The organism is Pseudomonas sp. FW305-25 (genome assembly GCF_017351415.1).
Taxonomy (GTDB): domain Bacteria; phylum Pseudomonadota; class Gammaproteobacteria; order Pseudomonadales; family Pseudomonadaceae; genus Aquipseudomonas; species Aquipseudomonas chlororaphis.
Genome location: NZ_JACNDE010000006.1, coordinates 1 through 57,009 on the forward strand (window position 1 = coordinate 1; position 57,009 = coordinate 57,009).

At 60.8% G+C, this 57,009-nt stretch carries 53 protein-coding genes (1 of these 53 only partly in view); 36 read left to right on the forward strand and 17 right to left on the reverse strand.

The window, feature by feature from the left end:
* Positions 1 to 23 precede the first annotated feature (23 nt).
* Positions 24 to 974, reverse strand: coding sequence for a choline sulfate utilization transcriptional regulator (locus tag J4E58_RS07915; protein ID WP_087087270.1), 951 nt, complete (start codon positions 972 to 974; stop codon positions 24 to 26).
* 114 nt (positions 975 to 1,088) lie between these two features.
* Between J4E58_RS07915 and betC the strand changes: the two genes are divergently transcribed.
* From betC to J4E58_RS07930, 3 genes are all read left to right on the forward strand, one after another.
* The gene (gene betC, locus J4E58_RS07920; protein ID WP_087087272.1) at positions 1,089 to 2,603 is read left to right on the forward strand and encodes a choline-sulfatase; all 1,515 of its coding nucleotides are present in this window, start codon (positions 1,089 to 1,091) and stop codon (positions 2,601 to 2,603) included.
* 15 nt (positions 2,604 to 2,618) lie between these two features.
* Positions 2,619 to 3,551: a choline ABC transporter substrate-binding protein gene (gene choX / locus J4E58_RS07925; protein WP_087087274.1), complete on the forward strand. Its 933-nt coding sequence runs from the start codon at positions 2,619 to 2,621 to the stop codon at positions 3,549 to 3,551.
* A 181-nt stretch (positions 3,552 to 3,732) separates the two neighbouring features.
* The gene (locus J4E58_RS07930) at positions 3,733 to 5,301 is read left to right on the forward strand and encodes a SulP family inorganic anion transporter (protein ID WP_087087276.1); all 1,569 of its coding nucleotides are present in this window, start codon (positions 3,733 to 3,735) and stop codon (positions 5,299 to 5,301) included.
* Positions 5,302 to 5,433: 132 nt separating this feature from the next.
* Here J4E58_RS07930 and aroE read toward each other — a convergent pair whose 3' ends face one another.
* The gene (gene aroE / locus J4E58_RS07935; RefSeq protein ID WP_053263224.1) at positions 5,434 to 6,255 is read right to left on the reverse strand and encodes a shikimate dehydrogenase; all 822 of its coding nucleotides are present in this window, start codon (positions 6,253 to 6,255) and stop codon (positions 5,434 to 5,436) included.
* 115 nt (positions 6,256 to 6,370) lie between these two features.
* Positions 6,371 to 7,288 (reverse strand): oxygen-dependent coproporphyrinogen oxidase, encoded by a 918-nt coding sequence (hemF, locus tag J4E58_RS07940; RefSeq protein ID WP_009041486.1) that lies wholly within the window; start codon positions 7,286 to 7,288, stop codon positions 6,371 to 6,373.
* Positions 7,289 to 7,456: 168 nt separating this feature from the next.
* Here hemF and J4E58_RS07945 point away from each other — a divergent pair, with 168 nt between their 5' ends.
* Entirely contained in the window at positions 7,457 to 8,434 is a 978-nt protein-coding gene (locus J4E58_RS07945; protein ID WP_087087278.1) for an NADPH:quinone reductase, read from the forward strand.
* A gap of 80 nt (positions 8,435 to 8,514) precedes the next feature.
* On the opposite strand, the gene J4E58_RS07950 is transcribed toward J4E58_RS07945, so the two are convergent.
* The 3 genes from J4E58_RS07950 to J4E58_RS07960 all read right to left on the reverse strand — a co-directional run bounded on the left by J4E58_RS07950 (position 8,515) and on the right by J4E58_RS07960 (position 11,557).
* Positions 8,515 to 9,072 (reverse strand): L-threonylcarbamoyladenylate synthase, encoded by a 558-nt coding sequence (locus tag J4E58_RS07950; RefSeq protein WP_007926207.1) that lies wholly within the window; start codon positions 9,070 to 9,072, stop codon positions 8,515 to 8,517.
* Between the two features lie 268 nt (positions 9,073 to 9,340).
* Entirely contained in the window at positions 9,341 to 10,450 is a 1,110-nt protein-coding gene (gene dprA, locus J4E58_RS07955) for a DNA-processing protein DprA (RefSeq protein WP_087087280.1), read from the reverse strand.
* Positions 10,451 to 10,531: 81 nt separating this feature from the next.
* Entirely contained in the window at positions 10,532 to 11,557 is a 1,026-nt protein-coding gene (locus J4E58_RS07960; RefSeq protein ID WP_087087282.1) for a LysM peptidoglycan-binding domain-containing protein, read from the reverse strand.
* Between the two features lie 152 nt (positions 11,558 to 11,709).
* On the opposite strand from J4E58_RS07960, the gene def reads away from it, so the two are divergent.
* The 5 genes from def (at position 11,710) to J4E58_RS07985 (ending at position 16,425) form a co-directional block, all read left to right on the forward strand.
* On the forward strand, positions 11,710 to 12,216 hold the full coding sequence (def, locus tag J4E58_RS07965) for a peptide deformylase (protein WP_009041482.1): 507 nt from the start codon (positions 11,710 to 11,712) through the stop codon (positions 12,214 to 12,216).
* A 69-nt stretch (positions 12,217 to 12,285) separates the two neighbouring features.
* On the forward strand, positions 12,286 to 13,245 hold the full coding sequence (fmt, locus tag J4E58_RS07970; protein ID WP_087087284.1) for a methionyl-tRNA formyltransferase: 960 nt from the start codon (positions 12,286 to 12,288) through the stop codon (positions 13,243 to 13,245).
* Complete coding sequence (gene rsmB / locus J4E58_RS07975) at positions 13,242 to 14,567, forward strand: 16S rRNA (cytosine(967)-C(5))-methyltransferase RsmB (protein ID WP_087087286.1); 1,326 nt, start codon at positions 13,242 to 13,244, stop codon at positions 14,565 to 14,567. The genes fmt and rsmB overlap by 4 nt, the downstream gene beginning before the upstream one ends.
* 24 nt (positions 14,568 to 14,591) lie before the next feature.
* Positions 14,592 to 15,965 (forward strand): Trk system potassium transporter TrkA, encoded by a 1,374-nt coding sequence (gene trkA, locus J4E58_RS07980; protein WP_087087288.1) that lies wholly within the window; start codon positions 14,592 to 14,594, stop codon positions 15,963 to 15,965.
* A 136-nt stretch (positions 15,966 to 16,101) separates the two neighbouring features.
* On the forward strand, positions 16,102 to 16,425 hold the full coding sequence (locus J4E58_RS07985) for a tetratricopeptide repeat protein (RefSeq protein WP_007921017.1): 324 nt from the start codon (positions 16,102 to 16,104) through the stop codon (positions 16,423 to 16,425).
* A 162-nt stretch (positions 16,426 to 16,587) separates the two neighbouring features.
* On the opposite strand, the gene J4E58_RS07990 is transcribed toward J4E58_RS07985, so the two are convergent.
* The 3 genes from J4E58_RS07990 to tag form a co-directional block, all read right to left on the reverse strand.
* Positions 16,588 to 16,827, reverse strand: coding sequence for a pilus protein PilZ (locus tag J4E58_RS07990; protein WP_009041477.1), 240 nt, complete (start codon positions 16,825 to 16,827; stop codon positions 16,588 to 16,590).
* A gap of 70 nt (positions 16,828 to 16,897) precedes the next feature.
* On the reverse strand, positions 16,898 to 17,785 hold the full coding sequence (locus J4E58_RS07995; protein WP_009041476.1) for a lysophospholipid acyltransferase: 888 nt from the start codon (positions 17,783 to 17,785) through the stop codon (positions 16,898 to 16,900).
* Positions 17,786 to 17,829: 44 nt separating this feature from the next.
* Positions 17,830 to 18,393: a DNA-3-methyladenine glycosylase I gene (gene tag, locus J4E58_RS08000; protein WP_087087290.1), complete on the reverse strand. Its 564-nt coding sequence runs from the start codon at positions 18,391 to 18,393 to the stop codon at positions 17,830 to 17,832.
* Between the two features lie 81 nt (positions 18,394 to 18,474).
* Between tag and glyQ the strand changes: the two genes are divergently transcribed.
* The 4 genes from glyQ (at position 18,475) to J4E58_RS08020 (ending at position 22,874) form a co-directional block, all read left to right on the forward strand.
* A complete protein-coding gene (glyQ, locus tag J4E58_RS08005; protein ID WP_003177094.1) occupies positions 18,475 to 19,428 on the forward strand; it encodes a glycine--tRNA ligase subunit alpha in 954 nt (317 codons plus the stop codon).
* Positions 19,425 to 21,479 carry a glycine--tRNA ligase subunit beta gene (gene glyS, locus J4E58_RS08010; RefSeq protein WP_087087292.1) on the forward strand — a complete coding sequence of 685 codons (2,055 nt, stop codon included), beginning with the start codon at positions 19,425 to 19,427 and terminating at the stop codon, positions 21,477 to 21,479. The genes glyQ and glyS overlap by 4 nt, the downstream gene beginning before the upstream one ends.
* Before the next feature lie 7 nt (positions 21,480 to 21,486).
* The gene (gene gmhB, locus J4E58_RS08015) at positions 21,487 to 22,020 is read left to right on the forward strand and encodes a D-glycero-beta-D-manno-heptose 1,7-bisphosphate 7-phosphatase (protein WP_009041473.1); all 534 of its coding nucleotides are present in this window, start codon (positions 21,487 to 21,489) and stop codon (positions 22,018 to 22,020) included.
* An 83-nt stretch (positions 22,021 to 22,103) separates the two neighbouring features.
* A complete protein-coding gene (locus tag J4E58_RS08020; protein ID WP_009041472.1) occupies positions 22,104 to 22,874 on the forward strand; it encodes a 1-acyl-sn-glycerol-3-phosphate acyltransferase in 771 nt (256 codons plus the stop codon).
* 170 nt (positions 22,875 to 23,044) lie between these two features.
* On the opposite strand, the gene J4E58_RS08025 is transcribed toward J4E58_RS08020, so the two are convergent.
* From J4E58_RS08025 to J4E58_RS08040, 4 genes are all read right to left on the reverse strand, one after another.
* Positions 23,045 to 25,360, reverse strand: a complete 2,316-nt coding sequence (locus J4E58_RS08025; RefSeq protein WP_087089245.1) for a CHASE2 domain-containing protein — start codon at positions 25,358 to 25,360, stop codon at positions 23,045 to 23,047.
* 12 nt (positions 25,361 to 25,372) lie between these two features.
* Positions 25,373 to 26,359 (reverse strand): FecR domain-containing protein, encoded by a 987-nt coding sequence (locus J4E58_RS08030; RefSeq protein WP_053263216.1) that lies wholly within the window; start codon positions 26,357 to 26,359, stop codon positions 25,373 to 25,375.
* A 198-nt stretch (positions 26,360 to 26,557) separates the two neighbouring features.
* Positions 26,558 to 27,247, reverse strand: a complete 690-nt coding sequence (aqpZ, locus tag J4E58_RS08035) for an aquaporin Z (RefSeq protein ID WP_007921032.1) — start codon at positions 27,245 to 27,247, stop codon at positions 26,558 to 26,560.
* A 304-nt stretch (positions 27,248 to 27,551) separates the two neighbouring features.
* Positions 27,552 to 27,836 (reverse strand): hypothetical protein, encoded by a 285-nt coding sequence (locus tag J4E58_RS08040; protein ID WP_087087294.1) that lies wholly within the window; start codon positions 27,834 to 27,836, stop codon positions 27,552 to 27,554.
* 231 nt (positions 27,837 to 28,067) lie between these two features.
* On the opposite strand from J4E58_RS08040, the gene J4E58_RS08045 reads away from it, so the two are divergent.
* Positions 28,068 to 28,784 carry a response regulator transcription factor gene (locus J4E58_RS08045; protein ID WP_087087297.1) on the forward strand — a complete coding sequence of 239 codons (717 nt, stop codon included), beginning with the start codon at positions 28,068 to 28,070 and terminating at the stop codon, positions 28,782 to 28,784.
* Positions 28,785 to 28,861: 77 nt separating this feature from the next.
* On the opposite strand, the gene gyrB is transcribed toward J4E58_RS08045, so the two are convergent.
* Genes gyrB through dnaA form a run of 4 tightly spaced genes read right to left on the reverse strand, consistent with a single transcriptional unit; the run spans position 28,862 to position 35,070 of the window.
* A complete protein-coding gene (gene gyrB / locus J4E58_RS08050; protein WP_007924471.1) occupies positions 28,862 to 31,279 on the reverse strand; it encodes a DNA topoisomerase (ATP-hydrolyzing) subunit B in 2,418 nt (805 codons plus the stop codon).
* A 4-nt stretch (positions 31,280 to 31,283) separates the two neighbouring features.
* The gene (gene recF, locus J4E58_RS08055; protein ID WP_007924472.1) at positions 31,284 to 32,387 is read right to left on the reverse strand and encodes a DNA replication/repair protein RecF; all 1,104 of its coding nucleotides are present in this window, start codon (positions 32,385 to 32,387) and stop codon (positions 31,284 to 31,286) included.
* 20 nt (positions 32,388 to 32,407) lie between these two features.
* On the reverse strand, positions 32,408 to 33,511 hold the full coding sequence (gene dnaN, locus J4E58_RS08060; RefSeq protein WP_007924473.1) for a DNA polymerase III subunit beta: 1,104 nt from the start codon (positions 33,509 to 33,511) through the stop codon (positions 32,408 to 32,410).
* 38 nt (positions 33,512 to 33,549) lie between these two features.
* A complete protein-coding gene (gene dnaA / locus J4E58_RS08065; RefSeq protein ID WP_007924474.1) occupies positions 33,550 to 35,070 on the reverse strand; it encodes a chromosomal replication initiator protein DnaA in 1,521 nt (506 codons plus the stop codon).
* Positions 35,071 to 35,637: 567 nt separating this feature from the next.
* On the opposite strand from dnaA, the gene rpmH reads away from it, so the two are divergent.
* The 22 genes from rpmH to J4E58_RS08175 form a co-directional block, all read left to right on the forward strand.
* Positions 35,638 to 35,772 carry a 50S ribosomal protein L34 gene (gene rpmH, locus J4E58_RS08070; protein ID WP_003213577.1) on the forward strand — a complete coding sequence of 45 codons (135 nt, stop codon included), beginning with the start codon at positions 35,638 to 35,640 and terminating at the stop codon, positions 35,770 to 35,772.
* Between the two features lie 16 nt (positions 35,773 to 35,788).
* On the forward strand, positions 35,789 to 36,190 hold the full coding sequence (rnpA, locus tag J4E58_RS08075; protein ID WP_009041465.1) for a ribonuclease P protein component: 402 nt from the start codon (positions 35,789 to 35,791) through the stop codon (positions 36,188 to 36,190).
* Positions 36,183 to 36,428 carry a membrane protein insertion efficiency factor YidD gene (gene yidD / locus J4E58_RS08080; RefSeq protein WP_010465488.1) on the forward strand — a complete coding sequence of 82 codons (246 nt, stop codon included), beginning with the start codon at positions 36,183 to 36,185 and terminating at the stop codon, positions 36,426 to 36,428. The genes rnpA and yidD overlap by 8 nt, the downstream gene beginning before the upstream one ends.
* Before the next feature lie 2 nt (positions 36,429 to 36,430).
* Complete coding sequence (gene yidC, locus J4E58_RS08085; protein WP_007924476.1) at positions 36,431 to 38,113, forward strand: membrane protein insertase YidC; 1,683 nt, start codon at positions 36,431 to 36,433, stop codon at positions 38,111 to 38,113.
* Between the two features lie 91 nt (positions 38,114 to 38,204).
* Positions 38,205 to 39,575: a tRNA uridine-5-carboxymethylaminomethyl(34) synthesis GTPase MnmE gene (mnmE, locus tag J4E58_RS08090; RefSeq protein WP_087087299.1), complete on the forward strand. Its 1,371-nt coding sequence runs from the start codon at positions 38,205 to 38,207 to the stop codon at positions 39,573 to 39,575.
* Between the two features lie 582 nt (positions 39,576 to 40,157).
* Entirely contained in the window at positions 40,158 to 42,056 is a 1,899-nt protein-coding gene (mnmG, locus tag J4E58_RS08095; protein WP_007924490.1) for a tRNA uridine-5-carboxymethylaminomethyl(34) synthesis enzyme MnmG, read from the forward strand.
* Positions 42,053 to 42,697, forward strand: a complete 645-nt coding sequence (gene rsmG, locus J4E58_RS08100; RefSeq protein ID WP_007924492.1) for a 16S rRNA (guanine(527)-N(7))-methyltransferase RsmG — start codon at positions 42,053 to 42,055, stop codon at positions 42,695 to 42,697. Before mnmG ends, rsmG begins: the two co-directional genes overlap by 4 nt.
* An 18-nt stretch (positions 42,698 to 42,715) precedes the next feature.
* Positions 42,716 to 43,513: a ParA family protein gene (locus J4E58_RS08105; protein WP_007924494.1), complete on the forward strand. Its 798-nt coding sequence runs from the start codon at positions 42,716 to 42,718 to the stop codon at positions 43,511 to 43,513.
* Between the two features lie 9 nt (positions 43,514 to 43,522).
* Positions 43,523 to 44,395 (forward strand): ParB/RepB/Spo0J family partition protein, encoded by an 873-nt coding sequence (locus J4E58_RS08110; protein ID WP_007924496.1) that lies wholly within the window; start codon positions 43,523 to 43,525, stop codon positions 44,393 to 44,395.
* 148 nt (positions 44,396 to 44,543) lie between these two features.
* Positions 44,544 to 44,951, forward strand: coding sequence for a F0F1 ATP synthase subunit I (locus J4E58_RS08115; RefSeq protein ID WP_037004398.1), 408 nt, complete (start codon positions 44,544 to 44,546; stop codon positions 44,949 to 44,951).
* A gap of 16 nt (positions 44,952 to 44,967) precedes the next feature.
* Positions 44,968 to 45,837, forward strand: a complete 870-nt coding sequence (gene atpB, locus J4E58_RS08120) for a F0F1 ATP synthase subunit A (RefSeq protein WP_087087301.1) — start codon at positions 44,968 to 44,970, stop codon at positions 45,835 to 45,837.
* A 133-nt stretch (positions 45,838 to 45,970) separates the two neighbouring features.
* A complete protein-coding gene (gene atpE / locus J4E58_RS08125; RefSeq protein ID WP_002555987.1) occupies positions 45,971 to 46,228 on the forward strand; it encodes a F0F1 ATP synthase subunit C in 258 nt (85 codons plus the stop codon).
* Positions 46,229 to 46,285: 57 nt separating this feature from the next.
* A complete protein-coding gene (locus J4E58_RS08130; protein WP_007924504.1) occupies positions 46,286 to 46,756 on the forward strand; it encodes a F0F1 ATP synthase subunit B in 471 nt (156 codons plus the stop codon).
* A gap of 12 nt (positions 46,757 to 46,768) precedes the next feature.
* A complete protein-coding gene (locus J4E58_RS08135; RefSeq protein WP_007924505.1) occupies positions 46,769 to 47,305 on the forward strand; it encodes a F0F1 ATP synthase subunit delta in 537 nt (178 codons plus the stop codon).
* 21 nt (positions 47,306 to 47,326) lie between these two features.
* Positions 47,327 to 48,871: a F0F1 ATP synthase subunit alpha gene (gene atpA / locus J4E58_RS08140; protein WP_007924506.1), complete on the forward strand. Its 1,545-nt coding sequence runs from the start codon at positions 47,327 to 47,329 to the stop codon at positions 48,869 to 48,871.
* A gap of 50 nt (positions 48,872 to 48,921) precedes the next feature.
* On the forward strand, positions 48,922 to 49,782 hold the full coding sequence (gene atpG, locus J4E58_RS08145) for a F0F1 ATP synthase subunit gamma (RefSeq protein WP_007924507.1): 861 nt from the start codon (positions 48,922 to 48,924) through the stop codon (positions 49,780 to 49,782).
* A 27-nt stretch (positions 49,783 to 49,809) separates the two neighbouring features.
* Positions 49,810 to 51,186 (forward strand): F0F1 ATP synthase subunit beta, encoded by a 1,377-nt coding sequence (gene atpD, locus J4E58_RS08150; RefSeq protein WP_007924510.1) that lies wholly within the window; start codon positions 49,810 to 49,812, stop codon positions 51,184 to 51,186.
* A gap of 45 nt (positions 51,187 to 51,231) precedes the next feature.
* Complete coding sequence (locus tag J4E58_RS08155) at positions 51,232 to 51,657, forward strand: F0F1 ATP synthase subunit epsilon (RefSeq protein WP_009041460.1); 426 nt, start codon at positions 51,232 to 51,234, stop codon at positions 51,655 to 51,657.
* Positions 51,658 to 51,771: 114 nt separating this feature from the next.
* Positions 51,772 to 53,139, forward strand: a complete 1,368-nt coding sequence (gene glmU / locus J4E58_RS08160; protein ID WP_037034405.1) for a bifunctional UDP-N-acetylglucosamine diphosphorylase/glucosamine-1-phosphate N-acetyltransferase GlmU — start codon at positions 51,772 to 51,774, stop codon at positions 53,137 to 53,139.
* Positions 53,140 to 53,339: 200 nt separating this feature from the next.
* Positions 53,340 to 54,107, forward strand: coding sequence for a DeoR family transcriptional regulator (locus J4E58_RS08165; protein ID WP_087087303.1), 768 nt, complete (start codon positions 53,340 to 53,342; stop codon positions 54,105 to 54,107).
* A 10-nt stretch (positions 54,108 to 54,117) separates the two neighbouring features.
* Positions 54,118 to 55,965: a glutamine--fructose-6-phosphate transaminase (isomerizing) gene (gene glmS / locus J4E58_RS08170; protein ID WP_087087305.1), complete on the forward strand. Its 1,848-nt coding sequence runs from the start codon at positions 54,118 to 54,120 to the stop codon at positions 55,963 to 55,965.
* A 159-nt stretch (positions 55,966 to 56,124) separates the two neighbouring features.
* On the forward strand, positions 56,125 to 57,009 hold the 5' portion of the coding sequence (locus J4E58_RS08175) for a TniQ family protein (RefSeq protein WP_087087308.1). The gene runs 222 nt beyond the window's last position; the window shows 885 of its 1,107 coding nt (coding positions 1–885); the start codon lies at positions 56,125 to 56,127; its stop codon lies off the right edge, out of view.

Consider the following 57,009-nt stretch of genomic DNA (forward strand, 5'->3'; position numbering starts at 1 on the left):
GGCTTCCACGCCACCCCCAAACCTCAGATGGCAATCGACGGCAGGCCCAGCCCGGTCAAAGATTGCGCACTGTCGGCCTGCTCGGCCATCAGCCAGTCGAAAAACCGCTGGATCAGCGCCCCGCGGCGTTTGCGCTGGGGCAGCACCACGTAATAGCCGTAGCGGGAGATCAGCGTTTCGCTGATCGGTCGGCACAACAGACCTTGCGCCAGCAAGTTATCCACAAGGTGGCGCCAGCCAATGCCCACACCCTGGCCACCGATCGCCGCCTGGATCAGCAGGGTGTAGTTGTCGAAACGCAGCTGCCCCGGCGCCGGCGGGGTGGCGATTCCCAGTTCGCGGAACACGCCGCTCCAGTCGAACCAGTGGCTGCTGTTTTCTCCCTTCAAATGCAGCAGCGGAAACTCCAGCAGCGAATGGGCGCCGAGGGGCAGCGGTCGTTCCTTGAGCAAGAGCGGGCTGCACACCGGAAACACTTCCTCATTGAACAGCCAATGGCTTTCACCCTGCTTGAAACGCCCATCGCCAAACAGCACGGCAACGTCGATATCGGTGCGCAGCATGTTGTGGCTGCGCTCGCTGGTGACCAGGCTCACATCCACCTGTGGATTGGCGGCGTGGAAGCGATGCAGGCGCGGCATCAGCCAGTAGGCGGCGAAGGCGAAATCGGTGGCCACCTGCAACACCTCGTGCTGGTGCTGGGCAGTGATGGCGCTCAGGCCGCTGTCGATGCTCTGCAAGCCAGCCTGCACCTGTTCGAACAACTGGCTACCGGCCTCGGTCAGTTCGATGCCCCGGTAGATGCGGTCGAACAGCCGGGTGCCGAGCTGTTCCTCCAGCCGCTTGATCTGCTGGCTGATAGCCGGTTGGGTGGTGCCCAGCTCCACCGCCGCCGCGGTAAAGCTGCGCTGGCGCGCCGCCACCTCGAAGACGCGGAACAGGTCCAGGGATAGATCGCCAAGCGCTTCATACATAAGCTGTGCTTATCCTAGTCATTGCCGTACAGGGGCTTTACCGTGAAAGCCACGGGTTACATCCTCGATCGCAGCACTTTCGCATAACTGCCCACTATGGAATGCCGCGAATACATGAAGCGCAAGAACATTCTTTTCATCATGGTCGATCAAATGGCCGCGCCAATGTTGCCGTTCTACGGTCAATCGCCCATCAAGCTGCCGCATCTGAGCCGTCTCGCCGCCCAGGGCGTGGTATTCGACGCCGCCTACTGCAACAGCCCGTTGTGCGCGCCCTCGCGTTTCACCCTGGTCAGCGGCCAGTTGCCGAGCAAGATCGGCGCCTATGACAACGCCGCCGACTTCCCCGCCGACGTCCCGACCTACGCCCATTACCTGCGCCGCCTGGGCTACCGCACCGCGCTGTCGGGCAAGATGCATTTCTGCGGCCCGGACCAACTGCACGGCTACGAAGAACGCCTGACCAGCGATATCTACCCGGCCGACTATGGCTGGGCGGTGAACTGGGACGAACCGGACGTGCGCCCAAGCTGGTACCACAACATGTCCTCGGTGCTGCAGGCCGGGCCATGCGTGCGCACCAACCAGCTGGATTTCGACGAAGAGGTGGTGTTCAAGGCCCGTCAGTACCTGTTCGATCACGTTCGCGAAGACGGCGACCAACCGTTCTGCCTGACCGTGTCGATGACCCACCCGCACGACCCGTACACCATTCCCAAGGCCTTCTGGGATCTGTACCGCGACGAAGATATTCCGCTGCCGCAGACCCCGGCCCAAGACGCGCTCGACCCGCACTCCCAGCGCCTGCTCAAGGTTTATGACCTGTGGGACAAGCCGCTGCCTGTGGATAAGATCCGCGATGCGCGTCGTGCCTATTTCGGTGCGTGCAGCTATATCGACAGCAACGTCGGCAAACTCCTGGAAACCCTGGAGGAAACCGGGCTGAGCGACGACACCATCATTGTCTTCTCCGGCGACCACGGCGACATGCTCGGCGAGCGCGGCCTCTGGTACAAAATGCATTGGTTCGAAATGGCCGCGCGGGTGCCGCTGCTGGTCAGCGCGCCGGGGCAGTTCGCCGCCGGCCGGGTAAGCCAGGCGGTCTCGACCGCCGACCTGCTGCCGACCCTGGTGGAACTGGCCGGAGGCCAACTGCAACCTGGCCTGGCGCTGGATGGCCGCTCCCTGGTGCCGCACCTGCAAGGGCAGGGCGGGCATGACGAAGTCTTCGGCGAGTACATGGCCGAAGGCACCATCAGCCCGCTGATGATGATTCGCCGCGGCCGCTACAAGTTCATCTACAGCGAAGACGACCCGTGCCTGCTGTTCGATGTGGCCAACGACCCGCGCGAGCAGGAAGACCTCAGCCAATCGCCGCAATATCGCCCGCTATTCGATGATTTTCTCCGCGAGGCGCGGGCCAAGTGGGATATCCCGGCCATCCATCAACAGGTACTCGCCAGCCAGCGCCGCCGTCGCTTCGTCGCGGGCGCCTTGAGCCTCGGCAAACTGAAGAGCTGGGACCACCAGCCACTGGTCGACGCCAGTGCGCAATACATGCGCAACCACATCGACCTCGACGATCTGGAGCGCAAGGCTCGTTATCCACAACCCTGCCAAAACCAATAACGTAAGGGGAAGAGCATGCAAAGGTTATCCACAGCAGTGACGGCCGCGCTTCTGGCGCTGGGCAGTGTTTCGGTCCCGGCCCTGGCCTGGGCCGAACAGGGGTGCGAGACGGTGAAGATGGCCGACCCGGGCTGGAGCGACATCGCCGCCACCAACGCCATCGCCGGTTTCCTGCTGGACGGCATGGGCTACAAGGCCAAGATCGACACCCTGGCGGTACCGATCACCTTCGGCGGGCTCAAGGACGGCCAGGTGGATGTGTTCCTGGGCAACTGGATGCCGGCGCAGCAGGGCTTCTACGACAAGTTCGTGGCCAATGGCGATGTCACCCAGCTGGCGAAGAACCTGGACGGCACCGAGTTCACCCTGGCAGTGCCGGATTACGTCTGGGACGCCGGCGTGCATGACTTCAACGACCTGAATAAGTACGCAGACAAGTTCGACAAGAAGCTCTACGGCATCGGCTCCGGGGCCCCGGCCAACCTGTCGTTGCAGGAGATCATCAAGAAGAACGACTTCGACCTCGGCCAGTGGAAGCTGATCGAGTCCAGCGAACAGGCGATGCTCGCCGAAGTCTCGCGGGCGGTGAAACGGCAGAAGTTCGTCACCTTCCTCGGCTGGACCCCGCACCCGATGAACGTGCAGCTGAAAATGCATTACCTCAAGGGCGGCGAGAAGTACTTCGGCGACACCGGCAGCGTCTACACCCTGACCCGCAAGGGGTATGCGCAGGCCTGCCCGAACGTCGGCAAACTGCTGGGCAACCTGAGCTTCACCCAGGAAATGGAGAACAGCATCATGGCCGAGGTGGCCAACAAGAAGGTCAGCAACTTTGACGCAGCCAAGGCCTGGATCAAGGCCAACCCGGCAGTGCTGGGCAAGTGGCTGGACGGGGTGAAGACCCTCGACGGCAAGGATGCGCTGCCGGCGGTGCAGGCCAAGCTGTAATACCCATGGTAGGAGCGAGGCTTGCCCGCGATGGGCTACGCAGTAGCCCCAAAAACCTGTGCACGCGGTCCATCTGCAAGACCGAGTCGCCGGCATCGCGAGCAAGCTTCGCTCCTACAGGTAAGCTTGCCGGCAATGCTTTACCCTGACGCCTTTCGCCCCATCCCGACCGCGAGGACCCATGGCCTGGCCCAATCGCCATTCACTCTTGCCCTTCCTGAGCTGGCTGCCCCGGCAGACCCGCGCCAGCGTCGGGCGCGACCTGCTGGTGGGCCTGAGCGGCGCCATCCTCGCCCTGCCGCAATCGATCGCCTATGCCCTGATCGCCGGCCTGCCACCGGAATACGGCCTGTATGCCGCCGTCGTCCCGGTGCTGATCGCTTGCCTGTGGGGTTCTTCCTGGCACCTGATCTGTGGCCCGACCGCGGCGATTTCCATCGTCCTCTATGCCAGCGTCAGCCCCCTGGCGGTGCCGGCGTCCCAGGACTACATCACCCTGATCCTGCTGCTGACCTTGCTCGCCGGCCTGTTCCAGTGGCTGCTGGGGCTGTTGCGCTTCGGCGCGCTGGTGAACTTCGTGTCCCATTCGGTGGTGCTCGGCTTCACCCTCGGCGCCGCGGTGGTGATCGCCCTGGGGCAGTTGCCCAACCTGCTGGGCCTGGACTTGCCGAGCGAGGCCACCGCGCTGAACAGCCTGACCTCGCTGTTCGCCCATCTCGATGCCGTGGATAACCCCTCGCTGATCCTCGGCCTGGGCACGCTGGTCGTCGGCCTGGCCCTGAAGCTGCTGGTGCCGCGCTGGCCCTCACTGCTGATCAGCCTGATCCTCAGCGCTCTGGTGGTGTGGCTGTGGCCGGCGCTGTTCGGCCAGGTAAAACTGGTCAGCGCCTTTACCGGCCGGCTGCCGCCGTTCAGCCCGCTGCCGCTGGACCTGGACATGATCCTGCGCCTGCTGCCCAGCGCCGTGGCGGTGGGCATGCTGGGGCTGGTAACCAGCCTGTCGATCGCCCGCTCGCTGTCGGCACGCTCCGAACAGTTGCTCGATGCCAACCAGGAAGTCCGTGCCCAGGGCCTGTCGAATATCGTCGGCGCGTTTTTCTCCGGCTATCTGTCGTCCGGCTCTTTTACCCGCTCCGGCCTGAGCTACGAGGCCGGTGCCTGTTCGCCGCTGGCCGGAGTGTTCTCAGCATTGTGGGTGGCCCTGTTCGCCGTGGCCGGCGCGGCACTGATCGCGCATATCCCGATCCCGGCCATGGCCGGGAGCATCCTGCTGATCTGCTGGGGCCTGGTGGACCACCGCGGCATTCGCGCGCTGTTCCGGGTCAGCCGCGCCGAGTTCGTGGTGATGGGCCTGACCTGTGTCGCCACCTTGCTGTTGGAGTTGCAGACGGCGATCTACGCCGGGGTCCTGGCGTCGCTGTTCTTCTACCTCAAGCGCACCTCGCAACCACGCGTGCAGCACGGACGCGAAGGCGACGAAGACATCCTGCGGGTCGGCGGCTCGATCTTTTTCGGCGCCAGCCATTACCTGCAAGTGCGCATGCAGCGCTGCCATGCGCCGCGCCTGGTGATCGACGCCCGGCAGATCAACTTCATCGACTATTCCGGGGTGGCCATGCTGCATCAGGAAGCCCGCCGCCTGTTGCGGCAGAACCGCAGCCTGACCCTGCGTCGCGCGCGGGCCTCGGTGATCGAAGAGTTGAGAAAGCTCGAAGGGGCGGAGAAATGCCCGATCCGGTTTGAGGATTGAGCCGGGCGAAGATTATGTAGGAGCGAGCTTGCTCGCGATGAACCTCAACAATGATGCGCTGTGGCTGTCACACCGCCGCTTCGCGGCGATCGCGAGCACGCTCGCTCCTACAATAGAAAGAAGGAAGCAGTGTCAGAGCGCCAGCTGGCGCCGCAGCTCCGCCAGCACCGGCGCGGTGTCCGGGCGCACGCCGCGCCACAAGAAGAAGGCTTCCGCCGCCTGTTCGGCGAGCATGCCCAGGCCATCCATGGAAATCGCCGCGCCATATTGGCTGGCCCAGCGACAGAAGGCGGTCGGCTCCTTGCCATACATCATGTCGTAGCACACCGTCTGGCCCGGCTCGATCAGGCTGGCGGCGATCGGCGGCACGTCGCCGGTGAGGCTGGCCGAGGTGGCGTTGATGATCAGGTCCACCGGCTCGCGCAACCAGTCGAAACCACTGGCCGACACCGGCCCCAGGTCGCTGAACAGCTCGGCCAGCAGCTCGGCCTTTTCCACCGTGCGGTTGGCGATGATCACCGATGCCGGCTGCTCCGCCAGCAGCGGCTCCAGCGCGCCACGCACCGCGCCGCCGGCCCCCAGCAGCAGAATGCGCTTGCCCTTGAGGCTGAAGCCGGCGTTGACCGTCAGGTCGCGCACCAGGCCGGCGCCGTCGGTGTTGTCGCCCAACAGGCTGCCATCGGCGAGCTTGCTCAAGGTGTTCACCGCGCCGGCGCGCTGGGCGCGGGCGGTCAGGCTGTCGGCCAGGCGGTAGGCATCCTCCTTGAACGGCACCGTGACATTGGCGCCACGCCCGTCAACGAAGAACCCGCGGGCACAGCCGGCGAAATCGTCGAGGGGCGCCAGCAGGGTGGTGTAGACCAGCCGCTGCGCCGTCTGCTCGGCGAACAGCCGATGAATCAGCGGCGATTTGCTGTGGCCGATCGGGTTACCAAAAACGACGTATTGATCCATCCAATAAAACCCTCATGCACATCCCTGTAAGGAACCAGCTTACTGGCGACAGGGACGCTGCGCTGTTCTGTTCAATCGCATTATCGCCCAGCGCCGGCCAGGCGGCTGCAACGCTTTACGCGGAGCCCGCCAGCCAGTCGCGGTCCTGCAGGAAATATTCGGTCAGGCGCGCTTCTTCGCTGCCCGGCTCGGCTTTCCAGTCGTAGCCCCAGCGCACCTGCGGCGGCAGGGACATGAGGATCGACTCGGTACGCCCGCCCGATTGCAGGCCGAACAGGGTGCCGCGGTCATAGACCAGATTGAACTCGACATAGCGACCGCGACGGTATTCCTGGAACTCGCGCTGCTTCTCGGTATAGCCCAGGGCCTTGCGGCGCTGGACGATCGGCAGGTAGGCCTCGAGGTAGGCGTCGCCGATGGCGCGCATGAAGGCGAAGCTGGTGTCGAAGTCCCACTCGTTGAGGTCGTCGAAGAACAGGCCGCCGATGCCGCGCGGTTCATTGCGATGCTTGATATGGAAGTAGCTGTCGCACCAGGCCTTGTAGCGCGGGTAAACATCCGGGCCGAAGGGCGCGCAGGCCTTTTGTGCGACGCGGTGCCAGTGCACGCAGTCTTCCTCGTTGGCGTAGTAGGGGGTCAGGTCGAAACCGCCGCCGAACCACCAGACCGGCTCTTCGCCTGCCTTTTCGGCGATGAAGAACCGTACGTTGGCGTGGGAAGTCGGTACATGCGGGTTGTGCGGGTGGATCACCAGCGACACGCCCAGCGCCTCGAAACCACGGCCGGCCAGCTCCGGCCGGTGGGCGCTGGCGGACGGCGGCAAGCCGCTGCCGAACACGTGGGAGAAGTTGACGCCGCCTTTCTCGATCACCGTACCGTCGGCAATCACCCGGGTGCGCCCGCCACCGCCGGCCGGTCGGGTCCAGGCGTCTTCGACGAAGCGCGTACCGCCGTCTTCGGCTTCCAGGGCGGCGCAAATACGGTCTTGCAGGTCGAGCAGGTAGGCTTTTACGGCCTCGGTGCGGGTAGTCATGGCATCACCTTGAATCGGGCAAAGCTACGCGGCGCCAGGGATACAGCGGGGGGCCTGCGCAAATGGGCGCGTAGCATAACACCGCACAGGGGCCGGTCGCAGTTGACGGCGGTCAAGCATAGGAGTCCGATAAGGCACTTTCGCGACACGACCGAGGAGAGAGTGCAGATGGCCAAACGTATCCAGTTCCGTGCCCATGGCGGCCCGGAAGTGCTCGAGTATGTGGATTACCAACCCGCCGAACCGGGCCCGCAACAGGTCCGCGTGAGCAACAAGGCCATCGGCCTGAACTTCATCGACACCTACTACCGCAGCGGCCTCTACGCGCCACCGGCCTTGCCATCGGGTCTGGGCGCCGAAGGGGCCGGGGTGGTCGAGGCGGTGGGCAGCGCCGTGACCCGCTTCAAGGTCGGCGATCGCGTGGCCTATGGCAGCGGCCCGCTGGGCGCCTACAGCGAGGTGCATGTGCTGCCCACAGACAACCTGGTGCACCTGCCGGACAGCATCAGCTTCGAACAGGCGGCCGGGGTGATGCTCAAGGGCCTGACCGTACAGTACCTGCTGCGCCAGACCTACGAGCTCAAGGGCGGCGAGACCGTGCTGTTCCACGCCGCCGCCGGCGGGGTCGGGCTGCTCGCCTGCCAGTGGGCCAAGGCCCTGGGGGTGAAGCTGATCGGTACCGTCAGCTCGCCGCAGAAAGCCGCGCTGGCGAAATCCCTCGGTGCCTGGGAAACCATCGACTACAGCCATGAAGACGTGGCCAAGCGCGTACTGGAGCTGACCGACGGCAAGAAATGCCCGGTGGTCTACGACGGCGTGGGCAAGGACACCTGGCTGACTTCGCTGGACTGCCTGCAGCCACGGGGCCTGATGGTCAGCTTCGGCAACGCCTCGGGCGCGGTAGAGGGGGTCAACCTGGGCATCCTGGCGGCCAAGGGCTCGCTGTACGTCACCCGTCCGACCCTGGGCACCTACGCCAACAACGCCGAGAACCTGCAGGCCATGGCCGACGACCTGTTCGCCATGATCGCCAGCGGCAAGCTGAAGATCGAGATCGGCCAGCGTTATCCGCTGGCGGAAGCGGCGAAGGCGCAGACCGAGCTGTCGGCGCGACGCACCACGGGTTCGACCATTCTGTTGCCTTGAAATACTTCGCGGGCAAGCCTCGCTCCTACGGATGTGGGTCGTAGGAGCGAGGCTTGCCCGCGATAAACGATGACGCGGTGTCAGGCCGGGCGCACGATCTTGCCGGTCACCAGGTCGCGGATCAGGCTCGGGTTCTTGCGCCCGCCCAGGCTGCCACCCAGGACCATGTCCAACTGCCCGCGGAAATACTGCTCGACGCGAATCCGCGTGCGGGCCGCAGGGCGCCCCTGGGGGTTGGCCGAGGTGGAAATCAGCGGCCCCACCAAGGCGCACAACTCACGCACCAGTGGATGATCGCTGACTCGCAGGGCCACGGTGTCGTGGACCCCGGTGACCCATTCCGGCAACAGATTCTGATGGGGTACCAGCCAGGTGTTCGGGCCCGGCCAGGTGCTGGCCATGCGATCGAGCCATTCCTGGGGAAAATCCTCGAAGAGAAAATCGAACTGGCGGATGTTGTCGGCGATCAGGATCAGGCCCTTGTCCACGGAGCGCGACTTGATGGCCAGCAACCGGTCCACCGCCTCTTCGTTCCACGGGTCGCAACCCAACCCCCAGACTGCTTCGGTTGGATAGGCAATCACCGCCCCTGCGCGAATTTCTCGTGCGGCTTGTTGCACACGCCAACTGCTGACCATTGCTGACTCTCCGGATTAAGGCTGTGCGCAGTTTACCGATCCTGCCTATAAAGCCTAGGGTCTGTACGAAAAGTCGGCGAGCGAAGGCCAGGCAAGGCGCAACGACCAGCGGGAGTAACAGCCAAGGGCTGGCCCGAAGGGTAAGCGCAGCGAATCAAAACAGGCGAGGAACGGCCGGGGTCGCGTTCGACTTTAGGGGCCTAAATGAGCATTCCGAGCCTGTTTTTAACGCAGCATGGCCGAGCGCAGCCACTTTTCGTACAGAGCCTTAGCCTTTTGCCCGGGCAAACCAGCAACCGCCTTCACACGTCGCATGGCCCTCCAGCTCCAGTTCGGTGAGCGCCGCCAGCACCCTGGGCAGGCTCCAGCCACTGGTCTGCACCAGGCCCTCGCTGGTCTGCGGCGCGGCATGCAACAGCGCCAGCAACGGGTGAGCGGGCGCGGCTGTTGGCGGGGCCGTGGATAACGGCAGCCGTTGCCAGCCACGCAGGGCTTCGAGGATATGTTCGATGGTTTCCACCAGCACCGCGCCATCGCGAATCAGCTGATGACAACCCCGGGCTCCCGGATGATGGATCGACCCGGGTATCGCATACACCTCGCGGCCTTGCTCGGCGGCGAGCCGGGCGGTGATCAGCGAACCGCTGGCGACGCTGGCCTCCACCACCAGCACGCCAAGGGACAGGCCGCTGATGATCCGGTTGCGCCGGGGAAAGTGGCTGGCGTGGGGCCCGGTCTCCAGCGGGAACTCGGAAACCAGCGCGCTGCCCTGGGCAATCATGGCATCGGCCAGGCGCCGGTTGCGCTGTGGATAAAATTTTTCCAGGCCGGTGCCCAGCACGCCGACGGTCTGCCCGCCGACCTCCAGGGCGGCCTGGTGCGCCGCGCCATCGATCCCCAGTGCCAGGCCGCTGGTGATGACAAAACCGGCCGCGGCCAGGCTGCGGGAAAAGGCCGCGGCGGTGTCCATCCCGGGCCGCGAAGCGCGACGGCTGCCGACCACCGCCAACTGCGGTTTTTCCAGGATGCGTGGGTCGCCGGCGACAAACAGCAGCGGTGGCGCATCGGCGATTTCATTCAACAGCGGCGGGTAGTCCGGCTGGTCCCACATCAGTAAATGCTGGCCCGGACGCTCCAGCCAGGCCAATGCATGGCTGGCGCCATCACGCACTTCGGCGTTGCGCCGAGCCTCGGCCGCGCCCGCCGGCAGGCCCAGCGCACGCCAGGCACTGGCCGGTGCGCTGATGGCCTTGGAGGCCGAACCGAAGGCTTCGAGCAGCAGCTGAAAACGCTTCGGGCCGAGGTCCGGCAAGCGGTGCAAACGTAGGCGGGCTTCCAGTTCCGCGGGGGAAACCGGAGCCTGGGCAGGCAGTGACATAGGATCATCCTTGATCGTTATAAGCCCGGTCGCAGCTGGAATAAGTTGTGGATAACTCTGTTGGTAACTTGTTGAGGGTTTTTACGGGTTACGGACTTTGTCCATGATCGCCAGGGAACGGGAAGCGTTGAGCACCAGGCCGTAACTGAGCTTGTCGTAGGTGCGGAAAACCATCAGCAGACCGGCCCGCTCATCCGGCATTTTCACCTGTCCACCGGCCACCCGGTCGCGCACGGTTTCGCCGGTTTTCATTACCGCCAGCACGTTGCCTTCAGCCAGGCCATCGCGCCGTCCCTTGTTCAACGTCACCACATCCAGCGCGCCGATCTGGGTGACACCCCGTGGCACGTCGATGATCAGGCCCTCGACCGCCCGGCTCGGCGCGCTGGGGACAAAGGTCGAGTTGATAGTCCGTGGCTCGCCGCCGAACAGGCGGTCACCCAGGCGCACTTCCTGGGTGGTGCGCTGCAATTGCAGGGTGGCGATATCGCCCTCGACCGCGACCACCTCGCCGCCGCCGATTTCGTCGGCGTTGATTCCCAGCAGTTCGCCGCTCTGCGGGTCGGTGTAGGTCTTGCCCTGACGGAAGATGCCGTAGGCCGATTGCTCCGGGTCGAAGCGGCCGCGCGCGAAGATCCGGTCGCCGGTGCCGCTGAGTACCCGTTCGGCATCGCCGGCGACTATGTAGGGCGCGCTGTCGAAGGCGTCCGCCCGGTCGAGGATGCGGTTGCTCAGCAGAAAGCTGTCGATGGCCTGCAGTGGAATGCTCGGGATCGCCTCGACCAGTGGCGTGCGACGCACCTGGGGCGAGAGCTTGACGGTGCCCCGAGAAACGCCGCGCTCCAGGGTCAGGCGTGGTTCGCCATCGACCCGGACCAGCGCCAGGGAGTCGCCGGGGTAGATCAGGTCGGGGTCGGCGAGGCTGGAATTGGCCTGCCAGAGCGCCGGCCATTGCCAGGGATCGCGCAGAAAGCGATTGGCGATGCTCCACAAGGTATCGCCCGCCACTACGGTGTAGCGCTGTGGATAACCCTCCCGGAGCGGCACCTGCGCCTGGCCGAAACCGGCCCAGCCCACGAGCAGCAAGGCGAGTAGTGATTTCCTCATGCGGTGAATCCCTTTATTATGTGTATTCGCGTGAAACGCCAGCGCCTGTGCGCTCCCTGCTCCTGACCGAGCACGTTTTACAACGGTTGCCCTTCCAGAACCCGCAAGGCCTCCGACTCCGAACTTACTTCACACGTGTAGCAATTACGCTTATGGCCATTTTAAACATCCTCGAATTCCCCGACTCGCGCCTGCGCACTATCGCCAAACCAGTGGCCGTAGTGGACGACGAAGTGCGTCAGTTGGTCGACGACATGTTTGAAACAATGTATGAGGCGCCCGGCATCGGCCTGGCCGCTACCCAGGTCAACGTGCACAAGCGCATCGTGGTCATGGACCTGTCCGAAGACCGCAGCGAGCCACGGGTGTTCATCAACCCCGAGTTCGAAGCGCTCACCGACGAAATGGGCCAGTATCAGGAAGGCTGCCTGTCGGTACCGGGCTTCTACGAGAACGTCGATCGTCCGCAACGCGTGAAAATCAAGGCCCTGGACCGTGACGGCCAACCTTACGAACTGATCGCCGAAGGCCTGCTCGCGGTGTGCATCCAGCACGAATGCGACCACCTCAACGGCAAATTGTTCGTCGATTACCTGTCCACGCTCAAACGCGACCGGATCAAGAAGAAGCTGGAAAAGCAGCATCGTCAGCAAGCTTGATTCCCTTCTTCCAAAGGCTTGCAGCGGCAAGCCTTTTTCTTTTCCGCGTGTTTATTACCGAGAACTCCCATGACTGAGCCACTGCGCATCGTCTTTGCCGGCACCCCGGAATTCGCCGCCGAACACCTCAAGGCCCTGCTCGACAGCCCTTACGAGATCGTCGCGGTCTACACCCAACCGGACCGCCCGGCCGGGCGCGGGCAAAAGCTGATGCCGAGCCCGGTCAAGCAGCTGGCGCTGGAGCACCACATCCCCGTGCTGCAACCGCCGACCCTGCGCGACCCGCAGGCCCAGGCCGAACTGGCGGCCCTCGCGCCGGACCTGATGGTGGTGGTCGCCTACGGCCTGATCCTGCCGCAGGCGGTGCTGGATATTCCGCGCCTGGGCTGCATCAACAGCCACGCCTCGCTGCTGCCACGCTGGCGCGGGGCGGCGCCGATCCAGCGCGCCGTGGAAGCCGGCGACCCGCTGAGCGGCGTGACCGTGATGCGCATGGAAGCCGGCCTGGACACCGGGCCGATGCTGCTCAAGGTCAGCACCCCGATCAGCGCCACCGACACCGGCGGCAGCCTGCATGACCGTCTTGCCGAAATGGGCCCGCCCGCCGTGGTGCAGGCCATCGCCGGCCTCGCCGCCGCAACCCTGCAAGGCGAAGTGCAGGACGACAGCCTGGCCACCTACGCCCACAAACTGAACAAGGACGAAGCGCGGATCGACTGGAGCCGTCCTGCGGTAGAACTGGAGCGCCTGGTGCGAGCCTTCAACCCCTGGCCGATCTGCCACAGCACGCTGAACGGCGAAGCGCTGAAGGTGCTGGCCGCCAGCCTCGCCGAAGGCAAGGGCGTACCGGGCACCATCCTCGGCGCCAGCAAGGACGGCCTGCTCGTCGCCTGCGGTGAGCAGGCGCTGTGCCTGACCCGCCTGCAATTGCCCGGCGGCAAGGCGCTGAACTTCAGCGACCTGTTCAACAGCCGTCGCGAGAAATTCGCCACCGGCACCGTGCTCGGACAAGCGGCGGACGCCCAATGAACCCGCGTCTGGCCGCCGCCAAGGCCCTGACCTCGGTCCTCAATGGCAAAGCCTCGCTCAACAGCTCGCTGCCAACCCTGCTGGACAAGGTCGAAGTACGCGATCGCGGCTTCACCCAGGACCTGGCTTTCGGCACCGCGCGCTGGCAGCCACGGCTGGCGGCGCTGGCCGCCAAGCTGTTGCAGAAGCCGTTCAAGGCAGCCGATGCCGACGTCGAGGCGCTGCTGCTGGTGGGCCTCTATCAGTTGCTCTACACCCGCGTCCCGGCGCACGCCGCCATCGGCGAAACCGTGGGCTGCGCCGACAAGCTGAAAAAGCCCTGGGCCAAGGCACTGATCAATGCCGTGCTGCGCCGCGCCCAACGTGAGAGCGAAGCACTGTTCGCCGAGCTGGAACGCGACCCCGTGGTGCGTACCGCCCATCCGCGCTGGCTGCAAAAGTCCCTCAAGGCATTCTGGCCCGAGCAGTGGGAAGCGATCTGCGCCGCCAACAACGCCCACCCGCCGATGATCCTGCGGGTCAATCGCCGCCACCATTCCCGCGCCGCTTACCTCCAGCTGCTTAGCGAGGCCGGCGTTGCCGCCAAGCCTTGCGTCTATAGCCAGGACGGCATCGTGCTCGATGAAGCCGCCGACGTGCGCGCCCTGCCGGGCTTCGCCGAAGGCTGGATCAGCGTGCAAGACGAAGCCGCGCAACTGGCCGCCGAGTTGCTGGAACTGGCGCCGGGACAACGGGTGCTGGACGCCTGCTGCGCGCCCGGCGGCAAGACCTGCCACATCCTCGAAGTCGAGCCTGCGCTGGCCGGCATGGTCGCGGTGGACCTGGAAGCCAAGCGCCTGGTGCGCGTCCAGGAGAACCTCGACCGCCTGAACCTTCGCGCCGAGCTGATCGCCGCCGACGGCCGCGACACCGCCCAGTGGTGGGACGGCAAGCCGTTCCAGCGCATCCTGCTGGACGCGCCATGCTCGGCCACCGGGGTGATCCGCCGCCACCCGGATATCAAGCTCACCCGTCAGGCCGACGACATCGCCGCCCTGGCCAGCCTGCAAGGCGAACTGCTGGACGCCATGTGGTCGACCCTGGAAGTCGGCGGCATCCTGCTGTACGCCACCTGCTCGACCTTGCCGACCGAAAACACCGAGGTCATCGAGGCTTTCCTGGCCCGTACCCCGGGTGCTCGCGAACTGGACATCGCCGGGCAACTGGGTCAGCCTCCGGCCGGCCTGAAGCAGCCCCACGGTCGCCAGCTGCTGGCGCAAGAGGGCGGCCACGACGGGTTCTACTACGCCAAGCTGATCAAGATTGCCGCCGCGCGCGGTTAAGAAAGGTTCGAAGGGAGTGACTGGATGAAGATCATCATCCTCGGAGCAGGGCAGGTGGGCGGTACGCTGGCAGAGCATCTGGCCAGCGAAGCCAACGACATCACGGTGGTCGACACCGACGGCGAACGCCTGCGCGATCTCGGCGACCGCCTGGACATCCGTACCGTACAGGGCCGCGGTTCGTTCCCCACGGTACTGCGCCAGGCCGGCGCCGACGATGCCGACATGCTGGTCGCGGTGACCAACAGCGACGAAACCAATATGGTCGCCTGCCAGGTCGCCCACACCCTGTTCCACACCCCGACCAAGATCGCTCGGGTCCGCGAAGCGGCCTACCTGACCCGCGCCGGCCTGTTCGACAACGAGGCGATTCCGGTCGACGTGCTGATCAGCCCGGAACAGGTGGTGACCAACTACATCAAGCGCCTGATCGAACACCCCGGCGCCCTGCAGGTGATCGACTTCGCCGAAGGCAAGGCCCAACTGGTGGCGGTCAGGGCCTATTACGGCGGGCCGCTGGTGGGGCAGCAACTGCGCCAGTTGCGCGAGCACATGCCCAACGTCGACACCCGCGTGGCGGCGATCTTCCGCCGTGACCGGCCGATCCTGCCCCAGGGCGATACGGTGATCGAGGCCGACGACGAAGTGTTCTTCATCGCTGCCAAGGCCAACATCCGCGCGGTGATGAGCGAGATGCGCCGCCTCGACGAATCCTACAAACGCATCGTCATCGCCGGCGGCGGGCAGATCGGCGAACGCCTGGCCGAAGCCATCGAAAGCCGTTACCAGGTGAAGATCATCGAGATGAATCCGGCGCGTTGCCGCTACCTCTCGGACAACCTCGACAGCACCGTGGTCCTGCAAGGCAGCGCCTCGGACCGCGACCTGCTGATGGAAGAGAACATCGCCGACGCCGATATCTTCCTGGCCCTGACCAACGATGACGAGGCCAACATCATGTCCTCGCTCCTGGCCAAGCGCCTGGGGGCGAAGAAGGTGATGACCATCATCAACAACCCGGCCTATGTCGACCTGATCCAGGGCGGCGATATCGACATCGCCATCAGCCCGCAGCTGGCCACCATCGGTACCCTGCTGACCCACGTGCGCCGTGGCGATATCGTCAGCGTGCACTCGCTGCGCCGTGGCGCGGCGGAAGCCATCGAGGCGATCGCCCATGGCGATGCCAAATCGAGCAAGGTGATCGGCCGCGCCATCGAGGACATCGCGCTGCCGCCAGGCACCACCATCGGCGCGATCATCCGCGACGAGGAAGTGCTGATCGCCCACGACGACACGGTGATCGAAGCCGGCGACCATGTGATTCTGTTTCTTGTGGATAAAAAACATATCCGCGATGTGGAGAAGCTGTTCCACGTGGGCTTGAGCTTCTTCTGATCCAACGCCGTCCTGTAGCCGCTGCCGCAGGCTGCGAACGCCCCGCAGGGGCGCGGCGATCTCCGGCCCGCAGGAGGTCCTCCGGACCTATCGCAGCCTGCGGCAGCGGCTACAAGAGTCCACAGGAGTGACAACGATGCTCGAATCCCTGGAAAAAATGCTCGCCAAGGGCATGGATAACTCGCTGCTGCGCTTCGGCCTGGGCAAGGGTTATCTGGATCTGCACGAATACGCCAAGGCCGCCGAGCACCTGCAACGCTGCGTCGGTTTCGACCCCAAGTATTCGGCGGCGTGGAAGCTGCTGGGCAAGGCCTATCAAGGCCTGGAGGACTATGCGGCGGCGCGCCAGGCCTGGGAGCAGGGCCTGGAAGCAGCCCGCGGACATGGCGACAAGCAGGCGGAAAAGGAAATGACAGTGTTCCTCAAGAAGCTCGAGCGCCAGGGCAAAGGCGCACTGTAGCCGCTGCCGAGTGAGCGAGGCTGCGATCGACCGCGAAGCGGTCGTAAAACCAGGCGCCGCAATCTGCCAGACAAATCCTGGTGCGCAGGTTTAGCGAGGACTGCGTCCTCGTACGCAGCCTCGCAAGCTCGGCAGCGGCTACAGAGGCGATGTCCGGACGCTTCACAGGTAACGCAGGCCGATGCCCTCAGCGTCCACCAGCACCACCTCCATCTTCACCCGTGGCGCATTCATCGGCAGGCCTTGCACCTGGCCGTAGACCACCGCGCCCTTGGGCAGCGCCGCCAATGCCGGGTGCTTGACGTACACCCCGCTGGCGGACAGGTTGCGCGTCTGGCCCAGGCACTCGCCGAAGCTTTCGTGCTGGATCTTGATCCTCAGGGATTTGCGCGAATCGGGCATATGCTGTGCTCTGCTTCAGCCTTTGTGGATAACCTTGGGCGAAAGGTTATCCACAGATCGTGCCAGGCGGTCAGTACCAGCGTTCTTCGCCAGGCGGACGTTTCTTGAAACGCTTCATGCTCCACATGTACTGGCTCGGATAAGCCCGCACATAGCGCTCGACCACCTGGCTCATCGCCGCGCAGGAAGTTTCGGTGTCGGTGCTGTACATCGCGTCCGGCGCGGCTTCGAGGATCACCTTGTAGCCCGAACCGTCGGGCAGGCGCAGCGCATGCAGGAACACCCCGACCGCCTTGCCGCCGGCGAGCATGTTCGGCACGAACTTGCTGGTCAGCGCCTGGGTGGCGAAGAAGGGCACGAAGATCCCGGCGGATTCGGCCGGTTCCGGGTCGGCGGGAATGCCCACCGCACCACCTTTGCGCACTTCCTTGATAACGCTGAGGATGCCTTCCTTGGTCGAAGCCGCCACCCGGTTGCCCAGCTGGACCCGCTGCTTGCGCAGCAGTTCGTCCACCGCCTTGAGCTTCGGCGGGCGGTAGAAAATGATCGGTTTGCACTGGCTGCAATAGAAGTGGTTGAGCACTTCCCAGTTGCCCAGGTGGCTGGTGATGCCGACCACGCCCTTGCCCGACGCCAGCGCTTCTTGCAGCACCTCGAGGCCCTCGACTTCACGTACCAGGGCGATCGAGCGCTCGGCCGGCCAGATCCAGGCACAGGCGCTTTCAGTCAGGGACTTGCCGATGTCTTTCAGGCTCTGTCCCACTAAACGCTCGCGCTCGGCGGCGTCCATCTGCGGAAAGCACTTGGCCAGGTTGATCCGCACCACATCGCGGGAACGGTTGGGGGTCTTCCACATGATCCAGCCGATGGCCGAACCGACCGCCTGCACCGCGCGCCAGGGCAGCAGGGCAAACAATCGCAGAGCGCCTACCAGCAGGGCGCCTTTAAACTTATCCACAGGTGACTCCTGATATCCGGGTCATGAACCTTGTCGCAAGCGGGCTATTCTAACCGGCCGTTTGTCAGGATGGCGTAGCGATCGCAGTCCCGAGTGTGATCCATGACCATGCCCGAAGCCTGCATCAGCGCATAACAGATGGTCGGCCCGACAAAGGTGAAGCCGGCCTTTTTCAAGCCGCGGCTCATCGCTTCGGCCTCTGGGGTAACCGCCGGGACTTCACTGCGATCCTTGAAATGATTGATTTTCGGCGCCCCGCCGACGAACGACCAGAGGAATTCCACCGGGTCTTCCAGCGCCATCCAGGCCTGGGCGTTGCGCCGGGCGGCAGAGAGTTTCAGGCGGTTGCGGATGATCCCGGGATCGAGCATCAACTCATCGATTTGTGCATCGTTCATCTGCGCCACGCGCTGCACATCGAAGCCGAACAGCACCTGGCGATAACGCTCGCGCTTCTTCAAGACGGTGATCCAGGACAAGCCGGCCTGGAACCCTTCGAGCAATAACAACTCGAACAAACGCTGCGCGTCGCGTAGCGGCACGCCCCACTCCTGATCGTGGTACGCCATGTACAGGGGATCTTCGTTGCACCAAAAGCAGCGTGGCATAAGGCTCCAGTGGGCGTGCGCACAACTGAATCGGGTATACTCCCGCTCTTTAAATCGCAGCCCAAGTAACAGGTGAATTTCGTGAGCCAGCCTACGCCAGCCGTGCGTACCTTCCAAGACTTGATCCTCGCCCTCCAGCAATACTGGGCCGAGCAAGGTTGTGTGGTACTTCAGCCCTACGATATGGAAGTAGGCGCCGGCACTTTCCATACAGCCACGTTCCTGCGCGCCATCGGCCCGGAAACCTGGAACGCCGCTTATGTGCAGCCCAGTCGTCGCCCGACTGACGGCCGCTACGGCGAAAACCCGAACCGTCTGCAGCACTACTACCAGTTCCAGGTGGTCTTGAAGCCGAACCCGGAAAACTTCCAGGAGCTGTACCTGGGCTCGCTCAAGCACGTCGGCCTCGACCCGCTGGTGCACGACATTCGCTTCGTCGAAGACAACTGGGAATCGCCGACCCTCGGCGCCTGGGGCCTGGGCTGGGAAGTCTGGCTCAACGGCATGGAAGTGACTCAGTTCACCTACTTCCAGCAAGCCGGTGGCATCGAGTGCTACCCGGTGACCGGCGAGATCACCTACGGCCTGGAACGCCTGGCCATGTACCTGCAGGGCGTGGATTCGGTCTACGACCTGGTCTGGGCCGACGGTCCGTTCGGCAAGGTGACCTACGGCGACGTGTTCCACCAGAACGAAGTGGAGCAGTCGACCTACAACTTCGAACACGCCAACGTCGAGAAGCTGTTCGAACTGTTCGATTTCTATGAAAGCGAAGCCAAGCGCCTGATCGAGTTGGATCAGCCGCTGCCGTTGCCGAGCTATGAAATGGTCCTCAAGGCCTCGCACACCTTCAACCTGCTGGATGCCCGTCGCGCGATCTCCGTGACCGCGCGTCAGCAGTACATCCTGCGTGTGCGCACCCTGGCGCGTTCCGTCGCGCAAGCCTACCTGCTGGCCCGCGCCAAGCTGGGCTTCCCGATGGCGACTCCGGACCTGCGTGATGAAGTGTTGGCTAAGTTGGAGGCGGCACAATGAGTGCGCAAGATTTTCTGGTTGAACTGGGCACTGAAGAACTGCCACCCAAAGCCCTGAACACCCTGGCCGAAGCCTTCCTGGGCGGTATCGAAAAAGGCCTGCAGGCCGCCGGCCTGAACTTCGAAACCAAACATGTCTACGCCGCGCCACGCCGCCTGGCGGTGCTGATCAGCGGCCTGGCCACCCAGCAGCCGGATCGCAGCATCAACCTCGACGGCCCACCGCGCCAGGCCGCCTTCGACGCCGAAGGCAACCCGACCCAGGCCGCCCTGGGCTTCGCCAAGAAATGTGGCGTGGACCTGAGCGAAATCGACCAGAGCGGGCCGAAGCTGCGCTACAGCCAGAGCATCAAGGGCAAGCCGACCGCCAGCCTGCTGCCGACCATCGTCGAAGACTCGCTGAACGACCTGCCGATTCCGAAACGCATGCGTTGGGCTGCGCGCAAGGAAGAGTTCGTGCGTCCGACCCAATGGCTGGTGATGCTGCTGGGTGACCAGATCATCGACTGCACCATCCTCGCCCAGAAAGCCGGTCGCGACTCCCGTGGCCACCGCTTCCATCACCCGCAAAGCGTGCGCATCACCTCGCCGGCCAACTATCTGGACGACCTGCGCGCCGCCTACGTGCTGGCCGACGCCAACGAGCGTCGCGAGCTGATCAGCAAGCGCACCGAAGAACTGGCGCGCCTGCAGGAAGGCACCGCCATCGTTCCAGCCGATTTGCTGGACGAAGTGACCGCCCTGGTGGAATGGCCGGTGCCGCTGGTGTGCTCGTTCGAGGAGCGTTTCCTCGAAGTGCCGCAGGAAGCCCTGATCACCACCATGCAGGACAACCAGAAATACTTCTGCCTGCTGGACGTCGACGGCAAGCTGCTGCCGCGTTTCATCACCGTGGCCAACATCGAAAGCAAGGACCCTCGCCAGATCATCGAGGGCAACGAGAAAGTCGTTCGCCCACGCCTGACCGACGCCGAGTTCTTCTTCAAGCAGGACAAGAAACAGAAGCTCGAAGACTTCAACCAGCGCCTGCAGAACGTGGTGTTCCAGGAGAAGCTGGGCAGCGTCTACGACAAGGCCGAGCGCGTCTCGAAACTGGCTGCGTTCATCGCCCCGCGCATCGGCGGCGACGCCCAGCGTGCCGCGCGTGCGGGCCTGCTGTCGAAGTGCGATCTGGCCACCGAAATGGTCGGCGAGTTCCCGGAAATGCAAGGCATCGCCGGTTACTACTACGCACTCAATGACGGCGAACCGGAAGACGTCGCCCTGGCGCTGAACGAGCAATACATGCCGCGTGGCGCCGGCGCCGAGCTGCCAAGCACCGTCACCGGTGCCGCCGTGGCCATCGCCGACAAGCTCGACACCCTGGTCGGCATCTTCGGCATCGGCATGCTGCCAACCGGCAGCAAGGACCCGTACGCGTTGCGTCGTGCCGCGCTGGGCGTGCTGCGCATCCTGATCGACAAGAAGCTCGACCTGGACCTGACCGAAGCCGTGGCGTTCGCCGTCAGCGCGTTCGGCGGCAAGGTCAAGAGCGCCGGCCTGGCCGACCAGGTCCTGGAGTTCATCTTCGACCGTCTGCGTGCCCGTTACGAAGACGAAGGCGTGGATGTCGCCACCTACCTGTCGGTCCGTGCCCTGAAGCCGGGCTCGGCCCTGGACTTCGACCAGCGCGTGCAGGCCGTGCAGGCCTTCCGCAAGCTGCCGGAAGCCGCCGCGCTGGCCGCGGTGAACAAGCGCGTCTCGAACCTGCTGAGCAAGGTCGAAGGCAGCGTGCCGACCACCGTGGAAGCCAAGTACTTCGACAACGCCAACGAGTTCTCCCTGTACTCGGCGATCCAGCAAGCGGACCAGGCCGTGCAGCCAATGGCCGCGGCGCGTCAGTACAGCGAGACCCTGGCTCGCCTGGCCGCCCTGCGCGAGCCGGTCGACGCCTTCTTCGAGAAGGTGATGGTCAACGCCGAAGACGCCAACGTGCGGGCCAACCGCTACGCGCTGCTGGCACGTCTGCGAGGTCTGTTCCTCGGTGTCGCCGACATCTCGTTGCTGGGGTAAGGCGTACGTGAAACTGCTGATTCTCGATCGGGACGGAGTGATCAATTACGACTCCGACGCTTACATCAAATCGGTGGAGGAGTGGATTCCGCTCCCCGGCTCGGTCGAAGCCATCGCGCAGTTGAGCAAGGCCGGCTGGACGGTAGCGGTCGCTACCAACCAGTCGGGCATCGCTCGCGGTTACTACGATGTCGCCACCCTCGACGCCATGCACGAGCGCCTGCGCGCTCTGGTGGCCGAGCAGGGCGGCGAACTCGGCCTCATCGTGTACTGCCCCCATGGCCCGGACGAAGGTTGCGCCTGCCGCAAACCCAAGCCCGGCATGTTGCAGACCATTGCCCGGCACTACGCAGTGGATCTGGCTGGTCTATGGTTTGTGGGCGACAGTCTCGGTGACCTGGAAGCCGCAAAAGCCGTCGACTCTCAGCCAGTTTTGGTAAAGACCGGGAAGGGCGAAAAGACCCTGGGGAAAACCCTACCGGTAGGCACCTTGATTTTTGACGACCTGGCGGCAGTTGCCGCTGAACTTATCCACAATTAGAGTCCTTCTGAGATCCTGACCAAGGATTGTTCGGGAGTGCGCTTTTTTAGAGGCGGGCAATGCCCGCAACGGTAAACGCCGCTATGTCGATCCTGCAGGCAATCAGAACCTTCTTCTTTTACCTGCTGCTGGGCACCAGTTCGTTGCTGTGGTGCTCCCTGAGCTTTTTTATCGCGCCCTTCCTGCCGTTCAAGGCGCGCTATCGCTTTATCAACGTCTATTGGTGCCGCTGCGCATTGTGGCTGACCAAGGTGTTTCTCAAGATCAACGTGGAAGTGAAGGGTGCGGAAAACATCCCCGAGCGCCCTTGCGTGATCGTCTCGAACCACCAGAGCACCTGGGAGACGTTCTTTCTCTCGGCCTATTTCGAACCGCTGAGCCAGGTGCTCAAGCGGGAGCTGCTGTATGTTCCGTTCTTCGGCTGGGCCATGGCCATGCTGCGTCCGATCGCCATCGACCGCGACAATCCCAAGGCCGCGCTCAAGCAGGTCGCCAGCAAGGGCGACGAGCTGCTCAAGGACAATGTCTGGGTACTGATCTTCCCGGAAGGCACCCGGGTACCTTACGGCCAGATGGGCAAGTTCTCCCGCAGCGGCAGCGCCCTGGCGGTCAATGCCGACTTGCCGGTGCTGCCGGTAGCGCACAACGCCGGCAAATACTGGCCCAAGACCGGCTGGGTCAGGCACCCCGGCACCATCACCGTGGTGATTGGTGCGCCGATGTACGCCGAAGGCTCCGGACCACGGGCCATCGCCGAGCTCAACGACCGGGTCGCGGCCTGGAATGAGCAGGCGCAGCGGGACATGGGTTCGCTGCCTCCGGTAGCCGCGGCTCCGGACAAAATGGCCATCTGAGTTTCTGTGGATAACCTGTGTACCGTTTTATTGGAAATCGCTATATAAAATCCATAACTAGATGATTTATATACATATTTCCTAAACCCATAAAATACCGGAAAACGTGCATAAGTTTTCTGGATACGAAAAAACCGGCCTGGAGCCGGTTTTTTTTCGCCTATCGATATTCAGTCCGTGAGCAGAGGCAATTGCAGGCTGAAGGTCGTCCCCTCGCCGACCACGCTACGGCAGACAATCCGCCCTTCATGCCGGTCGACCACCGCCTTGACCATCGACAACCCCAGCCCCAGGCCTTCGCTGCCTTGGGCCGAGGCGAAGCGCTGGTACTGCACGAACAGCTGCGGCAGTTCATCGGCCGCAATGCCTTTGCCCTGGTCGGTGATATCGCAGGTCAGCCAGCCTTCCGTACACGCGACTTGCACCCGGACAGTCGAGCCCGACGGGCTGTACTTGATGGCGTTTTCCAGCAGGTTGAACAAGGCCCGGGTCAGCAGGGACTGATCGGCCAGCACCATGCCTTCGGCATCATCGTCGAGGTCATGCACCAGCTGGATGTTTTTCAGCTGGGCGATGGTCATGGCCTGGTCGAACGCGTCCAGCACCAGCATGGCGAACATGCTCGGCTGGAACTGATAGGCCTCGGACTCGGCCTTCGCCAGTTGCACGAAGGCTTCGGTGAGCCCCAGGGCGCGACGCACCTGGAGTTCGATCTGACTGTAGATCCGCGTGTCGCCCGAGCCCTGGTGCCGCTGTACATCGAGCAAGGCCAGGATCGCCGAATGAGGCGCGCGCAGGTCATGGGACAGGAAGCGCAACAGGGTTGCCCGCTGCTGTTCGGCGTCCCGTTCCAGGCTCAGGTCAGTGAGGCTCAGCAGCCAGCCGATCGGCGTATCGCTGTCGATCGGCAGCAGGGGTGCCAGGTCCACGCGCAGGCTGCGCTGCTCGATATCGCGAAATTCCACAGGCTGCAGTTGCGACAGGGCAGGGCGTTGCTCGTCCTGCAAACCGGGATAACCCAGGCCGGCCAACTGCTGGACCAGGTCCTCGCCGATCAGCGCGTTGCCGAACACTTCGCGAGCATTGCGGTTGGCCAGCAGCACGCGGCCGTCCGGATCGCTGATCAGGGTGGCCACCGGCAGGTATTCCAGGCCATCGGCAATGAAGCGGCGGGTGTCGCGGGTGCGGCTCAATGCCTGCTCCAGGGCCACGATCTGCCCCTGCAGTACATCCCCTGCGGGAGCCTGGGTACGTCGGCGCTCGGGCAATACCTTAGGCTCGCTGTCCAGGCGCGCCAGCTCCCAGCCGAAGTAGGCCAGGATCACGCTCAGGCGGCGCCAGTTCCAGATCAGGTAGGCCAGCAGCATCCCCAACAGGCTGGCCACCGGCGGCCACCACAGCCCCAGGCGCAGCAGCCCGGCCGAACCGAGCAGGGCTGCCGCCATGCAGGCCAGGGTCAGCCACAACGCATGCCGCGGCCGCACCAGCAGCAATCCCAGCAAAGCCGCCACCAGCAGCACCGACAGCGCCGCGACCGGCCATTGCCCGAGGGCGACAATGGTGCGCTGCTGCAACAAGCCATTGAGCAGGTTGGCCTGGATCTCGATACCTGGGGTGGTGCCGACACTGGCCGACTGCGGGGTGACATAGCGGTCACCCAGGCCGGGCGCGGTGGTGCCGATCAGGATCAGCTTGTCGCGCAACAGCTCCGGCGGGACTTCGCCGCGCAATACGCTGACATAGGGAACACTGGGGAAACCGGCATGGGGACTGATGAAGGGGATGCGTACTGGGTTGCTGCGCAGCCAGCCCTGGGCGATCTGCGCGGTGTCCGAACCGGGCATCGACAGGGCGGTGCCCGGGTATGCCTGTTGATAAAGCAGCCAGGCCAGTTGCGCCTTCGGTGCCTGCGGTGGGCCTTCGCGCAGATAGACGCTGCGAACCGTGCCATCGGCGTCGGCCTCGGCATTGATATGGCCGACCGCCTTGGCGCACTGACTCAACGCCGGCACCGGTTCGATCTCGCCCAGCGGCTGGCCGTAGCGGGCCACGCTCTCGCGCAGCAGGGGCAGGAATACCTTGCCCTCGCGGCAGACCGCCTGGGCCAGTCGTTGATCGTTTTCGGGAACGCTGTCGGGTTCGCTGAAAATCACGTCGAACAACACACCCTGGACCTTGGCCGCCGTCAGCCGATCCAGCAGGTCGGCGTGCAGGGTGCGCGGCCAGGGCCACTGGCCCAGCTGCTGCAGGCTGTAGTCGTCGATGGTGATCAGCAGCAGCCGCGAATCGACCGGCAGCGGGCTGAGCCGCCGCAGGTTGTCATACAGCAAGTTATTCAGTGCCAGCCCGTGGCTCAACGACAGCAGGGCGGTCAAGGGCAGCAGGATCAGGCTGACCCATGCCCATTCCCGCACCAGACCGCCAAACAGTCGCTGGGCTTGCGTTGGCTCCCGGCCCTCGGGTCGGCGCCAGCGCCTCACCGACAAACCGCCGCGCACTTACTGAACACGCGTGGTCCTGGGGTAATAGAAGATGTCATAGACGCCCGTCTCTCCTTCGAGTCCGTGCTCATCGAAAGCAGAAAGGCGGACATGATAAAAAAACGCTTCCAGGCCGCTGAAGTTGACTTCCGGCGTGCTGGAGAACTGTTCCTGCTTGATATTGAGGAAACTTTTGTCGGTCGCCACCTGGGCCCGGTAACGCTTGGCGCCCGGCAAGGGCTTCATGATCAGCTGCCAGACCGGCAGATCGCCCGTCTGGCCCGCCTGGCCCATCAGCTGCGGTGCGGGCAACAGATCGACCGGCTTCAACGGGCCTTCTTTCTGGATGCGCAAACCTTGGCGAGCCATGACCTGGACTTCACCGGGAACCGGTCCGACCGGTTTATCCACAGGGCGTTTCTTGCCCTTGGTCTTTTTCGGCGCTTCGTCGTCTTCGCGGTTGACCGCTACCTGGCCGTTGAGCACTTCCACCAGCGACAGCTGATCGTCGTTACGCACCCGGAAGTGCGTGCCGCGTACACCCAGCACGCCGATCGGCGTGACGATCTGGAAACGGTCGTAATCGCTCGGGCGCTTGATGACATAGGATTCGATCTGCCCCTGCTCGAGCGCGACCTGGGGGATCGCATGTTCTTCGTTCAGGTGCAGGGTGATCTGGGAACTGGAGGGCAGTACCACCAGCGAACCATCGCCCAGGGACAGGCTGACGAATGCCGAAGGCGAGGTCTTCACCCCTTCGAGTTCATCGACGCTCATGCCTTCTTCCAGGGGCACCTGGTTGCCCTTGGCATCCAGCTTCCAGGCTTCGCCCGTGAGGTGCTCGACCGTCGCCGGCAACGGCTGGCCACGGCATTGCTGGTTTTCATCGATATAGGGAGGGCGCTTGGGTGCTGCAACGGCAGCCTGCACCGTGGAAAAGGCCAGTGCGCTACCGAGAAGAAACGACACGAGCATGGCCCGGTGGCGGATGTGCAAGGAGGTCATGGGTTCATAGGTCCGTAGTCGCGCTCTTCTGAAGTCCGTGCCATTAGAACTGCATTGTTAGCGTTCTGACCATACCTCTCGAACCAAGGCCGGCCAGGGTCATTCCCTTACGGGACAAACAGCACAACCGCTGGAGAGCGGCTGCGCTGTTTGGCTCCATGCCGGCCGGATGCGAATCGGCGCATCCGGCCGCACAGGTCAGTCCCGCTCGATGGAGATCAACCGATAGGCCAGGGCTCCCAGCCCTGCGCCCAACAGAGGTGCTACCCAGAACAGCCACAGCTGGGACACTGCCCACTCACCGGCGAAGAAAGCTACCGCGGTGCTGCGAGCCGGGTTGACCGAGGTATTGGTGACCGGAATGCTGATCAGGTGGATCAGGGTCAGCGTCAGGCCAATGGCAATCGGCGCAAAACCGGCTGGAGCACGCTTGGCGGTGGCACCCAGGATGATCAGGAGGAACATCGCCGTGAGCACAACTTCGGTCAACAGCGCAGCAAACATCGAGTAGCCACCAGGCGAGTGCTCACCATAGCCATTGGCCGCGAAGCCCGCCGACGCGTCGAAACCGACCTTGCCGGAAGCGATCAGGAACAGCACGCCACCCGCGGCGAGTCCGCCGAGAACCTGGGCGACAATATAAGGCAGCAGCCGGCTACCCGGGAAACGCCCACTCAACCACAGGCCAACCGAGACCGCGGGGTTGAGGTGAGCCCCGGAAATCGGACCCAATGCGTAAGCCATGGTCAGGACGCTCAGGCCAAAGGCCAGGGCTACCCCCAGATAACCGATCCCGAACTGCGGAACGCCGGCCGCCAGCACGGCGCTCCCGCACCCGCCCAGGACCAACCAGAACGTACCGAAAAACTCAGCGCCGAATGTCTTCATCAGAGGCCTTCACAGATAAAAAATGAGGAGTTGTTTGTTGGCTGGCGGCGCCGTGGGGCCGCGCGGGAGAGGAGGGATGACACATCCCTGTGTCGAAGCATTACGTCCTGAGGAGGCACTCCCTGTATTCCCCTGTACTGCAAATCGAGGCCAAGCCTCGGTCTGACGCCCGCCAATCCGGCGGTTGACACTCCCTGTGTCGGAGCACTTCCGAATGCCCCTGTGTGCCACTCAGCGACTACGAATTTACCGGCATGGTGTGGAGGCCGGGCCGGTTTGCAATATTTGTTCAGAATTGTCTGATCTAGAACACCCAACGCTGCTGCTCCTGATAGACCATAGGCTGGGTCATCTGTGGCGCGCTGATCGGGGCGAATCCCTGGGAATCGCTGAACCCGATAGTGGTTACGGATGGGCTGAAATAGCGCTGCACCGGCAAGGCATAGTCCGAAGACGGCAGCGTAGGCTGCTCCGCGGTCGAACCCAGGCTCAGGCAAGCCGCGAGCATCAGTGTGATAAATCGAGCCAGGTCCGCTGCCCGCGCAATGCCTGCGTAGAGCAACCGCCCCTTCCCCAGGATGTTCCCCATAGTCCTTTTCCTTGCACGTTCGAGCCGGTATCGTTCTGCAATGAATACAGGCCGGATGGACAGTGCTCCTGTCGGCTACCGGCTATATGACATCAGCGTACCGAGCAAAGGTATGAACCAGAGCAATTCGCCACAATTGTTCAGATTCGTCTGATCAGCCTAAACTCAGCGCCAGGTAAGGCCTCAAATAAAGCCATCAGCATTCTCTCGCGATAAAAGGAACTGCCCCGCATGCGTGTCGCAATACTGGATGACGAGCCCGCCGAACTGGCGCGGGTGGAACAGACACTGCGACAGATCCCCGGCCCCGGGGAACAGCCATGGACGCTGCACAGCTTCGAGCGTGGCGAGGATCTGCTGCGGCAGCTGCGGCGCGAAACCTTCGACCTGCTGATTCTCGACTGGCAGCTGCCGGACCTCAGCGGACTGTCGTTGCTGCGCTGGACCCGTGAACACATGGAGGCGCCACCGGCGGCCATCATGCTCACCAGCCGCGATGCCGAGAGCGATATCGTCCAGGCCCTGAACACCGGTGCCGACGACTATGTGAGCAAACCTTTCCGCCCCAACGAACTCAAGGCACGGGTAACCGCCGTCCTGCGGCGTCACGGCTTGCAGCGATCGGCAGCCGTCGAGGTGCAAACCTTCAACGACCTGGCCTTCGATGACGCCGAGCTGACCGTGACCCGTGCCGGCAACCCGATCAGCCTCACCGAACGCGAGTACCGCCTGGCCCGCTGCCTGTTCGCCAACCTGGGTCGGCCGTTATCCCGGGAATACCTCTACGAACGTTTCTGGACCCACGAGGAAATCGTCTCCTCCCGTCCCCTGGACACTCATATCTACCGCTTGCGCAACAAGCTGGGGTTGACCACGGATCGTGGCTGGCAGTTGCTGACCATCTATGGTTATGGCTATCGGTTGGAAAGTGTTTCAGCGGCCGAGTAGGGCGCCCCTTTTAACCGGGCAATAAAAAAGGCCAACGCTGAGCGTTGGCCTTTTTCATTTCGGCGATGCAACCCGGATCAGAAGTCCAGGTTGGATACCGCCAAGGCGTTGCTTTCGATGAAGTCACGACGAGGCTCGACCGCATCACCCATCAGGGTGTTGAAGATCTGGTCGGCGCCGATGGCGTCTTCGATGGTGACCTTGAGCATGCGGCGCACGCTTGGATCCATGGTGGTTTCCCACAGCTGATCCGGGTTCATCTCACCCAGACCTTTGTATCGCTGGATGGTGTGGCGCTTGGTGCTTTCGGTCATCAGCCAGTCCAGGGCTTCCTTGAACTCGGTCACCGCCTTCTTACGCTCGCCGCGCTGAATATAAGCGCCTTCGTCCAGCAGGGAGCTCAGCTGAGCGCCGAGGGTGACGACGGTCTTGTAGTCATTGCTGCCGAAGAAATCGCGGTTGAAGGTGACGTAGTTCGACAGGCCGTGGGAGATCAGTTCGACCTCTGGCAGCCAGACATTACGTTCACGGTCTTCACGCAGGCTGGCCTTGTAGACCAGGCCGGACTTCTCGACGGTGCGCAGGCGGACTTCATACTGGGCCAGCCAATCCTGCATCGCCGCGTGATCGGAGAGTTGCTCCAGGCTCACGGCCGGCAGGTAGATGAAGTGCTCGGTCAGCTCTTGAGGATACAGCCGCGACAGACGCTTGAGGGTCTTCATGACCATGCGGAAGTCGTTCACCAGGCGCTCCAGCGCCTCGCCGGAAATACCCGGTGCTTCTTCGTTCAGGTGCAGGCTCGCATCTTCCAGGGCCGACTGCGTCATGTACTCTTCCATGGCGTCGTCGTCTTTGATGTATTGCTCTTGCTTGCCTTTCTTGACCTTGTACAGCGGCGGTTGAGCGATGTAGATGTAGCCACGCTCGATCAGCTCCGGCAACTGACGGAAGAAGAAGGTCAGCAGCAGGGTACGGATGTGCGAACCGTCGACGTCGGCGTCGGTCATGATGATGATGTTGTGATAACGCAGCTTGTCGATGTTGTACTCTTCGCGGCCGATGCCGCAACCGAGTGCAGTGATCAAGGTGCCGACCTCTTGCGAGGAAATCATCTTGTCGAAGCGCGCTTTCTCGACGTTGAGGATCTTGCCCTTGAGCGGCAGGATCGCCTGGGTCTTACGGTTGCGTCCCTGCTTGGCGGAGCCGCCAGCAGAGTCACCTTCCACCAGGTAGAGTTCGGAAAGAGCAGGGTCTTTTTCCTGGCAGTCCGCCAGTTTGCCCGGCAGGCCGGCGATATCCAGCGCGCCTTTACGACGGGTCATCTCACGGGCTTTACGCGCCGCTTCACGGGCACGGGCGGCGTCGAGCATCTTGCCGACCACCAGCTTGGCTTCGTTCGGGTTTTCCAGCAGGAAGTCGGAGAAGTACTTGCCCATTTCCTGTTCGACCGCGGTCTTCACTTCGGAAGACACCAGCTTGTCTTTGGTCTGGGAGCTGAACTTCGGATCCGGCACCTTGACCGAAATGATCGCGGTCAGGCCTTCGCGGGCATCGTCACCGGTAGTGGCGACCTTGTGCTTCTTCGCCAGGCCTTCCTGTTCGATGTAGTTGTTCAGGTTACGCGTCAGTGCCGAACGGAAGCCCACCAGGTGGGTGCCGCCGTCGCGCTGCGGAATGTTGTTGGTAAAACACTGCAGGTTTTCGTTGAAGCTGTCGTTCCACTGCAGGGCGATTTCCACGCCGATGCCGTCTTCACGCTGCACATTGAAGTGGAACACCTGGTTGACCGCAGTCTTGTTGGTGTTCAGGTATTCAACGAATGCACGCAAGCCGCCTTCGTACTTGAACAGTTCTTCCTTGCCGCTGCGCTCGTCCTTCAGAACGATACCGACACCGGAGTTGAGGAAGGACAGTTCACGAATCCGCTTGGCCAGGATGTCCCAGCTGAAGTGGATGTTCTTGAAGGTCTCGCTGGAAGCCTTGAAGTGAATCTGGGTACCGGTGGTTTCGCTGTCACCGACGATCGCCATAGGTGCCTGAGGCACACCGTGAACGTAGGTCTGTTCCCAGATCTTGCCACTGCGGCGAACGGTCAGGACCAGTTCTTCGGACAGGGCGTTCACTACCGACACACCCACACCGTGCAGACCGCCGGATACTTTGTAGGAGTTATCGTCGAACTTACCACCGGCGTGCAGCACAGTCATGATGACCTCGGCTGCAGAAACGCCTTCTTCTTTATGCACGTCTACCGGGATGCCGCGACCGTTGTCACGCACGGTAATGGATTCGTCCGGGTGGATGATGATGCTGATGTCGTCGCAATGGCCGGCCAGAGCTTCGTCGATCGAGTTATCGACCACCTCGAACACCATATGGTGCAGACCGCTGCCATCGTCGGTGTCACCAATGTACATACCGGGACGTTTGCGTACGGCATCCAAACCTTTCAGCACTTTAATGCTGCTCGAGTCGTACGTGTTTTCTTCGCTCATGCCTTCACTCCCGATGGTCGTGGGTCTGGGTGATACGGCCCTGTTCCACGTGGAACAGGGCAACTGGCGTTTCCGTCTGCCAGCCTTCCCTCAATAATTCGTGGTCTACACAGGTGATGAACACCTGGCAGCGTAAGTCTTCCAACAAGCGACAAAGTGCGCGGCGATGCTGCTCATCCAGTTCGGACGGCAAGTCATCCACCAGATAAATACACTGACCGCGCCGGGCCTGGCTGACCAGGTGCCCCTGGGCGATCCGCAAGGCACAGACCACCAACTTCTGCTGACCGCGGGACAAGATGTCCGCAGCGTTATGTGCGCCCAATCTGAGACGCAAATCAGCACGTTGGGGGCCGGCCTGGGTATGACCCATTTGCTGATCACGATGGAGGGATGTCGCGAGCACTGCACTGAGCTCTCGCTCTTTATCCCAACCACGGTAATAGCTAAGCGTTAAGCCCTCGAGCTCTACCAGCTCGCTCAAGGTCCGCTCAAAGACTGGTTTCAAGGCTTTGATATAAGCGCGGCGGTATTCATCAATTTCAGCGCTGGCCTGACACAGCTCCCTGTCCCAGGCTGCTTGCGAAGCGGCGTCAAGTGTACCATGCCGCAGCCATGAGTTCCGCTGCCGCAGGGCCTTCTGCAAGCGCTGCCAGGTTGACATGAAGCGGGGTTCCACGTGGAACACGCCCCAATCAAGGAACTGGCGCCTGATTTTCGGAGCACCTTCCAGCAGGCGGAAACTGTCCGGGTTGATCAACTGCAGGGGTAGGATCTCCGCCAGCTGCGCCGCGCTGCGGGCGTTCTGCCCGTCGATACGGATCTGGAATTCGCCCTGCCGGTCGCGAGATATCCCCAGGCTGCTGTGTCCTCCTTCCGCCAGCTCGACCTGACCGAACACCGTACAAGCGAGTTGCTCGTACTGGATCACCGGCAATAAACGGGCACTGCGAAACGAGCGAGCAAGCCCCAGCAAGTGGATGGCTTCCAGCACGCTGGTTTTGCCACTGCCGTTGGCGCCGTAGAGGAGATTGATGCGGGGGGAGGGGGAGAAGGTCACCGGGTGCAGATTGCGCACCGCGGTGACCGAGACGCGACTGAGGGACATCTAGCTTCTGCTGAGCATGATTACAGGCGCATCGGCATGACAACGTAGGCCGAGTCGTCGTTGTCGGATTCCTGCACCAGCGCACTGCTGTTGGAATCGGACAGGATCAGGCGTACCTGTTCGGTGGTCATCACGCCCAACACGTCGAGCAGGTAGCTCACGTTGAAGCCGATCTCCAGCGAACCGCCGTTGTATTCCACGCCTACTTCTTCTTCCGCCTCTTCCTGCTCCGGGTTGTTCGCCTGGATTTTCAGCTGACCGTTGGCCAGTTGCAGACGGATACCGCGGTACTTCTCGTTGGACAGAATCGCGGTACGACTGAAGGCCTCACGCAGCGCCTGACGGTCGCCCAGTACCAGCTTGTCACCGCCCTTCGGCAGCACGCGCTCATAGTCCGGGAACTTGCCGTCGACCAGCTTGGAGGTGAAGGTGAACTCGCCGGTAGTAGCACGAATATGGTGCTGACCCAGCACGATGCTGACGATGCCATCCGGCTCGGTGAGCAGGCGGGCCAGTTCCAGGATGCCTTTGCGCGGCACGATCACCTGGTGGCGATCCGGCTGACCGATATCGGCCTGCATCGAGCACATGGCCAGGCGGTGACCGTCGGTGGCCACGGCGCGGATGATGCCGGCGGAGACCTCCAGCAACATGCCGTTGAGGTAATAACGCACGTCCTGTTGGGCCATGGCGAAGCTGGTGCGCTCGATCAGGCGACGCAGCTTGCTCTGCTCCAGCTGGCAGGTCAGCGAGCCCGGGCCTTCTTCCACGGTCGGGAAGTCGTTGGCCGGCAAGGTGGACAGGGTAAAGCGGCTACGGCCAGCCTTGACCACCAGCTTCTGCTCGTCGACCTTGATGTCGATCAGCGCATCGTTCGGCAGGCTCTTGCAGATGTCCATCAGCTTACGCGCCGGGACAGTGATTTCGCCTGGCTCCGCCGGCTCTTCCAACTGCACGCGACCGACCAGCTCGACTTCCAGGTCGGTACCGGTCAGCGACAGTTGCTGGCCTTCGACAACCAACAGCACGTTGGAAAGTACCGGCAAGGTCTGACGACGTTCGACGACGCCGGCGACCAGTTGCAGGGGTTTCAACAGGGCTTCGCGTTGAATGGTGAAATGCATGGTCTAGTCCCTTGCCTTAATAAGCTGCGCTGGAGTCATCAAGTGGTCAGAGTACGCAGCAGGTTCTTGTAGTCCTCGCGGATGTCCGCGTCGGATTCCTTAAGTTCATTGATCTTGCGGCATGCGTGCAAGACCGTGGTGTGATCGCGGCCGCCGAACACATCGCCGATTTCCGGCAGGCTGTGGTTGGTCAGTTCCTTGGACAAGGCCATGGCTACCTGGCGCGGGCGCGCGACAGAACGCGAGCGACGCTTGGACAGCAGATCGGAGATCTTGATCTTGTAGTATTCGGCGACAGTGCGCTGAATGTTATCCACAGAGACCAGCTTGTCCTGCAGGGCCAGCAAGTCTTTCAGCGATTCGCGAATCAACTCGATGGTGATATCGCGCCCCATGAAGTGCGAGTGGGCGATGACACGCTTGAGCGCACCCTCCAGCTCACGCACGTTGGAGCGAATCCGCTGGGCAATGAAGAACGCCGCATCGTGAGGCAGTTCGACTTTGGCCTGGTCGGCTTTCTTCATCAGGATCGCAACGCGGGTTTCCAGCTCCGGAGGCTCTACCGCCACCGTCAAGCCCCAGCCGAAGCGAGATTTCAGGCGTTCTTCCAGGCCTTCGATCTCCTTCGGATAGCGGTCACTGGTGAGAATCACCTGTTGGCCGCCTTCGAGCAGGGCGTTGAAGGTGTGGAAAAACTCTTCCTGGGAACGCTCCTTACGGGCGAAGAACTGGATATCGTCGATCAGCAACGCATCCACCGAACGGTAGAAGCGCTTGAATTCGTTGATCGCGTTGAGTTGCAACGCTTTGACCATGTCCGCCACGAAGCGCTCGGAATGCAGGTACACGACCTTGGCATTCGGGTTCTTCTTTAATAAGTGGTTACCCACAGCGTGCATCAAGTGGGTCTTACCCAAACCTACGCCCCCATAAAGGAAGAGCGGGTTGTAACCATGCTTGGGGTTGTCGGCTACCTGCCAGGCCGCGGCGCGGGCCAGCTGGTTGGACTTGCCTTCCACAAAGTTTTCGAAGGTAAAGGTGCGGTTCAGGTAACTGGTGTGCTTGAGCGCACCTTCCACCTGAACGGTGCGCTGTTCGGCGCGTACTGGAGCCTGCTGCGAGCTGGCCCCCGCCATCGGGTCGAAGCTGTCACGAGAGGGTTCTTCGCTGACTTCGGCGGCTTTCTGGGTCGCCGGTTTGGTCGGTGCGGCCGGAGCAGGCGCAGCGACTGGGGCGGCAGCGGCTGCCTGCTGAACCTGAGAGGCAACCGCGGCGGCCAGCGGAGCATTGGGTGCCGCACGAGGAGCAGAACTGCGTTTGCTGCCTATTAATAAGGAAAGCGCCGGCGCCATGCCATTGCCATGCTCATCCAGCAGCTCGAGCACACGGCCCAGGTACTTTTCGTTGACCCAATCGAGAACAAAACGATTCGGTGCGTATACACGCAACTCGTCGCCTTCGGCTTCGACCTGTAGCGGACGGATCCAAGTGTTGAATTGCTGGGCAGGCAGCTCATCACGCAGAAGCTCCACGCACTGCTGCCAAAGTTCCACTGACACGGATATCCCCTAAGTTGAAAGCCGGTGAGGCAAAAACAAGCCGCCATTGTAGCGACCAGACGCACACTTATCCACATGTAGGTTGATCACAGGGCACTACGAATCAACGCTTTATCCCGAAAAAACACGACCAATGGTATGTGCATAAGCTCTGTGGATAACCATACCTGAGGGCATTGCACAACTGGGGGCGAAAATCGGTGGATAACCAGCTTGTGGATAACTCACCTTTCCACACACAGCTTTTCCGATAGCGCAGCACAGGCAGAGCACCGTTTCTCGACAGTGTTGTCATTCTCTCTACACCACGGTCTACAAGGGCTGAATGTAGTTATCCACAGATAGAGGCATCCCTAGCCTTTATAAGCTTTACAGAAAAGCTTTAAATAATTCCCTTCTTTATTTTTATATCTGGCTGACCGGGTTCTTCAGTCTTCGATGTGGACATACCCAGACAAAGGAAAAGCTGGTTGGAAATTGACCTAGAGGCTTGCTTTCTCTAGAATCGCCGATCTCTTAAAACGGGGGCCATTCCGGCCCGTTGTGGACGAACCAGGTAACACGACAATGAAACGTACTTTCCAACCAAGCACTATCAAACGCGCTCGTACCCACGGTTTCCGTGCTCGCATGGCTACCAAGAACGGTCGTGCCGTCCTGTCGCGTCGTCGCGCCAAAGGTCGTGCGCGTCTGGCAGTTTGATACTCCGGCACTGGAGGTGAGTCAGGACTTCAGTCGGGAAAAGCGTCTGCTTACCCCCCGGCATTTCAAGGCAGTCTTTGACTCCCCTACCGGCAAGGTTCCGGGGAAAAATCTCCTGCTCCTTGCGCGCAACAACGATCTGGATCATCCCCGTCTGGGGCTGGTTATCGGAAAAAAGAGCGTCAAGCTCTCCGTTGAGCGCAATCGCCTCAAACGTCTGATGCGCGAATCGTTTCGCCTGCACCAGGATGCTCTGGTCGGCTGGGACATCGTTATCGTCGCGCGCAAAGGTTTGGGCGATGTAGAAAACCCCGAATTGATTCAGCATTTCGACAAGCTCTGGAAGCGTCTGGCCCGTAACAAGCCGGCACCAGCAGCCAAACCCGAAACTGTAGGGGTAGACAGCCCGAATGCGTAAACTGGCACTCGTTCCGATCCAGTTTTATCGCTATGCCATTAGTCCTCTGATGGCCAGTCACTGTCGTTTCTACCCCAGCTGTTCCTGCTACGCGTATGAAGCCATCGAAAATCATGGCCTTCTGCGCGGTGGCTGGCTGACCTTTCGTCGTTTAGGTCGCTGTCATCCGTGGAATCCCGGTGGTTATGACCCGGTTCCACCTATCCCTACCTCCCGTTCTTCTTCGATGGCCGAGTAATCATGGATATTAAACGCACGATCCTGATCGTCGCCCTGGCAATCGTGTCCTACGTCATGGTTCTTAAGTGGAACCAGGATTATGGCCAGGCTGCCCTGCCGACTCAGAATGTTGCTGCCAACACCGCCACCCCGGCTCTACCGGATACGCCTGTTGGTAACAATGCTTCCGCCAGTGCCGATGTACCCAGCGCGAATACCGATACCAGCACCCCTACCGAAACTCCGGTAGCGGCAAGCAAAGACCTCATCCAGGTAAAAACGGATGTGCTCGATCTGGCTATCGATCCTCAAGGTGGTGATATCGCCCAGCTGAAGCTGCCGCTGTATCCACGTCGCCAGGACCATCCGGAAATTCCGTTCCAGCTGTTCGATAACGGTGGCGAACGTACTTATCTGGCGCAAAGCGGCCTGACCGGTACCAACGGCCCGGATGCCCGTCCTGCCGGACGCCCGGTTTACTCGGCCGAAAAAAAGACTTATCAACTGGCTGACGGCCAGAACCAGCTGAATGTCGACCTGAAATTCAGCGACGCCGGCGTCAACTACATCAAGCGTTTCACCTTTACCCGCGGTCTGTACGATCTGAAAGTCACCTATCTGATCGACAACACCAGCGACAAGGCCTGGACTGGCAACCTGTTTGCCCAGCTCAAACGCGACGCCAGCTCCGATCCTTCTTCCAGCACCGCCACCGGTACCGCGACTTACCTGGGCGCCGCCCTGTGGACAAGTTCCGAGCCGTACAAAAAAGTGTCGATGAAAGATATCGACAAGGGCTCGCTGAAAGAAACCGTGCAAGGTGGCTGGGTTGCCTGGCTGCAACACTACTTCGTGACCGCCTGGATCCCGGCGAAGAACGAAAGCAACGTGGTGCAGACCCGCAAGGATAACCAAGGCAACTACATCATCGGTTTCACTGGCCCGGCGCTGACCGTTGCACCAGGTGCCAAGGCTGAAACCACTGCCACTCTGTACGCCGGTCCGAAAAGCCAGGCCGTGCTGAAAGAGTTGTCCCCAGGCCTGGAACTGACTGTCGACTACGGCATTCTGTGGTTCATTGCCCAGCCGATCTTCTGGCTGCTGCAACATATCCACAGCATTGTGGGTAACTGGGGTTGGTCGATCATCTTCCTGACCATGCTGATCAAGGGGATCTTCTTCCCACTGTCGGCGGCCAGCTACAAATCCATGGCGCGCATGCGTGCAGTGGCGCCGAAACTGGCGGCTCTGAAAGAGCAACATGGCGACGACCGGCAGAAAATGTCGCAAGCCATGATGGAGCTGTACAAGAAAGAGAAGATCAATCCGCTGGGTGGTTGCTTGCCAATCCTCGTGCAGATGCCGGTGTTCCTGTCCTTGTACTGGGTACTCCTGGAAAGCGTGGAAATGCGCCAGGCACCGTTCATGCTGTGGATTACCGACCTGTCGATCAAGGATCCGTTCTTCATCCTGCCGATCATCATGGGCGCCACCATGTTCATCCAGCAGCAACTGAACCCGACTCCTCCGGATCCGATGCAGGCCAAGGTGATGAAAATGATGCCAATCATTTTCACCTTCTTCTTCCTGTGGTTCCCGGCGGGCCTGGTGCTGTACTGGGTGGTGAACAACTGCCTGTCGATCGCCCAACAGTGGTACATCACACGTAAGATCGAAGCGGCTACCAAGAAAGCAGCTGCCTGACCTACTCTGTGGATAACCACTCAAAACGCCCCCTAGTGGGGCGTTTTGCTATCTGTCACTTTTGTCTGCCTCTTTATGTCTGGAGCGGGTTATGAATGTCCCTCGTGAAACCATCGCAGCCGTAGCCACCGCCCAGGGGCGCGGTGGTGTGGGCATCGTGCGTATTTCCGGGCCGCTGGCCAATGTCGCCGCCAAGGCCATCAGCGGCCGCGAGCTGAAACCGCGTTACGCCCATTACGGGCCGTTTTTCAGCGATCGGAACGAGGTCCTGGATGAGGGGATCGCCTTGTATTTCCCGGGGCCGAACTCCTTTACCGGCGAAGACGTGCTGGAACTTCAGGGGCACGGCGGCCCGATCGTCCTGGATATGTTGCTGCAGCGTTGCCTGCAGCTGGGATGCCGCCTGGCCCGGCCGGGGGAATTCAGCGAGCGCGCGTTCCTCAACGACAAGCTCGACCTGGCCCAGGCCGAAGCCATCGCCGACCTGATCGAAGCCAGTTCCGCACAGGCCGCGCGCAATGCCTTGCGCTCTTTGCAGGGGGCATTCTCCAAGCGTGTGCATAACCTGACCGAGCAATTGATCGCGCTGCGCATCTACGTCGAGGCGGCCATTGATTTTCCCGAGGAAGAAATCGATTTCCTGGCCGATGGCCATGTCCTGCAGATGCTCGATGCGGTGCGCGACGAGTTATCCACCGTGGTCCGCGAAGCCGGGCAGGGCGCCTTGCTGCGTGACGGCATGACCGTGGTCATCGCTGGCCGGCCCAACGCTGGCAAGTCCAGCCTGCTCAATGCCCTGGCCGGACGCGAAGCGGCGATTGTCACCGAGATCGCCGGCACCACCCGGGATGTGCTGCGCGAACATATCCACATCGACGGTATGCCGTTGCACGTTGTGGATACCGCAGGGTTGCGCGATACCGAGGACCAGGTGGAAAAGATCGGTGTGGAACGTGCTCTCAAGGCCATTGGCGAGGCCGATCGCGTACTGCTGGTGGTCGACGCCACGGCGCCGGAAGCGCTGGACCCCTTTGCCTTGTGGCCAGAGTTCCTGGAACAGCGGCCGGATCCGGCGAAAGTCACGCTGATCCGCAACAAGGCCGACCTGACCAGCGAAGCGATCGCCTTGGAGGTCAGCGACGATGGCCACGTGACTATCAGCCTCAGTGCCAAGGCCGGCGGCGAGGGCCTGGAACTGCTACGTGAGCACCTCAAGGCCTGCATGGGTTACGAACAGACTTCCGAAAGCAGCTTCAGTGCACGCAGACGTCACCTGGAAGCCCTGCACCACGCCAGCGACGCACTTGAACATGGCCGTTTGCAACTAACCCTGGCCGGCGCCGGCGAGCTGCTGGCTGAAGACCTGCGCCAAGCCCAGCAATCCCTGGGAGAAATTACCGGCGCTTTCAGCTCGGACGACCTGCTGGGCCGGATCTTCTCCAGCTTCTGCATCGGTAAGTAACCCCATCTCCCTATAGGAGCAGCCGTTCGACGGCTTGGTTGCTCGTGATGCTCATGACCGTGTTCCGCCGGCATCACGGGCAAACCGCTTCTGCAATCCATCATTTCCGAGTTTGTCGGGCGCAATTGGGCGCTCCGGCGGATTTCTTGTGGCCGCCGTTTGGTCGGATGAGCTTTTTTCTGTGGATTAAGCCCTGTGAATAACTGCCCTTAGGCTCAGTTGATAACAGGGCGTCAAAACTGAGGAAAACCCGCTCTGTGGATAAGCATCACTTTAATCCACAGGCTTACACCGGTTATCCAAGGGCCTCGTTGCTACCTAACCACAGACTTTTGAATCTCTGTACACATTGAAAACAAAGGACTGTATGAATCTATCCACAGATAGGTCGGTGCCTAAGAATAAACATAAAAATAAAGATTTAATAAATTTCTTTCTTTTTAATTTCTATTGTCCGTGAGTCATCCACAGCTGGTTAAATTTTGTGCAAAGGGTTCTTTAGGAAGGGCGAAGACCCTATACTTGTCCGTTATCCTAAGAACCCATCCTTTTTTACCCATATAAGCAGGCACGAGGTGCGTGGTGGATTTCCCTTCCCGTTTTGAAGTGATCGTCATCGGCGGCGGTCATGCCGGTACCGAGGCAGCACTTGCATCAGCACGCATGGGGGCAAAAACCCTGTTGCTGACGCACAACGTGGAAACCCTCGGAGCAATGAGCTGCAATCCCGCGATTGGCGGGATCGGTAAAAGTCATCTGGTCAAAGAAATCGACGCCCTCGGCGGCGCGATGGCCATGGCTACCGATAAAGGTGGTATTCAGTTTCGGGTGTTGAACAGCCGTAAAGGCCCAGCCGTGCGTGCTACCCGCGCCCAGGCCGACCGTATTCTGTACAAGGCTGCTGTCCGCGAAATCCTGGAAAACCAGCCGAACCTGTGGATATTTCAACAGGCAGCGGATGACCTGATCGTCGAACAGGACCAGGTCCGCGGAGTAGTGACCCAAATGGGCCTGCGTTTCTTCGCCGAATCCGTGGTGTTGACCACCGGTACCTTCCTCGGCGGACTTATCCACATCGGTTTGCAGAATTATTCCGGCGGTCGTGCCGGTGATCCGCCGTCGATCGCTCTGGCTCGCCGTCTGCGCGAATTGCCTCTGCGTGTGGGCCGCCTGAAAACCGGTACGCCACCGCGCATCGATGGCCGGTCTGTGGATTTCTCGGTGATGACCGAGCAACCGGGTGATACGCCAATCCCGGTCATGTCTTTCCTGGGCAACAAGGAACAGCATCCGCGGCAGGTCAGTTGCTGGATTACTCATACCAATGCGCGGACTCACGAAATCATCGCTGCAAACCTCGACCGTTCGCCGATGTATTCCGATGCCGGCTCGATCGAGGGCATTGGCCCGCGCTACTGCCCGTCGATCGAAGACAAGATCCATCGCTTTGCCGACAAGGAAAGCCATCAGGTCTTCATCGAGCCGGAAGGCCTGACCACTCACGAGCTGTACCCGAACGGGATATCCACAAGCCTGCCGTTCGATGTGCAGTTGCAGATCGTGCAATCGATCCGTGGCATGGAGAACGCGCACATCGTGCGTCCAGGCTATGCCATCGAGTACGACTACTTCGATCCGCGCGACCTGAAGTACAGCCTGGAAACCAAAGTGATCGGCGGCCTGTTCTTTGCCGGCCAGATCAACGGCACCACCGGTTACGAAGAAGCCGGCGCCCAGGGTTTGCTCGCCGGTGCCAACGCCGCATTGCGCGCGCAGGGCAAAGACAGCTGGTGCCCGCGCCGCGATGAAGCCTATATCGGTGTGTTGGTCGACGACCTGATTACCCTGGGAACCCAGGAGCCGTATCGGATGTTCACATCCCGTGCCGAATACCGCCTGATCCTACGCGAAGACAATGCCGACCTGCGCCTGACCGAAAAAGGTCGGGAACTGGGCCTGGTGGACGATGTCCGTTGGGCCGCGTTCTGCAAAAAACGCGAAGGTATTGCCCTGGAAGAGCAACGCCTGAAAAGCACTTGGGTTCGTCCGGGTACCGAGCAGGGTGATGCGATCGCCGAAAAGTTCGGCACACCGCTGACCCATGAGTACAACTTGCTGAATCTGCTGAGCCGTCCGGAAATCGACTACGCTGGTCTGGTCGAAGTGACCGGGCAGGGCGCAGAAGATCCACAGGTCGCCGAGCAGGTCGAGATCAAGACCAAGTACGCCGGCTACATCGATCGCCAGCAGGACGAAATCGCTCGTCTGCGGGCCAGCGAAGACACCAAGCTGCCTGTGGATATCGACTACAGCAACATTTCCGGTCTCTCGAAAGAGATCCAGAGCAAGCTCGGCGCCACGCGTCCTGAAACCCTGGGCCAGGCTTCGCGGATTCCGGGCGTGACCCCAGCAGCGATTTCGCTGTTGATGATTCACTTGAAAAAACGCGGCGCGGGCCGTCAGTTGGAGCAAAGCGCTTGAGTTCGCAGGTCACCTCGCAACATGCAGAAGAGTTATCCACAGGTGCTCGCCAACTCGGTGTCAACCTGACAGAAGCCCAGCACGAGTTGCTGCTGGGTTATCTGGCCCTGCTGATCAAATGGAACAAGGCTTACAACCTGACCGCAGTACGCGATCCGGATGAAATGGTCTCGCGTCATCTGCTCGATAGCCTGAGCGTGATGTCGTTCATCGAAAACGGCCGCTGGCTGGACGTTGGCAGCGGCGGCGGGATGCCGGGCATTCCATTGGCTATCCTGTTTCCGGATTCGCAAGTGACCTGTCTGGACAGCAATGGCAAGAAAACCCGCTTCCTGACCCAGGTCAAACTGGAACTGAAGCTGGATAACCTGCAAGTTATCCACAGTCGTGTCGAAGCTTTCCAGCCGCAGCAGCCATTCAACGGGATCATTTCCCGGGCATTCAGCAGCATGGAGAACTTCACCAACTGGACTCGCCACCTCGGCGACCGCGATACACGTTGGCTGGCAATGAAGGGCGTTCATCCCGCCGATGAGCTGGTAGCATTGCCGGCGGACTTCCACCTCGATAGCGAACACGCCCTGGCCGTACCCGGTTGCCAAGGCCAACGCCATCTGCTGATACTGCGCCGCACGGCATGATTGGGAACACAAGCAAGAATGGCTAAGGTATTCGCGATAGCGAACCAGAAAGGTGGCGTGGGCAAGACCACCACCTGCATCAACCTCGCAGCATCGCTGGTTGCTACCAAGCGCCGGGTGCTGTTGATCGATCTCGATCCACAGGGCAACGCCACCATGGGTAGCGGTGTGGATAAACACGGCCTGGAAAATTCGGTCTACGACCTGCTGATCGGCGAGTGCGATCTAGCCCAGGCCATGCATTACTCCGAGCACGGCGGTTATCAACTGCTGCCGGCGAACCGTGACCTGACTGCCGCGGAAGTGGTTCTGCTGGAAATGCAGATGAAGGAAAGCCGTCTGCGCAGTGCCTTGGCGCCGATCCGGGAAAACTACGATTACATTCTGATCGACTGCCCGCCGTCGCTGTCGATGCTTACGCTCAACGCCCTGGTTGCCGCCGATGGGGTCATTATCCCGATGCAGTGCGAGTACTTCGCTCTCGAAGGGCTGAGCGACCTTGTGGATAACATCAAGCGCATCTCCGAATTGCTCAATCCGAATCTCAAGGTCGAAGGCTTGCTGCGGACCATGTACGACCCGCGGCTGAGCCTGATGAACGATGTTTCCGCGCAACTCAAGGAACACTTCGGCGATCAGCTGTACGACACAGTGATCCCACGCAACATCCGTCTGGCGGAAGCCCCCAGTTATGGCATGCCAGCGTTGGTCTACGACAAACAGTCCCGCGGTGCCATCGCCTATCTGGCCCTCGCTGGCGAGATGGTTCGTCGGCAACGGAAAAATTCACGCGCAGCCGCTGCCCAGCCAACTTAAGGAATCCCCATGGCCGTCAAGAAACGAGGTCTCGGACGTGGACTGGATGCACTGTTGAGTGGTCCGACTGTCAGCTCGCTGGAAGAACAAGCGGTTCAAGCCGATGTGCGTGAGCTGCAACATTTGCCCCTGGACTTGATCCAGCGCGGCAAGTATCAGCCGCGCCGGGACATGGACCCTCAGGCGCTGGAAGAATTGGCGAGCTCGATCAAGACTCAGGGCGTGATGCAGCCAATCGTGGTGCGTCCGATCGGTTCCGGCCGTTTTGAAATCATCGCCGGCGAGCGCCGCTGGCGCGCCAGCCAGCAGGCGGGTCAGGAAACCATTCCGGCGATGGTCCGCGATGTGCCCGACGAAACCGCCATCGCCATGGCGCTGATCGAGAATATCCAGCGCGAAGATCTCAATCCCATCGAGGAAGCGGTTGCCCTGCAGCGCCTGCAGCAGGAATTCCAGCTGACTCAGCAGCAGGTTGCCGAGGCTGTGGGTAAGTCCCGCGTCACTGTAGCCAACTTGCTGCGCCTGATCGCTTTGCCTGAAGTGATCAAGACCATGCTGTCCCACGGCGACCTGGAAATGGGGCATGCCCGTGCCTTGCTGGGTTTGCCGGAAAATCAACAGGTTGAAGGGGCGCGACACGTTGTCGCACGTGGCCTCACCGTACGCCAGACCGAAGCCCTGGTTCGCCAGTGGTTGAGTGGCAAACAGCAGCCTGCCGAACCTGTCAAACCCGACCCGGATATCGCGCGCCTGGAGCAACGCTTGGCCGAGCGCCTAGGCTCTGCGGTGCAGATTCGTCACGGAAAGAAAGGGAAAGGTCAGTTGGTGATCGGGTATAACTCCCTCGATGAGCTTCAAGGCGTCCTTGCACACATCCGCTGAAACATTTCCTCATGTAGCGTGCAGTCGGAAATCACTACCCGGCAGTTGAATAGGGGCTGAACCGCCCCTATACTCTGCGCGCATTTTGTCGGCACAAATTATGCCAAGTTATTGAATTCTGGCAGCCGACCCATGAGGAGCAAGAGTGATGGAAACCCGCACGCCAAACCGCTTGCCGTTCCATCGCTTGGCGGTTTTCCCGGTTTTATTGGCTCAGTTGGTCGTTTTATTGCTGGCCGCCTTGGCGCTCTGGCATTGGCATGGAGTCGTAGCCGGATACTCAGGCCTTTGTGGGGGACTGATAGCCTTGCTCCCCAATGTGTATTTCGCTCATAGGGCATTTCGGTTTTCCGGCGCCCGAGCAGCTCAAGCCATCGTCCGGTCTTTTTATGCCGGCGAGGCGGGCAAACTGATTTTGACGGCAGTGCTCTTTGCATTGACGTTCGCAGGTGTGAAGCCATTGGCGCCGCTAGCTGTATTCGGCGTCTTCGTGCTGACCCAACTGGTCAGCTGGTTCGCTCCCCTGCTTATGAGAACAAGACTTTCGAGACCTTAGGGCGTTTGAGGCAACCATGGCAGAAACAACCGCTTCGGGCTATATCCAGCACCACTTGCAGAACCTGACCTTCGGTCAGCTACCTAATGGCGGCTGGGGCTTTGCCCACACCGCAGCAGAAGCCAAAGAAATGGGCTTTTGGGCATTCCACGTCGATACTCTCGGCTGGTCTGTAGCGTTGGGTCTGATCTTCGTTCTTCTTTTCCGCATGGCGGCCAAAAAGGCAACTTCTGGTCAGCCAGGTGCTTTGCAGAACTTCGTTGAAGTATTGGTCCAGTTCGTCGATGGCAGCGTGAAAGACAGCTTCCATGGCCGTAGCCCAGTGATTGCACCGCTGGCACTGACCATCTTCGTCTGGGTGTTCCTGATGAACGCCATCGACCTGATCCCGGTCGACTGGATTCCTCAGCTGGCCATCCTGATCTCCGGCGATGCGCACATTCCTTTCCGTGCCGTGTCGACTACCGACCCGAACGCTACGCTGGCCATGGCCTTCTCGGTGTTCGCACTGATCATTTTCTACAGCATCAAGATCAAGGGCGTCGGCGGTTTCATCGGCGAACTGACCCTGCATCCGTTCGGCAGCAAGAATATCTTTATTCAGGCGCTGCTGATTCCGGTGAACTTCCTGCTTGAATTCGTGACGCTGATCGCCAAGCCAATCTCTCTGGCACTTCGTCTGTTCGGCAACATGTACGCTGGCGAACTGGTGTTCATCCTGATCGCCGTGATGTTCGGCAGCGGCCTGCTCTGGCTCAGCGGCCTGGGCGTGGTGCTGCAATGGGCGTGGGCTGTGTTCCACATCCTGATCATCACCCTGCAAGCGTTTATCTTCATGATGCTGACCATCGTCTACCTGTCGATGGCGCACGAAGAGAACCATTAAGACCGGTCTCGACCAGTCTGATGTCCCTCCCGGTCAAACGGGAGGGGGCCCGTCTAGGGCACGATGAAACGATTTGTTTTACCGCTTTAATCTAAAAAACCTAAACCATACGACGTAAAAGTCGGGAGGAAAGATGGAAACTGTAGTTGGTCTAACCGCTATCGCTGTTGCACTGTTGATCGGCCTGGGCGCACTGGGTACCGCAATTGGTTTCGGCCTGTTGGGCGGCAAGTTCCTGGAAGGCGCTGCGCGTCAGCCAGAAATGGTTCCAATGCTGCAAGTTAAAATGTTCATCGTTGCCGGCCTGCTCGACGCCGTGACCATGATCGGCGTTGGTATCGCTCTGTTCTTCACCTTCGCGAACCCCTTCGTTGGTCAACTCGCTGGCTAATCACTCGAATTTTCGAGTTGATTGGTGTGATGGACAACGAACGAGCGAGGTGTTGGCGTGAACATTAATGCAACCCTGATTGGCCAGTCCGTTGCGTTCTTCATTTTTGTACTGTTTTGCATGAAGTTCGTGTGGCCTCCGGTCATCGCGGCTTTGCACGAACGTCAGAAGAAGATCGCGGATGGACTGGACGCTGCCAGCCGAGCAGCTCGCGACCTGGAACTGGCCCAAGAGAAAGCGGGTCAGCAACTGCGCGAAGCAAAAGCTCAGGCAGCCGAAATCATTGAGCAAGCCAAGAAACGCGGTAACCAGATCGTCGAAGAGGCTGTTGAAAAAGCCCGTGTCGACGCTGACCGTGTGAAGGTTCAGGCTCAGGCCGAGATCGAGCAGGAACTGAACAGTGTCAAAGACGCGCTGCGTGCCCAACTGGGTGTGCTGGCCGTTGGCGGCGCCGAGAAGATCCTGGGTGCCACAATCGATCAAAACGCGCACGCGGAGCTGGTTAACAAACTGGCTGCTGAAATTTAAGCGAGGGCGATCATGGCAGAACTGACCACGTTGGCCCGACCTTACGCTAAGGCGGCCTTCGAGCACGCTCAGGCCCACCAGCAGCTGGCCTCTTGGTCAGCCATGCTCGGCCTGGCTGCAGCGGTGTCGCAAGACGACACCATGCGGCGCGTGCTCAAGGCCCCGCGACTGACGAGCGCAGACAAGGCCGCCACGTTTATCGACGTGTGCGGCGACAAGTTCGATGCCAAGGCACAGAATTTCATCCACGTCGTTGCCGAAAACGACCGTCTCCTGCTTCTGCCGGAGATCGCCGCCCTGTTCGACCTGTACAAGGCCGAGCAAGAGAAGTCGGTAGATGTGGAAGTCACCAGTGCTTTTGCGTTGAACCAAGAACAGCAAGACAAACTCGCCAAGGTTCTCAGTGCACGACTCGACCGGGAAGTGCGCCTGCAAGTTGCGGAGGACGCTGCCCTGATTGGTGGTGTCGTCATCCGCGCCGGCGACCTGGTTATCGATGGCTCGATTCGCGGCAAAATCGCGAAACTTGCCGAAGCATTGAAATCTTGAGTTTGAAGGGGCAGCAGAGCAATGCAGCAACTCAATCCTTCCGAAATAAGTGAAATTATCAAGGGCCGCATCGAAAAGCTCGATGTGACCTCCCAAGCCCGTAACGAAGGCACTGTCGTCAGCGTTTCTGACGGTATCGTGCGGATTCACGGTCTGGCCGACGTCATGTACGGCGAGATGATCGAGTTTCCGGGCGGTGTCTACGGTATGGCACTCAACCTCGAGCAAGACTCCGTAGGTGCCGTTGTACTGGGCGCATACACGACTCTGGCTGAAGGCATGAGCGCCAAGTGCACCGGCCGCATCCTCGAAGTTCCGGTTGGTAAGGAACTGCTGGGTCGCGTAGTCGACGCACTGGGTAACCCAGTTGACGGCAAAGGTCCGCTGAACAACACCGAGACCGACGCGGTCGAGAAAGTTGCTCCAGGCGTGATCTGGCGTAAGTCGGTAGACCAGCCTGTACAGACTGGCTACAAGGCTGTCGATGCCATGATCCCTGTCGGCCGTGGCCAGCGTGAGCTGATCATCGGTGACCGTCAGATCGGTAAGACCGCTCTGGCGATCGACGCGATCATCAACCAGAAAGACAGCGGCATCTTCTGCGTATACGTGGCTATCGGTCAGAAACAATCGACCATCGCCAACGTTGTTCGCAAGCTGGAAGAAAACGGCGCTCTGGCCAACACCATCATCGTGGCTGCCAGTGCTTCCGAATCCGCTGCCCTGCAATTCCTGGCACCGTACTCCGGTTGCACCATGGGCGAATTCTTCCGCGACCGCGGTGAAGACGCGCTGATCGTTTATGACGATCTGTCCAAGCAAGCAGTGGCTTACCGCCAGATTTCCCTGCTGCTGCGCCGTCCACCAGGCCGTGAAGCTTACCCAGGCGACGTGTTCTATCTCCACTCCCGTCTGCTGGAGCGCGCATCCCGCGTTTCGGAAGAGTACGTAGAGAAGTTCACCAACGGCGCGGTAACTGGCAAGACCGGTTCCCTGACCGCACTGCCGATCATCGAAACCCAGGCTGGCGACGTTTCCGCGTTCGTTCCGACCAACGTGATTTCCATCACCGACGGTCAGATCTTCCTGGAATCGGCCATGTTCAACTCCGGCATCCGCCCGGCAGTGAACGCCGGTGTTTCGGTATCCCGTGTAGGTGGTGCCGCTCAGACCAAGATCATCAAGAAGCTGTCCGGTGGTATCCGTACCGCTCTGGCTCAGTACCGTGAACTGGCGGCATTCGCCCAGTTCGCTTCTGACCTGGACGAAGCGACCCGTAAGCAACTTGAACACGGTCAGCGCGTTACCGAGCTGATGAAGCAGAAGCAATACGCGCCTATGTCCATCGCTGACATGTCGCTGTCGCTGTATGCCGCTGAACGTGGGTTCCTGACTGACGTCGAAATCGCCAAGATCGGTAGCTTCGAACAAGCGCTGATTGCTTACTTCAACCGCGATCACGCCGATTTGATGGCGAAGATCAACGTGAAGGGTGACTTCAATGACGAAATCGACGCTGGCCTGAAAGCCGGTATCGAGAAGTTCAAGGCCACCCAAACCTGGTAAGCCGCAGCGGGGGCCGCGAGGCTCCCGCTTGCTAACCTGATAGGTGTTACATGGCAGGCGCAAAAGAGATTCGCAGTAAGATTGCGAGCATCAAAAGCACGCAAAAGATTACCAGCGCCATGGAAAAAGTGGCGGTCAGCAAAATGCGCAAGGCACAAATGCGCATGGCTGCTAGCCGTCCTTACGCGGAGCGCATCCGCCAGGTTATTGGTCATCTGGCCAACGCCAACCCGGAATATCGCCACCCGTTCATGATCGACCGCGCAATCAAGCGCGTCGGTTATATCGTGGTGAGCAGTGACCGTGGTCTGTGCGGTGGTTTGAATACCAACCTGTTCAAGGCTTTGGTCAAGGACATGGCGGTAAACCGCGAAAATGGCGTCGAGATCGATCTGTGCGTGGTAGGCAGCAAAGGTGCGGCTTTCTTCCGTAACTTCGGCGGTAACGTCGTCGCTGCAATCAGCCACCTGGGTGAAGAGCCGTCGATCAATGATCTGATCGGCAGCGTCAAGGTGATGCTGGATGCCTACCTGGACGGCCGGATTGACCGCCTGTCCGTGGTGTCCAACAAGTTCATCAACACCATGACGCAACAGCCTACGGTGGAGCAGTTGATTCCGCTGGTGGCAACCCCGGATCAAGAACTCAAGCACCACTGGGACTATCTCTACGAACCGGATGCCAAAGAGCTGCTTGACGGCTTGATGGTTCGCTACGTGGAGTCGCAGGTCTACCAGGCGGTGGTCGAGAACAACGCGGCTGAACAAGCTGCGCGGATGATCGCGATGAAGAACGCTACCGACAACGCCGGTGATTTGATCAGCGATTTGCAGCTGATCTACAACAAGGCGCGTCAGGCTGCGATCACCCAAGAGATCTCGGAAATCGTCGGCGGCGCTGCCGCGGTTTAACGGTTCAAATATTCAGAGGATCCAGCTATGAGTAGCGGACGTATCGTTCAAATCATCGGCGCCGTTATCGACGTGGAATTTCCACGCGACAGCGTACCGAGCATCTACGACGCCTTGAAGGTTCAAGGCGCCGAAACCACTCTGGAAGTTCAGCAGCAGCTGGGCGACGGCGTGGTACGTACCATTGCGATGGGCTCCACCGAGGGCTTGAAGCGCGGTCTGGACGTCAACAACACTGGCGCAGCCATCTCCGTACCGGTCGGTAAAGCGACCCTGGGCCGGATCATGGACGTACTGGGCAACCCGATCGACGAAGCTGGCCCGATCGGCGAAGAAGAGCGTTGGGGCATTCACCGTCCTGCGCCGTCCTTCGCTGAACAAGCTGGTGGCAACGACCTCCTGGAAACCGGCATCAAGGTTATCGACCTGGTTTGCCCGTTCGCCAAGGGCGGTAAAGTCGGTCTGTTCGGTGGTGCCGGTGTGGGCAAGACCGTAAACATGATGGAACTGATCCGTAACATCGCCATCGAGCACAGCGGTTATTCCGTGTTCGCCGGTGTGGGTGAGCGTACTCGTGAGGGTAACGACTTCTACCACGAGATGAAGGATTCCAACGTTCTGGACAAAGTGGCACTGGTATACGGCCAGATGAACGAGCCGCCGGGAAACCGTCTGCGCGTAGCTCTGACCGGCCTGACCATGGCCGAGAAGTTCCGTGACGAAGGTAACGACGTTCTGCTGTTCGTCGACAACATCTATCGTTACACCCTGGCCGGTACCGAAGTATCCGCACTGCTGGGCCGTATGCCTTCCGCAGTAGGTTACCAGCCGACCCTGGCTGAAGAGATGGGCGTTCTGCAAGAACGTATCACTTCGACCAAGCAAGGCTCGATCACCTCGATCCAAGCGGTATACGTACCTGCGGACGACTTGACCGACCCGTCGCCAGCGACCACCTTCGCCCACTTGGACGCCACCGTCGTACTGTCCCGTGACATCGCTTCCCTGGGTATCTACCCAGCGGTAGATCCACTGGACTCGACTTCCCGTCAGCTGGACCCGAACGTGATCGGCAACGAGCACTATGAAACCGCTCGCGGTGTTCAGTACGTGCTGCAGCGCTACAAAGAGCTGAAGGACATCATTGCGATCCTGGGTATGGACGAACTGTCCGAAGCCGACAAGCAACTGGTATCCCGCGCTCGTAAGATCCAGCGCTTCCTGTCGCAGCCGTTCTTCGTGGCTGAAGTCTTCACTGGTTCTCCAGGCAAATACGTTTCCCTGAAAGACACCATCGCTGGCTTCAAAGGCATCCTCAACGGTGACTACGACCACCTGCCAGAACAAGCGTTCTACATGGTCGGCGGCATCGAAGAAGCGATCGAGAAAGCCAAGAAACTGTAATCCCGGCGCCCGGCAACGGGCGCTAATTTAGGTTGAGGCAAGCAGATGGCTATGACAGTCCATTGCGATATCGTCAGCGCGGAAGGGGAAATCTTCTCCGGTCTGGTCGAGATGGTGATCGCACACGGCGAGCTCGGGGATCTTGGTATCGCCCTGGGTCACGCTCCGCTGATCACTAATCTGAAACCAGGTCCGATCCGCTTGATCAAGCAGGGCGGGGAAGCCGAGGTGTTCTACATCTCCGGTGGTTTCCTCGAGGTTCAGCCGAACATGGTCAAGGTTCTTGCCGACACCGTGCAGCGTGCTGCCGACCTGGACGAAGCCTCCGCTCAGGAAGCCGTCAAGGCTGCTGAGAAGGCCCTGAATGAAAAAGGCGCAGATTTCGACTACGGTTCTGCTGCTGCACGTCTGGCCGAGGCCGCAGCCCAGCTGCGCACCGTCCAGCAGATCCGCAAGAAGTTCGGCGGCTAAGCCGCGGGATTTCCGCGTGATTGATTAAAAAGGGTAGCCTCGGCTACCCTTTTTCTTTTTTTGCAATTCACCTCGTGGTCGCAGTCGCTGACCACCCAGGATTGGTAGCCAGTCATGTCTCTCGAAATCGTTATTCTCGCTGCCGGTCAAGGCACCCGCATGCGTTCGTCGTTGCCGAAAGTGCTGCACCCGGTGGCGGGCAACTCCATGCTGGGGCATGTTATCCACAGCGCCCGGCAACTCGATCCACAACGCATCCATGTCGTCATCGGTCACGGTGCCGATGCGGTGCGTGAGCGCCTGGCGGCGGACGACCTGAATTTCGTGCTGCAGGACAAGCAGCTAGGTACCGGTCACGCCACCGCCCAGGCGGTGCCGTTCATTACCGCCGATACCGTGCTGATTCTCTACGGTGACGTGCCGCTGATCGAAGTCGAAACCCTGCAGCGCTTGCTCAAGCACGTTGTTCCCGGGCAAATGGGATTGCTGACCGTGGAGCTGGACGACCCGACCGGTTATGGCCGGATCGTTCGCGATGCCGACGGCAGGGTCGCAGCCATCGTCGAGCACAAGGACGCCAGCGAAGCGCAACGCGCAATCACCGAAGGCAACACTGGCATCCTTGCGGTGCCGGCTAATCGCCTTGCCGACTGGATGAGTCGTCTGTCGAATAACAACGCCCAGGGCGAGTATTACCTGACTGACGTGATCGAGATGGCGGTCAGCGATGGTTTGTTGGTGGCCACCGAGCAACCTCACGATCCGATGGAAGTGCAGGGCGCCAACGATCGCAAGCAGCTGTCCGAACTGGAGCGTCATTATCAGTTGCGCGAAGGTCGGCGCCTGATGGCTCAGGGCGTGACCCTGCGCGATCCGGCACGTTTCGATGTGCGCGGTGAAGTGACGGTGGGCCGCGACGTGCTGATCGACATCAACGTGATTCTCGAAGGCCGCGTGGTCATCGAGGACGACGTGGTGATCGGCCCGAACTGTGTGATCAAGGACAGCACCCTGCGCAAGGGCGTGGTGATCAAGGCCAACAGCCATATCGAAGGTGCGGTACTGGGTGAAGGCAGCGATGCCGGTCCGTTCGCCCGCCTGCGCCAGGGCACTGTTCTCGAAGCCCGTGCCCATGTGGGTAACTTTGTCGAGTTGAAGAACGCACGCATGGGCGAGGGCGCCAAGGCCGGGCACCTGGCCTACCTGGGCGATGCCGAGATCGGTGCACGCAGCAACATCGGCGCCGGCACCATTACCTGCAACTACGATGGCGCCAACAAACATCGGACAGTGCTGGGCGAAGACGTCTTCATCGGTTCCAACAACTCGTTGGTGGCACCTGTGGATATCCAGGATGGCGCGACCACGGCGGCCGGTTCCACCATCAACCAGACTGTGGAAAAAGCCCAGCTGGCCGTGGCCCGTGCCCGGCAGAAGAATATCGACGGCTGGAAACGCCCGGTGAAAATCAAGAAGAGCTGAGTTATCCACAACGCAGTGGCCGGTACTCTCGAGATTGCTTTCGCGGGCAAGCCTCGCTCCTACAGACAGTGATATCTGTAGGAGCGAGGCTTGCCCGCGATGCTTTTATCCACAGATTTTTTTCTTGCGCTGGCTTGACGAATTTCCGGCAATAGGTTTTGATTGCTTCCGTTATCTTTCGAATCGAAACTTAAGTGCTCATGTCGAAACGCAATACGCCCCAGCGCCGTCACAACATTCTGGCCTTGCTCAATGAACAGGGCGAGGTGAGCGTGGATGAGCTGGCTAAACGCTTCGAAACTTCGGAAGTTACGATCCGCAAGGACCTAGCGGCCCTGGAGAGCAACGGCTTGTTGCTGCGGCGCTACGGCGGCGCGATCACCATGCCGCAGGAACTGGTTGGCGATATCGGCCAGCCGGTGTCCCGGTACAAACAAGCCATCGCCCGCGCGGCGGTTGCGCGGATTCGCGAACACGCCCGCATCATCATCGACAGTGGCAGTACCACCGCAGCCATGATTCCCGAACTCGGCCAGCAGCCGGGCCTGGTGGTCATGACCAACTCGCTGCATGTGGCCAATGCCCTGAGCGAACTGGAGCATGAGCCGGTGCTATTGATGACCGGCGGTACCTGGGACCCTCACTCCGAGTCGTTCCAGGGGCAGGTCGCCGAGCAGGTATTGCGTTCCTACGACTTCGACCAGCTGTTTATCGGTGCCGACGGCATCGACCTGGTGCGCGGGACCACCACCTTCAACGAGTTGCTCGGCCTGAGCCGGGTAATGGCCGAGGTGGCGCGGGAAGTCGTGGTGATGGTCGAGGCCGACAAGATCGGCCGCAAGATTCCCAACCTGGAGCTGCCCTGGAGCAGCGTCCATATCCTTATTACCGATGATCGCCTGCCTGCAGAGGCCCGCGACCAGATTCAAGCCCGCGGCATCACGCTGATTTGCGCGGCAGTCATCTAGGAGAGAAACCATGTGTGGAATTGTTGGCGCCGTTGCTGAACGGAATATCACGGCCATCCTGCTCGAAGGCCTCAAGCGTCTCGAATACCGCGGCTACGACAGCGCCGGGGTGGCGGTCCTGACCAACGATGGCAAGCTCGAGCGTATGCGTCGTCCGGGCAAGGTCAGCGAGCTGGAACAGGCCCTGGCCGGCGAGCCGCTGGTCGGTCGCCTGGGCATCGCCCACACCCGCTGGGCCACTCACGGCGCGCCATGCGAGCGTAACGCCCACCCGCATTTCTCCGGCGACCTGGCGGTGGTGCACAACGGCATCATCGAGAACCATGAAGTCCTGCGCGAGCAGCTCAAAGGCCTGGGTTACGTCTTCACTTCGGACACCGACACCGAGGTCATCGCCCACCTGCTGGAGCACAAACTCAAGGACCTGGGCGACCTGACCGTGGCCCTGAAAGCCACCGTCAAGGAACTGCATGGCGCCTATGGCCTGGCCGTGATCAGCGCCAGCCAGCCGGACCGCCTGGTCGCCGCCCGCAGTGGCAGCCCTCTGGTGATCGGCCTGGGCCTGGGTGAAAACTTCCTGGCTTCCGACCAACTGGCCCTGCGTCAGGTAACCGACCGCTTCATGTACCTGGAAGAGGGCGATATCGCCGAGATTCGCCGCGACAGCGTGCAGATCTGGGATGTCGACGGCAAAGCGGTCGAGCGTGAAGCCGTGCAATACCGTGATGGCGCCGAGGCCGCCGAGAAAGGCGAGTTCCGCCACTTCATGCTCAAGGAAATCCACGAGCAGCCAGCCGTGGTGCAACGCACCCTCGAAGGCCGCCTGAGCCCGAACCAGGTGCTGGTCCAGGCTTTCGGCCCGCAGGCCGCCGAGCTGTTCGCAAAGGTGCGCAACGTGCAGATCGTCGCCTGCGGCACCAGCTACCACGCCGGCATGGTTGCCCGTTACTGGTTGGAAGAACTGGCCGGGATTCCGTGCCAGGTCGAAGTGGCCAGCGAGTTCCGCTACCGCAAGGTGGTGGTGCAGCCGGATACCCTGTTCGTGACCATTTCCCAGTCCGGCGAAACCGCCGACACCCTGGCCGCCCTGCGTAATGCCAAGGAGCTTTCTAGAGAAGAAGGGGGCTACCTCGCCAGCCTGGCGATCTGCAACGTCGGTATCAGCTCGCTGGTGCGTGAGTCCGACCTGACCCTGCTGACCCAGGCTGGTCGCGAAATCGGCGTGGCATCGACCAAAGCCTTTACCACCCAGCTGGTTGGTCTGCTGCTGCTGACCCTGTCCCTGGGTCAGGTCCGCGGCACGCTGGGCGAAGGTGTCGAAGCCACCCTGGTGGAAGAACTGCGGCGCTTGCCGACCCGCCTGGGCGAAGCCCTGGCGATGGACAGCACGGTGGAAAAAATCGCCGAGTTGTTCGCCGAGAAGCACCACACCCTGTTCCTCGGTCGTGGCGCACAGTTCCCGGTGGCGATGGAAGGGGCACTCAAGCTCAAGGAAATCTCCTACATCCACGCCGAAGCCTACCCGGCCGGCGAGCTCAAGCACGGTCCGCTGGCCCTTGTGGATAACGACATGCCCGTCGTCACCGTGGCGCCGAACAACGAGTTGCTGGAGAAGCTCAAGTCCAACCTGCAGGAAGTCCGCGCTCGTGGCGGCGAGCTGATCGTCTTTGCCGACGAGCAGGCCGGCATGACCAACGGCGAGGGCACGCATGTTATCCACATGCCGCATATCCACGACATCCTGTCGCCGATCCTCTACACCATCCCGCTGCAACTGCTGTCGTATTACGTGGCGGTGCTCAAGGGCACTGACGTCGACCAGCCGCGCAACCTGGCCAAGTCGGTGACGGTGGAGTGAGTTATCCACAGCCGGGCTGATTTTGAAACTACGAAATAAAGTCTGTCGGAAATAAATAAAGTCTGTCGCTGGCGTCTCCGGTCCCCCCCGTTGAGCAGCCAGCGACGCTTTCCTGCGTACCTCCCTGCTCTCAGCGCAGCTCTAGGTTTTATCGAATAAATGATCTTAGCTATTCAGCCTGAGGAAACTGTGCGCTCCTTTGTGGAAAGAACTCTTTTTATTAAAGGAAAACATTCTTCCGAAGAAATTTTTCGGAAGTTTCCCAAAAACAGCGCCTTACGGGCGGATATTTCGTTAATAGCCGAAATGCAGGGATGGGTTGGCTGCTACGGCTTGAACAAAATTCTTCATAGACATACTAACTATCCGTTAAAGGAGATTTTTAAGAATGTTCAAGACATCTCTTACTCTAGGGGCGAATATATAGGTAATTCGGGAGGCTACGATTCAAATAGAACCCCGTCAGGGTTTTGTCCCGTTTGTGTTGCCGAAGATATTGAACGCTTAGGATTCTCCTTTTGGCGGCGTGCTCACTGTTGTGACTTGAAAGTCTGCGCTGATCACAATGTCGAGCTAGTCAAACGCTGCCCCTCCTGTGACAAGCAGTTTTGCCATGGAGGTCATGATCTGGGGGTTATGTGGACCAGCTGCGAGGGACAACATCTTAAAGACTGTCCTGTGACGTTGAATACAGATCTATATGAGTTGAAGAAAGCTCAGATTTTTACGGAAATTCTGTCATTCACTCATCACCTTTCGGAAGAGGCAGTTCTCGCAGTCTTGGATGAAAAAATCCATCAAGACGATAATCTCAAGCGTAGAATCTGCAACTCTGGGTCCAACATGCAGTTGGGAGATAAAGTTAAATGGCGGTTGGAAAATGTAAAGAAGGCGAGGTCTGTAAACAGGCTCCCACACGAAGAAGCCACTGATTTTATTTTCCATTCTATAGTGGGAGCCTATGAAAAGTTTGCTGACTTTGTCAGTGATGTAAAAGCATATGGGGACGAAATTCGCCCAATCGATTCATTGTGGTCGACTTAT

What these genes read in the sequence shown, in the direction of transcription:
- atpB (WP_087087301.1), top strand. Translation starts at nt 44,968, where the DNA reads ATGGCAGAAACAACCGCTTCGGGCTATATCCAGCACCACTTGCAGAAC.
- yidC (WP_007924476.1), top strand. Translation starts at nt 36,431, where the DNA reads ATGGATATTAAACGCACGATCCTGATCGTCGCCCTGGCAATCGTGTCC.
- choX (WP_087087274.1), top strand. Translation starts at nt 2,619, where the DNA reads ATGCAAAGGTTATCCACAGCAGTGACGGCCGCGCTTCTGGCGCTGGGC.
- hemF (WP_009041486.1), bottom strand. Translation starts at nt 7,288, where the DNA reads ATGACTACCCGCACCGAGGCCGTAAAAGCCTACCTGCTCGACCTGCAA.
- aqpZ (WP_007921032.1), bottom strand. Translation starts at nt 27,247, where the DNA reads ATGAAGACATTCGGCGCTGAGTTTTTCGGTACGTTCTGGTTGGTCCTG.
- rsmB (WP_087087286.1), top strand. Translation starts at nt 13,242, where the DNA reads ATGAACCCGCGTCTGGCCGCCGCCAAGGCCCTGACCTCGGTCCTCAAT.
- J4E58_RS08155 (WP_009041460.1), top strand. Translation starts at nt 51,232, where the DNA reads ATGGCTATGACAGTCCATTGCGATATCGTCAGCGCGGAAGGGGAAATC.
- J4E58_RS07930 (WP_087087276.1), top strand. Translation starts at nt 3,733, where the DNA reads ATGGCCTGGCCCAATCGCCATTCACTCTTGCCCTTCCTGAGCTGGCTG.
- aroE (WP_053263224.1), bottom strand. Translation starts at nt 6,255, where the DNA reads ATGGATCAATACGTCGTTTTTGGTAACCCGATCGGCCACAGCAAATCG.
- J4E58_RS08165 (WP_087087303.1), top strand. Translation starts at nt 53,340, where the DNA reads ATGTCGAAACGCAATACGCCCCAGCGCCGTCACAACATTCTGGCCTTG.
- J4E58_RS08040 (WP_087087294.1), bottom strand. Translation starts at nt 27,836, where the DNA reads ATGGGGAACATCCTGGGGAAGGGGCGGTTGCTCTACGCAGGCATTGCG.
- recF (WP_007924472.1), bottom strand. Translation starts at nt 32,387, where the DNA reads ATGTCCCTCAGTCGCGTCTCGGTCACCGCGGTGCGCAATCTGCACCCG.
- J4E58_RS08115 (WP_037004398.1), top strand. Translation starts at nt 44,544, where the DNA reads ATGGAAACCCGCACGCCAAACCGCTTGCCGTTCCATCGCTTGGCGGTT.
- yidD (WP_010465488.1), top strand. Translation starts at nt 36,183, where the DNA reads ATGCGTAAACTGGCACTCGTTCCGATCCAGTTTTATCGCTATGCCATT.
- J4E58_RS07990 (WP_009041477.1), bottom strand. Translation starts at nt 16,827, where the DNA reads ATGCCCGATTCGCGCAAATCCCTGAGGATCAAGATCCAGCACGAAAGC.
- J4E58_RS07985 (WP_007921017.1), top strand. Translation starts at nt 16,102, where the DNA reads ATGCTCGAATCCCTGGAAAAAATGCTCGCCAAGGGCATGGATAACTCG.
- J4E58_RS08030 (WP_053263216.1), bottom strand. Translation starts at nt 26,359, where the DNA reads ATGACCTCCTTGCACATCCGCCACCGGGCCATGCTCGTGTCGTTTCTT.
- mnmE (WP_087087299.1), top strand. Translation starts at nt 38,205, where the DNA reads ATGAATGTCCCTCGTGAAACCATCGCAGCCGTAGCCACCGCCCAGGGG.
- J4E58_RS08110 (WP_007924496.1), top strand. Translation starts at nt 43,523, where the DNA reads ATGGCCGTCAAGAAACGAGGTCTCGGACGTGGACTGGATGCACTGTTG.
- tag (WP_087087290.1), bottom strand. Translation starts at nt 18,393, where the DNA reads ATGCCACGCTGCTTTTGGTGCAACGAAGATCCCCTGTACATGGCGTAC.
- glmS (WP_087087305.1), top strand. Translation starts at nt 54,118, where the DNA reads ATGTGTGGAATTGTTGGCGCCGTTGCTGAACGGAATATCACGGCCATC.
- J4E58_RS08020 (WP_009041472.1), top strand. Translation starts at nt 22,104, where the DNA reads ATGTCGATCCTGCAGGCAATCAGAACCTTCTTCTTTTACCTGCTGCTG.
- betC (WP_087087272.1), top strand. Translation starts at nt 1,089, where the DNA reads ATGAAGCGCAAGAACATTCTTTTCATCATGGTCGATCAAATGGCCGCG.
- atpG (WP_007924507.1), top strand. Translation starts at nt 48,922, where the DNA reads ATGGCAGGCGCAAAAGAGATTCGCAGTAAGATTGCGAGCATCAAAAGC.
- dprA (WP_087087280.1), bottom strand. Translation starts at nt 10,450, where the DNA reads ATGTCACTGCCTGCCCAGGCTCCGGTTTCCCCCGCGGAACTGGAAGCC.
- glyS (WP_087087292.1), top strand. Translation starts at nt 19,425, where the DNA reads ATGAGTGCGCAAGATTTTCTGGTTGAACTGGGCACTGAAGAACTGCCA.
- fmt (WP_087087284.1), top strand. Translation starts at nt 12,286, where the DNA reads ATGACTGAGCCACTGCGCATCGTCTTTGCCGGCACCCCGGAATTCGCC.
- J4E58_RS08135 (WP_007924505.1), top strand. Translation starts at nt 46,769, where the DNA reads ATGGCAGAACTGACCACGTTGGCCCGACCTTACGCTAAGGCGGCCTTC.
- rpmH (WP_003213577.1), top strand. Translation starts at nt 35,638, where the DNA reads ATGAAACGTACTTTCCAACCAAGCACTATCAAACGCGCTCGTACCCAC.
- atpD (WP_007924510.1), top strand. Translation starts at nt 49,810, where the DNA reads ATGAGTAGCGGACGTATCGTTCAAATCATCGGCGCCGTTATCGACGTG.
- def (WP_009041482.1), top strand. Translation starts at nt 11,710, where the DNA reads ATGGCCATTTTAAACATCCTCGAATTCCCCGACTCGCGCCTGCGCACT.
- atpE (WP_002555987.1), top strand. Translation starts at nt 45,971, where the DNA reads ATGGAAACTGTAGTTGGTCTAACCGCTATCGCTGTTGCACTGTTGATC.
- J4E58_RS07915 (WP_087087270.1), bottom strand. Translation starts at nt 974, where the DNA reads ATGTATGAAGCGCTTGGCGATCTATCCCTGGACCTGTTCCGCGTCTTC.
- J4E58_RS08105 (WP_007924494.1), top strand. Translation starts at nt 42,716, where the DNA reads ATGGCTAAGGTATTCGCGATAGCGAACCAGAAAGGTGGCGTGGGCAAG.
- J4E58_RS07960 (WP_087087282.1), bottom strand. Translation starts at nt 11,557, where the DNA reads ATGAGGAAATCACTACTCGCCTTGCTGCTCGTGGGCTGGGCCGGTTTC.
- dnaN (WP_007924473.1), bottom strand. Translation starts at nt 33,511, where the DNA reads ATGCATTTCACCATTCAACGCGAAGCCCTGTTGAAACCCCTGCAACTG.
- J4E58_RS08045 (WP_087087297.1), top strand. Translation starts at nt 28,068, where the DNA reads ATGCGTGTCGCAATACTGGATGACGAGCCCGCCGAACTGGCGCGGGTG.
- trkA (WP_087087288.1), top strand. Translation starts at nt 14,592, where the DNA reads ATGAAGATCATCATCCTCGGAGCAGGGCAGGTGGGCGGTACGCTGGCA.
- atpA (WP_007924506.1), top strand. Translation starts at nt 47,327, where the DNA reads ATGCAGCAACTCAATCCTTCCGAAATAAGTGAAATTATCAAGGGCCGC.
- gyrB (WP_007924471.1), bottom strand. Translation starts at nt 31,279, where the DNA reads ATGAGCGAAGAAAACACGTACGACTCGAGCAGCATTAAAGTGCTGAAA.
- J4E58_RS07950 (WP_007926207.1), bottom strand. Translation starts at nt 9,072, where the DNA reads ATGGTCAGCAGTTGGCGTGTGCAACAAGCCGCACGAGAAATTCGCGCA.
- J4E58_RS07945 (WP_087087278.1), top strand. Translation starts at nt 7,457, where the DNA reads ATGGCCAAACGTATCCAGTTCCGTGCCCATGGCGGCCCGGAAGTGCTC.
- glmU (WP_037034405.1), top strand. Translation starts at nt 51,772, where the DNA reads ATGTCTCTCGAAATCGTTATTCTCGCTGCCGGTCAAGGCACCCGCATG.